At 66.7% G+C, this 55,993-nt stretch carries 52 protein-coding genes and 1 pseudogene (1 of these 53 cut by a window edge); 26 read left to right on the top strand and 27 right to left on the bottom strand.

The features are described 5' to 3' along the window. Both ACE3QW_RS04440 and ACE3QW_RS04435 read right to left on the bottom strand, forming a co-directional pair. A protein-coding gene (locus ACE3QW_RS04440) for an ABC transporter permease (protein ID WP_374250611.1) crosses the window boundary here: on the bottom strand, positions 1-488 show its 5' portion. 301 nt of this gene lie to the left of the window's left edge; only the first 488 of its 789 coding nucleotides appear in the window; the start codon lies at positions 486-488; its stop codon lies off the left edge, out of view. Continuing rightward, positions 488-1,264, bottom strand: coding sequence for an ABC transporter ATP-binding protein (locus ACE3QW_RS04435; RefSeq protein ID WP_374250610.1), 777 nt, complete (start codon positions 1,262-1,264; stop codon positions 488-490). Before ACE3QW_RS04435 ends, ACE3QW_RS04440 begins: the two co-directional genes overlap by 1 nt. Before the next feature lie 350 nt (positions 1,265-1,614). On the opposite strand from ACE3QW_RS04435, the gene ACE3QW_RS04430 reads away from it, so the two are divergent. Genes ACE3QW_RS04430 through ACE3QW_RS04420 form a run of 3 tightly spaced genes read left to right on the top strand, consistent with a single transcriptional unit; the run spans position 1,615 to position 4,309 of the window. Next, positions 1,615-1,935, top strand: coding sequence for a hypothetical protein (locus ACE3QW_RS04430; RefSeq protein ID WP_250167028.1), 321 nt, complete (start codon positions 1,615-1,617; stop codon positions 1,933-1,935). Between the two features lie 18 nt (positions 1,936-1,953). Beyond that, positions 1,954-3,351, top strand: coding sequence for a UGSC family (seleno)protein (locus ACE3QW_RS04425; protein ID WP_374250609.1), 1,398 nt, complete (start codon positions 1,954-1,956; stop codon positions 3,349-3,351). Positions 3,352-3,382: 31 nt separating this feature from the next. Next, a complete protein-coding gene (locus ACE3QW_RS04420; protein ID WP_374250608.1) occupies positions 3,383-4,309 on the top strand; it encodes an NAD(P)/FAD-dependent oxidoreductase in 927 nt (308 codons plus the stop codon). Here the strand turns inward: ACE3QW_RS04420 and ACE3QW_RS04415 are convergent. Then, complete coding sequence (locus ACE3QW_RS04415; protein WP_374250607.1) at positions 4,278-5,138, bottom strand: amidohydrolase; 861 nt, start codon at positions 5,136-5,138, stop codon at positions 4,278-4,280. The two genes, ACE3QW_RS04420 and ACE3QW_RS04415, sit on opposite strands and share 32 nt — an antisense overlap. 163 nt (positions 5,139-5,301) lie before the next feature. Here ACE3QW_RS04415 and ACE3QW_RS04410 point away from each other — a divergent pair, with 163 nt between their 5' ends. Continuing rightward, positions 5,302-6,273 carry a 2-hydroxyacid dehydrogenase gene (locus ACE3QW_RS04410; protein WP_374250606.1) on the top strand — a complete coding sequence of 324 codons (972 nt, stop codon included), beginning with the start codon at positions 5,302-5,304 and terminating at the stop codon, positions 6,271-6,273. A 28-nt stretch (positions 6,274-6,301) separates the two neighbouring features. Here ACE3QW_RS04410 and ACE3QW_RS04405 read toward each other — a convergent pair whose 3' ends face one another. The 6 genes from ACE3QW_RS04405 to ACE3QW_RS04380 form a co-directional block, all read right to left on the bottom strand. Next, the gene (locus ACE3QW_RS04405; protein ID WP_374250605.1) at positions 6,302-7,312 is read right to left on the bottom strand and encodes an MBL fold metallo-hydrolase; all 1,011 of its coding nucleotides are present in this window, start codon (positions 7,310-7,312) and stop codon (positions 6,302-6,304) included. A 197-nt stretch (positions 7,313-7,509) separates the two neighbouring features. Next, on the bottom strand, positions 7,510-8,322 hold the full coding sequence (locus tag ACE3QW_RS04400) for a CoA ester lyase (RefSeq protein WP_374250604.1): 813 nt from the start codon (positions 8,320-8,322) through the stop codon (positions 7,510-7,512). Then, a complete protein-coding gene (locus ACE3QW_RS04395) occupies positions 8,322-9,176 on the bottom strand; it encodes a MaoC family dehydratase N-terminal domain-containing protein (RefSeq protein ID WP_374250603.1) in 855 nt (284 codons plus the stop codon). The genes ACE3QW_RS04400 and ACE3QW_RS04395 overlap by 1 nt, the downstream gene beginning before the upstream one ends. 59 nt (positions 9,177-9,235) lie before the next feature. Beyond that, positions 9,236-10,021, bottom strand: a complete 786-nt coding sequence (locus tag ACE3QW_RS04390) for an enoyl-CoA hydratase-related protein (protein ID WP_374250602.1) — start codon at positions 10,019-10,021, stop codon at positions 9,236-9,238. A gap of 85 nt (positions 10,022-10,106) precedes the next feature. Next, positions 10,107-11,759 (bottom strand): AMP-binding protein, encoded by a 1,653-nt coding sequence (locus ACE3QW_RS04385; RefSeq protein ID WP_374250601.1) that lies wholly within the window; start codon positions 11,757-11,759, stop codon positions 10,107-10,109. A gap of 10 nt (positions 11,760-11,769) precedes the next feature. Then, the gene (locus ACE3QW_RS04380) at positions 11,770-13,791 is read right to left on the bottom strand and encodes an FAD-dependent oxidoreductase (protein ID WP_374250600.1); all 2,022 of its coding nucleotides are present in this window, start codon (positions 13,789-13,791) and stop codon (positions 11,770-11,772) included. Positions 13,792-14,120: 329 nt separating this feature from the next. On the opposite strand from ACE3QW_RS04380, the gene ACE3QW_RS04375 reads away from it, so the two are divergent. Continuing rightward, the gene (locus tag ACE3QW_RS04375; protein WP_250167017.1) at positions 14,121-14,903 is read left to right on the top strand and encodes an enoyl-CoA hydratase/isomerase family protein; all 783 of its coding nucleotides are present in this window, start codon (positions 14,121-14,123) and stop codon (positions 14,901-14,903) included. A 40-nt stretch (positions 14,904-14,943) separates the two neighbouring features. Here ACE3QW_RS04375 and ACE3QW_RS04370 read toward each other — a convergent pair whose 3' ends face one another. Beyond that, a complete protein-coding gene (locus ACE3QW_RS04370; RefSeq protein WP_374250599.1) occupies positions 14,944-15,420 on the bottom strand; it encodes a MarR family winged helix-turn-helix transcriptional regulator in 477 nt (158 codons plus the stop codon). Positions 15,421-15,568: 148 nt separating this feature from the next. Further along, positions 15,569-16,759, bottom strand: a complete 1,191-nt coding sequence (locus ACE3QW_RS04365; RefSeq protein WP_374250598.1) for an ABC transporter substrate-binding protein — start codon at positions 16,757-16,759, stop codon at positions 15,569-15,571. Between the two features lie 338 nt (positions 16,760-17,097). Between ACE3QW_RS04365 and ACE3QW_RS04360 the strand changes: the two genes are divergently transcribed. The 6 genes from ACE3QW_RS04360 (at position 17,098) to ACE3QW_RS04335 (ending at position 24,157) form a co-directional block, all read left to right on the top strand. After that, the gene (locus tag ACE3QW_RS04360) at positions 17,098-18,183 is read left to right on the top strand and encodes an acyl-CoA dehydrogenase family protein (protein ID WP_374250597.1); all 1,086 of its coding nucleotides are present in this window, start codon (positions 17,098-17,100) and stop codon (positions 18,181-18,183) included. A gap of 10 nt (positions 18,184-18,193) precedes the next feature. Further along, positions 18,194-19,360, top strand: a complete 1,167-nt coding sequence (locus ACE3QW_RS04355) for an acyl-CoA dehydrogenase family protein (RefSeq protein ID WP_374250596.1) — start codon at positions 18,194-18,196, stop codon at positions 19,358-19,360. Positions 19,361-19,442: 82 nt separating this feature from the next. After that, positions 19,443-20,606, top strand: a complete 1,164-nt coding sequence (locus tag ACE3QW_RS04350; protein ID WP_374250595.1) for an acyl-CoA dehydrogenase family protein — start codon at positions 19,443-19,445, stop codon at positions 20,604-20,606. A gap of 29 nt (positions 20,607-20,635) precedes the next feature. Beyond that, positions 20,636-21,832 carry an acetyl-CoA C-acetyltransferase gene (locus ACE3QW_RS04345; RefSeq protein WP_250167011.1) on the top strand — a complete coding sequence of 399 codons (1,197 nt, stop codon included), beginning with the start codon at positions 20,636-20,638 and terminating at the stop codon, positions 21,830-21,832. Positions 21,833-21,836: 4 nt separating this feature from the next. Beyond that, on the top strand, positions 21,837-23,105 hold the full coding sequence (locus ACE3QW_RS04340; protein WP_374250594.1) for an acetyl-CoA hydrolase/transferase family protein: 1,269 nt from the start codon (positions 21,837-21,839) through the stop codon (positions 23,103-23,105). Positions 23,106-23,251: 146 nt separating this feature from the next. Next, positions 23,252-24,157, top strand: coding sequence for an SDR family oxidoreductase (locus ACE3QW_RS04335; protein ID WP_374250593.1), 906 nt, complete (start codon positions 23,252-23,254; stop codon positions 24,155-24,157). 87 nt (positions 24,158-24,244) lie between these two features. Here ACE3QW_RS04335 and ACE3QW_RS04330 read toward each other — a convergent pair whose 3' ends face one another. Together ACE3QW_RS04330 and ACE3QW_RS04325 are read right to left on the bottom strand one after the other, a co-directional pair. Further along, positions 24,245-25,750, bottom strand: coding sequence for a tripartite tricarboxylate transporter permease (locus ACE3QW_RS04330; RefSeq protein ID WP_374250592.1), 1,506 nt, complete (start codon positions 25,748-25,750; stop codon positions 24,245-24,247). A 10-nt stretch (positions 25,751-25,760) separates the two neighbouring features. Next, on the bottom strand, positions 25,761-26,213 hold the full coding sequence (locus tag ACE3QW_RS04325) for a tripartite tricarboxylate transporter TctB family protein (protein ID WP_250167007.1): 453 nt from the start codon (positions 26,211-26,213) through the stop codon (positions 25,761-25,763). Between the two features lie 230 nt (positions 26,214-26,443). Between ACE3QW_RS04325 and ACE3QW_RS04320 the strand changes: the two genes are divergently transcribed. After that, a complete protein-coding gene (locus ACE3QW_RS04320) occupies positions 26,444-27,310 on the top strand; it encodes an IclR family transcriptional regulator (protein ID WP_374250591.1) in 867 nt (288 codons plus the stop codon). A 159-nt stretch (positions 27,311-27,469) separates the two neighbouring features. On the opposite strand, the gene ACE3QW_RS04315 is transcribed toward ACE3QW_RS04320, so the two are convergent. From ACE3QW_RS04315 to ACE3QW_RS04285, 7 genes are all read right to left on the bottom strand, one after another. Beyond that, a complete protein-coding gene (locus ACE3QW_RS04315; RefSeq protein WP_374250590.1) occupies positions 27,470-28,273 on the bottom strand; it encodes a crotonase/enoyl-CoA hydratase family protein in 804 nt (267 codons plus the stop codon). Positions 28,274-28,276: 3 nt separating this feature from the next. Further along, positions 28,277-29,281 carry a zinc-binding dehydrogenase gene (locus ACE3QW_RS04310; RefSeq protein WP_374250589.1) on the bottom strand — a complete coding sequence of 335 codons (1,005 nt, stop codon included), beginning with the start codon at positions 29,279-29,281 and terminating at the stop codon, positions 28,277-28,279. 4 nt (positions 29,282-29,285) lie between these two features. Beyond that, the gene (locus ACE3QW_RS04305) at positions 29,286-30,101 is read right to left on the bottom strand and encodes an enoyl-CoA hydratase (protein ID WP_374250588.1); all 816 of its coding nucleotides are present in this window, start codon (positions 30,099-30,101) and stop codon (positions 29,286-29,288) included. 142 nt (positions 30,102-30,243) lie between these two features. Then, a complete protein-coding gene (locus ACE3QW_RS04300) occupies positions 30,244-31,383 on the bottom strand; it encodes an iron-containing alcohol dehydrogenase (RefSeq protein WP_374250587.1) in 1,140 nt (379 codons plus the stop codon). A 43-nt stretch (positions 31,384-31,426) separates the two neighbouring features. Next, positions 31,427-32,569: a CaiB/BaiF CoA transferase family protein gene (locus tag ACE3QW_RS04295; RefSeq protein ID WP_374250586.1), complete on the bottom strand. Its 1,143-nt coding sequence runs from the start codon at positions 32,567-32,569 to the stop codon at positions 31,427-31,429. A gap of 35 nt (positions 32,570-32,604) precedes the next feature. Continuing rightward, entirely contained in the window at positions 32,605-32,997 is a 393-nt protein-coding gene (locus ACE3QW_RS04290) for a Zn-ribbon domain-containing OB-fold protein (protein ID WP_374250585.1), read from the bottom strand. 4 nt (positions 32,998-33,001) lie between these two features. After that, a complete protein-coding gene (locus ACE3QW_RS04285; protein WP_374250584.1) occupies positions 33,002-34,162 on the bottom strand; it encodes a thiolase domain-containing protein in 1,161 nt (386 codons plus the stop codon). 286 nt (positions 34,163-34,448) lie between these two features. Here ACE3QW_RS04285 and ACE3QW_RS04280 point away from each other — a divergent pair, with 286 nt between their 5' ends. Genes ACE3QW_RS04280 through ACE3QW_RS04270 form a run of 3 tightly spaced genes read left to right on the top strand, consistent with a single transcriptional unit; the run spans position 34,449 to position 37,002 of the window. After that, a complete protein-coding gene (locus ACE3QW_RS04280) occupies positions 34,449-35,213 on the top strand; it encodes an SDR family oxidoreductase (RefSeq protein ID WP_374250583.1) in 765 nt (254 codons plus the stop codon). An 11-nt stretch (positions 35,214-35,224) separates the two neighbouring features. Next, positions 35,225-36,145 (top strand): SDR family NAD(P)-dependent oxidoreductase, encoded by a 921-nt coding sequence (locus ACE3QW_RS04275; protein ID WP_374250582.1) that lies wholly within the window; start codon positions 35,225-35,227, stop codon positions 36,143-36,145. After that, complete coding sequence (locus ACE3QW_RS04270; RefSeq protein WP_374250581.1) at positions 36,145-37,002, top strand: MaoC/PaaZ C-terminal domain-containing protein; 858 nt, start codon at positions 36,145-36,147, stop codon at positions 37,000-37,002. Before ACE3QW_RS04275 ends, ACE3QW_RS04270 begins: the two co-directional genes overlap by 1 nt. A 147-nt stretch (positions 37,003-37,149) precedes the next feature. Here ACE3QW_RS04270 and ACE3QW_RS04265 read toward each other — a convergent pair whose 3' ends face one another. The 3 genes from ACE3QW_RS04265 to ACE3QW_RS04255 all read right to left on the bottom strand — a co-directional run bounded on the left by ACE3QW_RS04265 (position 37,150) and on the right by ACE3QW_RS04255 (position 39,874). Continuing rightward, a complete protein-coding gene (locus ACE3QW_RS04265; RefSeq protein ID WP_250166996.1) occupies positions 37,150-38,679 on the bottom strand; it encodes a tripartite tricarboxylate transporter permease in 1,530 nt (509 codons plus the stop codon). Between the two features lie 11 nt (positions 38,680-38,690). Then, positions 38,691-39,116 carry a tripartite tricarboxylate transporter TctB family protein gene (locus tag ACE3QW_RS04260; RefSeq protein WP_250166995.1) on the bottom strand — a complete coding sequence of 142 codons (426 nt, stop codon included), beginning with the start codon at positions 39,114-39,116 and terminating at the stop codon, positions 38,691-38,693. Positions 39,117-39,439: 323 nt separating this feature from the next. Then, on the bottom strand, positions 39,440-39,874 hold the full coding sequence (locus ACE3QW_RS04255; protein ID WP_374250580.1) for a PaaI family thioesterase: 435 nt from the start codon (positions 39,872-39,874) through the stop codon (positions 39,440-39,442). A 291-nt stretch (positions 39,875-40,165) separates the two neighbouring features. On the opposite strand from ACE3QW_RS04255, the gene ACE3QW_RS04250 reads away from it, so the two are divergent. After that, positions 40,166-40,942, top strand: a complete 777-nt coding sequence (locus tag ACE3QW_RS04250) for an enoyl-CoA hydratase-related protein (RefSeq protein WP_374250579.1) — start codon at positions 40,166-40,168, stop codon at positions 40,940-40,942. 28 nt (positions 40,943-40,970) lie between these two features. Then, positions 40,971-42,533: an acyl-CoA carboxylase subunit beta gene (locus ACE3QW_RS04245; RefSeq protein WP_374250577.1), complete on the top strand. Its 1,563-nt coding sequence runs from the start codon at positions 40,971-40,973 to the stop codon at positions 42,531-42,533. Positions 42,534-42,563: 30 nt separating this feature from the next. On the opposite strand, the gene ACE3QW_RS04240 is transcribed toward ACE3QW_RS04245, so the two are convergent. From ACE3QW_RS04240 to ACE3QW_RS04230, 3 genes are all read right to left on the bottom strand, one after another. After that, positions 42,564-43,517: a 3-hydroxyacyl-CoA dehydrogenase NAD-binding domain-containing protein gene (locus ACE3QW_RS04240; RefSeq protein ID WP_374250576.1), complete on the bottom strand. Its 954-nt coding sequence runs from the start codon at positions 43,515-43,517 to the stop codon at positions 42,564-42,566. Positions 43,518-43,563: 46 nt separating this feature from the next. Continuing rightward, the gene (locus ACE3QW_RS04235) at positions 43,564-44,448 is read right to left on the bottom strand and encodes a Bug family tripartite tricarboxylate transporter substrate binding protein (protein WP_374250575.1); all 885 of its coding nucleotides are present in this window, start codon (positions 44,446-44,448) and stop codon (positions 43,564-43,566) included. Positions 44,449-44,577: 129 nt separating this feature from the next. Continuing rightward, positions 44,578-45,627 carry a Bug family tripartite tricarboxylate transporter substrate binding protein gene (locus ACE3QW_RS04230; RefSeq protein WP_374250574.1) on the bottom strand — a complete coding sequence of 350 codons (1,050 nt, stop codon included), beginning with the start codon at positions 45,625-45,627 and terminating at the stop codon, positions 44,578-44,580. 271 nt (positions 45,628-45,898) lie between these two features. On the opposite strand from ACE3QW_RS04230, the gene ACE3QW_RS04225 reads away from it, so the two are divergent. Further along, positions 45,899-47,146 carry a CaiB/BaiF CoA transferase family protein gene (locus ACE3QW_RS04225; RefSeq protein ID WP_374250572.1) on the top strand — a complete coding sequence of 416 codons (1,248 nt, stop codon included), beginning with the start codon at positions 45,899-45,901 and terminating at the stop codon, positions 47,144-47,146. Positions 47,147-47,202: 56 nt separating this feature from the next. Here the strand turns inward: ACE3QW_RS04225 and ACE3QW_RS04220 are convergent, their stop codons facing one another. Then, the gene (locus ACE3QW_RS04220; RefSeq protein WP_374250571.1) at positions 47,203-48,186 is read right to left on the bottom strand and encodes a Bug family tripartite tricarboxylate transporter substrate binding protein; all 984 of its coding nucleotides are present in this window, start codon (positions 48,184-48,186) and stop codon (positions 47,203-47,205) included. A 306-nt stretch (positions 48,187-48,492) separates the two neighbouring features. Here ACE3QW_RS04220 and ACE3QW_RS04215 point away from each other — a divergent pair, with 306 nt between their 5' ends. The 8 genes and pseudogenes from ACE3QW_RS04215 to ACE3QW_RS04180 form a co-directional block, all read left to right on the top strand. Continuing rightward, complete coding sequence (locus ACE3QW_RS04215; RefSeq protein WP_250166986.1) at positions 48,493-49,623, top strand: acyl-CoA dehydrogenase family protein; 1,131 nt, start codon at positions 48,493-48,495, stop codon at positions 49,621-49,623. 43 nt (positions 49,624-49,666) lie between these two features. Beyond that, positions 49,667-50,146, top strand: a complete 480-nt coding sequence (locus tag ACE3QW_RS04210; protein ID WP_250166985.1) for a MaoC family dehydratase N-terminal domain-containing protein — start codon at positions 49,667-49,669, stop codon at positions 50,144-50,146. Continuing rightward, positions 50,143-51,369 carry a CaiB/BaiF CoA transferase family protein gene (locus ACE3QW_RS04205; protein WP_374250570.1) on the top strand — a complete coding sequence of 409 codons (1,227 nt, stop codon included), beginning with the start codon at positions 50,143-50,145 and terminating at the stop codon, positions 51,367-51,369. Before ACE3QW_RS04210 ends, ACE3QW_RS04205 begins: the two co-directional genes overlap by 4 nt. Positions 51,370-51,598: 229 nt before the next feature. Further along, complete coding sequence (locus ACE3QW_RS04200) at positions 51,599-52,378, top strand: IclR family transcriptional regulator (RefSeq protein WP_374250569.1); 780 nt, start codon at positions 51,599-51,601, stop codon at positions 52,376-52,378. Positions 52,379-52,549: 171 nt separating this feature from the next. After that, a complete protein-coding gene (locus ACE3QW_RS04195) occupies positions 52,550-53,737 on the top strand; it encodes an acyl-CoA dehydrogenase family protein (protein ID WP_374250677.1) in 1,188 nt (395 codons plus the stop codon). Between the two features lie 22 nt (positions 53,738-53,759). Beyond that, the gene (locus tag ACE3QW_RS04190) at positions 53,760-54,914 is read left to right on the top strand and encodes an acyl-CoA dehydrogenase family protein (RefSeq protein WP_374250568.1); all 1,155 of its coding nucleotides are present in this window, start codon (positions 53,760-53,762) and stop codon (positions 54,912-54,914) included. A gap of 28 nt (positions 54,915-54,942) precedes the next feature. Beyond that, positions 54,943-55,791 carry an SDR family oxidoreductase gene (locus ACE3QW_RS04185; RefSeq protein ID WP_374250567.1) on the top strand — a complete coding sequence of 283 codons (849 nt, stop codon included), beginning with the start codon at positions 54,943-54,945 and terminating at the stop codon, positions 55,789-55,791. A gap of 62 nt (positions 55,792-55,853) precedes the next feature. Next, a pseudogene (locus ACE3QW_RS04180) lies at positions 55,854-55,993 on the top strand (electron transfer flavoprotein subunit beta/FixA family protein); the annotation flags it as partial.

The following is a 55,993-nucleotide window of genomic DNA, read 5'->3' as shown; positions in this document are numbered from 1 at the left end:
TGGAGCGGGCTGGCGTTGAGGCTCTTCATGAGACTGAGGCGATCGGGGTCGGTGGAGCGAAGCCCGGCGATCGTGTTCACCATGAGCGGAAAGAAGGCGACGAGCGCGGCGCTGACCACTTTGGAGGTCATGCCCAGCCCGAACCAGATGACCACGATGGGAGCCAGCGCCACCTTCGGCATGGACTGGAACATCACGATGAACGGATAGAGGTAGAATTCCGTCCGGCGGCTCAGCGCGACGACCGTGCCCAGAGACAGCGCAAGAAAAACGCCGAGCAGAAAGCCGAGGAAGGTCTCCGCGAGGGTGACCCAGGCATTCGAGATGTAGAGACCCGACTGCACGCCCCTGACCAATGCCACGGCGATGGCGCTCGGGGTGGGCAGGATAAAGGCGGGGACTTCGAAAAAGCGGGCCAGGAATTCCCAGCCGAGAATGACGGCCACCATGAAAAGCAGCCGTAGAACGTGATGCTGGATGCCGAACATCAATCTATTGCTCCGGTGGCGTTCAGAAGTTCGCGAACCTCGCGCACGTATTCTCCGAACAGGGGCGTATTGGCGACCGAAAGGTCGCGCGGCCGCGGAATGTCGATTCTGATATCCCTGACGATGCGGCCGGGGCGCGGCGTCATGACGAGCACGCGATCAGCCAGCAACACCGCCTCCGTGATGGAGTGGGTGATGAAGATCACGGTCTTGCGGCGCTCCATCCAGATGCGCTGCAACTCCATGTTCATGTTTTCGCGCGTCAGCGCGTCGAGGGCTCCAAAGGGCTCGTCCATGAGCAGCAGCTTGGGATCATGCACAAGCGCGCGCACGATCCCGACGCGCTGCTGCATGCCGCCCGACAATTGCCAGGGATAGTGCCGCTCGAAGCTGGAAAGGCCGGCCATCGAAAGCAGCTCGCGCGCCGTGGCCAGATGCTGCTTCCGGTCGAGCCGGAGCACGTCGATGGGCAACAGGACATTGTCCAGCACGGTCCGCCACGGAAACAGGACCGGCGATTGAAACACCACGCCTGTGTCGCGCCTCGGCCCGGTGATCGCTTCTCCTTGGATCTCGGCGGTCCCGGCCGTTGCGCGGTCGAGACCCACCAGAATTTTCAGCAGGGTGGACTTTCCGCACCCCGACGGTCCGACGAAGACCGTAAACTCTCCTTCGCCAACAGAGAAGCCGATATCGCTCAACGCGACCAGCGCTCCACTCCCGACACCATAACACTTGGTAAGACCGTGCACCCGAATGGCAGCCTTCGCGGTCAAGATATCCTCTCCTCCCGGGTGGGTCAGCGGTGGTTATTGCTTGCTTCTTGCGCCGGCGATCAGCCTGGTTGCCCATTGGGCATCGCACTGCATCCGCCGTCACTGTGAACGGCGCGGACGAGCGTTGTCCAGCGCGTCCCCCGGCTTTGCTCCGCGTGCGGATTTTGCGCATGGATGTGGAGTTTAACGTTGCCGGAAGCCGCGAGCCCGGAACGCCGGACAATGCCGCCGGCGCTTGCGAACGGAGCCTTGTGAACACCACATGGCTGGGATTTACGCCATCGCAGGGCGCGAGACCTTGACGCGCTAACCCGCGATCGGATCCTTCTCCGACAAACGGGGAGAGTGAAATGCCGAAGTGCACTGACGGCCATTTCGAGGTGGTCTGGCCGCGCGGAGAACGCCGCGGCAGTCTCAAGCCGCTGGCGCCCCGCACGTCCGATCTGTCGGGTCTAAAGATCGTTCAGCTTTGGGATTATCTCTTCAAGGGCGACCGCATCTTCCTCCAATTGGAGCAATTGCTCCGGGAGCGGTTCCCCGGCGTGGAATTCATCCATTGGAGGGAGATCGGCAACATTCATGGAAACGACGAGCAAGCGCTCGTTGCCCAGCTGGGAAGCCGGCTCACCGCGCTCGGCGCGGTCGCCGCCATTTCCGGTCTGGGGTGTTGAGGGAGTTGCACGCCCGCCGTGTTGCGGGCCAGCGCGGCGTGTGAGGCTGCAGGCATCCCGTCCTCGACACTGGTTTGCGAGGGCTTTCTGCAACAGGCCGCGTTCACCGCGGTGGGCCTTGGCATGCCCAACCTTCCGGTTGCCGCGATCCCTGGCCCCCCCGGCGTGCAGAGCGACGAAGAGCTTGCACGCAACATTGCGGACGTGACCTTCCCGCAGATCGTGGAAAATCTCACGCGACAGCCCCAGGCCGCCGTCCTGTCCACCGAGCCCGCGCAGCGATCCGTCGTGTTCGCCGGATCCTTTGACGCCGTGAACACCTGTTTCGAGGAGAACGAATGGAGCGACGGCCTCCCCGTCGTCCCGCCGACCCTCGACCGCGTGGAGGCCTTCCTCCGCTTTACGGATTTGGCGCCGGACGCGAGCCTTGGCGTGATGCTCCCGGACCAGCGGAACGCCAGCGTGTGGAGCGTGGCGGTGAACGGCGTGATGGCGGGCTGCGCCCCTCGATACATGCCCGTGCTGCTGGCCATCGCCGAGGCCTTGTGCGATCCCGAATATGGCGTCGAGCACAGCGGCAACACACCCGGCGCAGAAACCCTCATCGTCGTCAATGGACCTATCATCAAACAGCTCGGATTCAATTTCGAGCAGGGGGTGATGCGTGACGGCTTCAGGGCGAATACGTCCGTCGGACGGTTCCTCCGTCTTCTTCTGAGGAATGTCGCGGGCTTCCTGCCGCACAAGACCGACAAGGCGACCTTCGGCGGCACATGGCGGGTGGCGATCGCGGAGAACGAGGACGTGCTCGCGCGCATCGGCTGGGAGCCGATGAGCGCGGAGTTCGGCTTCAGCCGCGGCGAGAACGTGGTGAGCCTTGCTCGCTACACTGGCGGCGACGTGATCGTCTCGGTCAACGGCGACACACCCGAGGCGATGCTGCCCTACATCGCGGATGCGATCCTCCGCCAGACCTCCTGGCAGATGACCTTCACCATGAGCGCCACGTTCGGGATGCTGCGGCCGATGCTGCTCCTCAGCCCCATCCTGGCGGAGCGCCTTGCCGGCGCCGGCTGGTCCAAGCAGGACGTGAAGCGCTATCTGTTCGATTATGCGCGCATGCCTGCCGAAAAGCTCGAACGCCTGATGCGCGACTGGACGAACCACGTGGATTGCGATCTCGCCGCCCTGGCGCGGCTCGGGAAGGTCCCCAAATCATTCCATACATCGGACGATCCCGGACGGCTCGTGCCGCGGGTCTTCCACCCGGACGACTTCACCATCGCGGTGACTGGAGACCCCATGCGGACGAACGCCTACACGCTCTCCCACAATGGCACGCTCGGCTATCCCGTGGGCAAGCGCATCCTGCTGCCCCGTGCCTGGGACGATTTGATTGCGGGGCGCGATGCATGAGGCGGCGAAGCGACGCGAGGAGACCTCCGGCATGACCATGCGCAAGCGCCAGGCTCACGATGTGGCGGTCATCGGCGGCGGCATCGCCGGCCTGACTGCGGCCTGGCATGCCGCGCAGACCGGCATGTCCGTCGTCCTCGTCGAGGCGAGCCCCCTGTTTGGCGGGCAGGTTGCCACCCTGGACCGGGTCGATGGCTTCCCATCCATCGCGCCCGTCTCCGGCCACGGTCTCGCTGCGAGCCTGCTGGAAGCGACGGTCCAGTCGGGCGTCACCCTCGTGGAGGCGGATGTGATCGCGATCGAGCAGGAAGGCGCGCTGAGGCGGGTTGCCACTGAAGCGGGCGCGCATCGGTGCCGCGCGGTCGTCGTGGCGAGCGGATGCCGCAGGCGCCTGCTGAACGTGCCACACGAAGCCTCTTGGGCGGGGCGCGGGCTTTCTCATTGCGTGGCGTGCGACGGAGGCTTCTACCGAGGGCGCGATGTTCTGGTCGTCGGCGGCGGCGATGCCGCATTTCAAGCCGCGGCCGCGCTGGCCGACATCTGCCGAGAAGTGGCCGTCGTGGTCCGGGGAAATGCGCGCGCACGCCGCTCTCTCGTTGATCGCGCCACCGGCAAGGCAAACCTGCGCTTCATCTGGGGCATGGAGGTCGATGCCCTGCTGGGTGATGACGGACTTTCGGGCGTCCGCCTGCGTGATTGCAGCAGCGGGCGACTGGAGGAGGTGGCCTGCCGTGGTGTGTTTCCGCTCATCGGCGGCATCCCGAACAGCGAATTCCTGCCCATGGACGTCGCCCGCACGGACACCGGCCACGTATGTGCAAACGACGGTTTCGCCACCACGTCGCCGGGCATCTGGGCAATCGGTGCGGTGCGGGACGGATACTGCGGCGAACTTGCGGCCGCAGCAGGCGAAGCCGCCGCCGTCATCAAGGCGATCGCGCCCCGCTTCCGGGACTAGTGGGCGTCCAGTTCAGCCAGCGACAGAGAGAGCGCCCGAGGATCTGTGCACGCTCCGGTTCGCTGAGGCCCGGCAGGGCCTCAGCGAAAAGATCGATGCATTGGCGGTAGGTGCAGGGCAGGCGCGTGAGGTCCGATCCCCAGAATATCCGCTCGGCCCCGAAATGATCGCGGACCCTCAGGAGATGACGCTGCACGCGGGGGAAGGGATAGGCATCCCGCGTGTTGCAGGGTGTTGCCGAAGCCTTCACCGAGACATGGGCGAACCGGCTGAGGGCAAGCAGATCGTCAAGGTCGGCAAAGCCTGCCTCGTCCTGGCCGCCGATCGGTCTCGCCAGATGGCAGACCGCGATCCTCAGCCCCTCGTAGCGCTCGGCGACCGGCTGGAGCGCACGCGCCATGCCGGACACGGAAATCATGACGGGTGCGCCGGAGTCTTCGAGGGACCGCCACAGCCATGAGGCAGACGGGTCATCGAGATGGCGGCGCAACGCCGGCGTGTGGAAGGTGAGCCTGAAGCCGGAGAGCCCCGGGTGATCGCGCCAGCCGGCCACGAGGTCCCGCGCGTCGGGCGCATCCAGTGCGAGGCGGCCCATGACGGTGAAGCGTCCGGGGTGCGCGCGGGCTGCGGCGAGGGCGAGATCATTCCTGTCACCCTCCCAGGTCGGCGGAACGAGAACCGCGCCGGCGACACCCGCCGCATCCATTTCGCAGAGCGCATCGGACGGCAGAAACGGGGCGCTCCTTTGAGGATGGCTCATACGCTCGGCCGGCCAGGGGCGATCGGGTGTTTCCGCAGCCCAGACATGGATCTGGCTATCGACGATCACGGCGGGTGCTCCAGCGGCAGGAAGAGCCTCATTGAACAAGCCGCGCGCCCGCCCCCTCAAGCCGTCGTGCCATTTAACCCAGGAGGATGGGACAAACGGCCTTGCTGCAACGCCGCCTCAGGCCTACCAGCGCAGGTGTACCCACCTCTGAGGGGACGCACCCGTGTCAGCCGATCTGCATCGCCCGCGCGTGCTTTACCTCGGGACCGTCGATGAGCGCATGCGGGCGCTGCTGTCGCGGCGCTGTCCGGATGCATTCGATCTCGTGCTGCCCGATACCGCTCAGGCCCGCGCGGAAGCCCTTCCCACGGCGGATGCCATCGTGAGCGGCGGCGAGCCGGTGGACGAGGCGACGCTGAGCCTCGCTCCCCGCCTCAAGTTGGTGCACATGGTCGGGGTCGGCTGGCATGACCGCGTGGCCTGGGAGGTCCTCAAACGTCGCGGCATCGCCCTCGCCTGCTGTCCGACGGCAACGGCGGACGCGGTGGCCGAGCATGCCTTGATGCTCATTCTCGCGGCGCAGAGGCATCTTTCGCACGCCGACGCCGCGATGCGCCGGGGCGAATTCCTGCACGTCGAACTGCGCTCCGTATCCCACGTGTTCCGCGGACGCACGGTCGGCCTCGTCGGCATGGGCCGCATCGCCCGGCAGCTCGCGAAGCTGCTCCGGCCCTTCGATGTCGAAGGCCTCTGCTACTCCCGCTCCGCGCCCGATGCCACCTGGCAAGAGACCGGATTCCGTTACGTCGCGCTGGATACGCTGCTTGAGACGAGCGACATCGTGAGCCTCCACCTGCCGGGGACGCCGCAAACGCGGCACATCATCGGACGGCGGGAGTTGATGCGGATGAAGCCCGGTTCTTTCCTCGTCAACACGGCGCGCGGGCTGCTCGTGGACGAGGAAGCCCTCGTTGATGCGCTTCGCAGCGGGCATCTTGGCGGCGCGGGCCTCGATGTGTTCACCCAGGAGCCCCCCTCGCCTGCATCTGCCCTGTTGCGGCTCCCCAACGTGGTGCTGACCCCTCATATCGGTGCCGGGCAGGTGGAGACGACCGGGGAAAAGGCCGACTTCATCTTCGGCAACATCCGCGGCTTCTTTGCGGGCCAGCCCTTGCTGGAACAGGTTCCGCTGTAGCCCTCGCGGGCCGGAACCGCCCTGCCCGTCAGCGCCGCACGAACGTCCACTGATCCCCGGAAAGATCGCGATCGATCTTCCCCAGGCGCTCCAGATGGTGCAGATGCGCCAGGGCTTCGCTGAGGGCGAAACCGAACTGCTCCATCGGCAGGGGGCGGAACAGCACCTCAAGCGTGTCCATTGCCGTCCGCGGGACCGCGCAGAAGTCCAGCAACATCGCAAGGCGGTCCGCGTGATGCGCCCGCAGCGCAGCGATGCGCGCATGCAGTCCGTGGAATGGCTCGCCATGGGACGGCAGCACGAACGTGTCCTCGGGCAATGCCTCGAACTTCTCGAGAGACAACAGGAACGCCCCCAGCGGGTCGGCGCGCGGATCGGACGGATGCGTGCCGATATGCGGCGAAATCCGCTCAAGAATCTGATCCGCAGCGATGAGGGTCCGGCGCTCCGCGCTGTACAGGCAGACCATCTCCGGGGCGTGACCCTCGCCGATCATGACCCGCCACGCGGTACCCGCGAGGCTGACCGTATCCCCCTCCTGGAGCCGGTGGTATCGGCGCGGCAACGGTCCCACCCATTGGTGATAGAAGATGCCACGCTGTTCTAGAAACCCCAGAAACGCTTCCGGAGCGCCGCACCGACCGAAATGCGACACGAGCTGGGGAATCACCTCCTCCGACCGCTCATTCAGCAGCAGACGGGCCTGCATCCACTCCACCCGGCTCATGTGGATCTCGGCACCGGTACGCGCGTGGAGCCAACCGGCGAGACCGACGTGGTCCGGATGGAAATGGGTGACGAGAAGCCGGTCAACGGGCCTGCCGCCGAGCCGCCGGTCTGCCAGCACGCGCTCGTAAAGCGCGCGGGTCGGCGCATCGTCAACACCGGAATCGATCAGCGTCCACCCGTCAGGGCCGGGGAGAAGCCACGCATTCACCTCCCGCGGCGGGAAGGGCAGCGGCACCTTCACGCGCAATAAATCGGGTGCCACCGTGCTCAGGCCGTCCGCCACATCCGCTTCCACGCCGAGTGTCATCATGCATTCCTTTCGGCCCGAGCGGTGCTGGATCCGTCAACCCCACGCGTACCCGAACACCGCGCGCCCGGCCAGTCCGAACGCGGGCTTCCCCATTGGTTTCCGGAAAGGGCATTCGTCGCCACTACGACGTTCCAGAAGGCGATAATCCACATAACCGCGCTGTCGGGCACGCCCGTTGTCCAAGGGCCTGCATTCCGTCACGGCGACGGGCCGGGCTCCCCCCGCCATGCGAGAATGGCGCGGGCGCGCTTGCGCACGGGTTCGTCCACCATGGCACCGCCGACGCTCTGCGCCCCGTCCCCGCTGGCGAGCACCGCCTCGGCCCATGCGATCTCAGCCGCGCTGGGCCGGAAGCCTTCACGGATGGCAGCGATCTGATGCGGGTGGATGGCGAGCTTTCCGCGGAAGCCGAGGGCACGGGCATGCTGCGCATCCTGCTGCGCAAGCGCGGGGTCGCGGATGTCCGTGGTCACGCCGTCCAGCGGGGGCGTGCACCCCGCGAGGCGGGAGGCCAGCACCAGTTCCATGCGCGCCGGAAGCAGCGGCTCGCGCTCGTGCGCGCATCCGAGATCGGCGCAGAAATCCACCGAGCCGAAGGCGAGACGCCCCACCGCCGGGTGCGATGCGACGGCGCGGGCAGCCGCCAGCCCCGCCGCGGTCTCCACGAGGGCCACGATGGGGATCGACGGCCCGAGCACCGCAGCCGCGGCATCGAGCTGTTCGCCCCGCTCCACCTTCGGCAGCATCACGGCCGTCGGCGCAAGACGCGCGACGGCGGCGAGATCCGCGTCGTGCCAAGGCGTGCCGGCGCCATTGACGCGGACGATGACTGGCAATTCCGTGAAGTCGCGGCGCAGGCCGGCGCGCGCCGTCGCCTTGGCGTCGTCGGGCACCGCGTCTTCGAGATCGAGGATGATGGCATCGGGCCGCGCCGCTGCCGCCTTGGCAAACCGCTCCGGCCGGTTCGCTGGCACGAAGATGGGAACGCAGAAATCGAGGTCACTCGCCATCACCAGTCCGCCCGCGCGCTCATGGAAACAGGGCCCCCCGCCACGGCACTCCACAGCTTCAGACCGCCATCTTCCGATTGGGCATGAAGCACGAGCGGCGTACCCGAATAGGCCGGCGCCAAGCCCCGGAAGGAGAAACGCGACGGCGGCGCTCCGTGGATCTGTTCCGCGAAGCGGGCCAGCAGCGTGGCCTGAAGAGGTCCCTGCACCACGAGGCCGGGATAACCCTCCGTGCGCGTCGCATAGGGCAGATCGTAGTGAATGCGGTGGCCGTTGAAGGTCAGGGCCGAATAGCGGAACAGGAGCACCGCAGAAGGATCGATACTCCGCCTGTGCTCTCCCTCCGCAGCCGGTGCCCCACCCCGCGCCGGCCCCGCGTCGGCAGCGGGATGATCGCGATAGACGATCTCCTGCGTCTCGGACAGTACAGCGCGACCGTTGGCGCTCACCTCATGGCAGACAGTGACGAAGCAGAGCAGACCGCTGCGCCCCTCCTTCACGGAGACATCCGCGATGCGCGAGGTGCGGCGCACCGCGTCACCCGCCAAAATCTCCCCATGAAAAACCAAATCGCCGCCAGCCCACATCCGGCGCGGCAATGGAACGGGCGGCAGAAACCCGCCACGGGCGGGGTGGCCGTCCGCTCCCAGCTCCCCCATCGGCACCGCCGGCGGCGCAAGACACCAGTGCAGCATCCGGGGGGCGGTCGCAGATGCCTCGGCCGTGCCCCTGCCCTCGCCGAACGTCGCGCGGAAGCGCTCCGCGAGCGCGTGCGTCACCACTTCTTCCGCGGTCTCCTCGCGGCCGATCCAGCTGCGCAGAAGGGCAAGATCAAGCTGCCTGACGTCGGTCATTGCCCCTCACGTCTCTCTTTCCTGGTGTCCCGCCGGCCGAAGCCGGCGGGAAAGGCTCTTCACTCGCCCGTGTTCCGGAACCGCGGCTTGCGCTTCTCCATGAAGGCGGTCACGCCCTCCTTGGATTCGGCGGTTTCGTAGTAGAGCGCAAGCGTCTGCATCCCGAGGGCGCTGATGCCGCGAATGGATTCGGAATCGGCATTGAAGGAGCGCTTGGCGATGGCGATCGCCGTGGGACTCAAGGCGAGAATTTCTTCGCACCACCGGGCCACTTCCGCATCGAGTTCGGCCGCCGGCACCACGCGGTTCACCAGCCCCATCTCCAGCGCGTCCTGGGCCTTGTAGCGCCGGCAGAGATACCAGATCTCCCGCGCCTTCTTCTCACCCACCGTGCGGGCGAGCAGGGCGGTCCCGAACCCGGGATCTACCGAGCCGACCCTCGGCCCGACCTGCCCGAACTGCGCGGTCTCCGACGCGATGGCGAGGTCGCAGCACGTCACCAGCACATTGCCGCCGCCGATGGCGTAGCCGTTCACCCGCGCGATGACGGGCTTGGGCATGTCGCGGATGACCGTCTGCAGGTCTTCCACCGGCAGGCCGACAAGACCGCGGCCGTCATAGCCGCCGTCGTGGGCCGACTGGTCGCCACCGGTGCAGAACGCCTTGTCGCCTGCGCCGGTGAGTACGATCACGCCCACGGACTTGTCCCAGCCGGCCCGGTTGAAGGCGGTGATGAGCTCCTCGCAGGTCTGCCCCCGGAAGGCATTGTACTTGTCCGGGCGATTGATGGTGATGCGGGCGACGCCCCCCGACGCCTCGTAGAGGATGTCGGTGAAACCGGTCATGTGGAACTCCCTGTCCGTGCGAGATGAAGCTGCCGCATTGGCCGGCAGCCCTGGGGATTGCGGAGGGCGACGGATGCGCCGCGCCTCAGATCCGGCCCTTTGCGGCGAGCTGCTCGGCCGCGTGCGTCCTCAGCCTGAACTTCTGAAGCTTGCCGGTCGCCGTGCGGACCAATGGCTCGAAGATCACATGGCGGGGACATTTGTAGGCGGCGAGCCGCTCGCGACAGTAGCGGATGATGTCGGCTTCGGTGATGCCGCCCGGCGCGCCGGGCTTCAGCTCCACGACCGCACAGGGGGTCTCGCCCCACTTCGGGTCCGGTACAGCCACCACGGCTGCGCCGGCAACCCAGGGATGGCTGTAGAGGGCTTCCTCGACCTCGATGGAAGAGATGTTCTCTCCGCCCGAGATGATGATGTCCTTGGAGCGGTCCTTGACCTCGATGTAGCCGTCATCATGGATCACGGCGAGGTCGCCGGTATGGTACCAATCCTCCGCGAACGCCTCCTCGGTCGCCCTGGGGTTCTTGAGGTAGCCCTTCATGGCGATATTGCCGCGCATGAATACCTCGCCGATGGTCTGACCATCCCGGGGGACGGGCTGGAGCGTCACCGGGTCACCCACGATCATTTCATCGGCGAGGACAGCGCGGACGCCCTGACGGGCGACATGCTTCATGCGCTCGTCGATATCGAGGTCGTCCCACGCCTCCTGCGGCTCGCACAGGGTGGTGACTCCGTGCATCTCCGTCATGCCATAGAGATGGACCACCTCGAAGCCGAGTTCGGCAAGCCGCTTGAACACCGGCGCGGGCGGCGAGGCGCCACCTGACAGCACACGGATTGGTGCGGCGGGCCGCGTCCAACCTGACGGCGCGCCATCGGCGAGGAAGCCGAGCACGATCGGAGCGCCGCAAAGAAGCGTGACGCCGTGCTCGGAAATCGCCTCGTACATGCCCTCGGCGGAAACCTTGCGCATGCAGATCTGGGTGCCGCCCACCGCCGCCAGCGCCCAGGCGAAGCACCAGCCGTTGCAGTGAAAGAGCGGAAGCGTCCACAGATAGACCGGACGCGCGCCGGTCATCCGCCCGTTGATGATCTGGCCGAGGGCGTTCAGGTAGGCCCCGCGATGGTGATACACCACACCCTTGGGATCGCCGGTGGTTCCCGAGGTGTAGTTGAGCGCGATGGCGTCCCACTCGTCCTCCGGCCAGCGCAGCTCGGCGGCGGGATCCCCGGCGGCAATGAACGCTTCGTATTCGGCGTCACCGAGAAGGGGGAAGTCGGCGCCGGCCGGATCGTCAATATCGATGACGCGCGGCGGCGCCTCCATCAAGCGCAGAGCCTCCTGCGCCACCGGAGCGAGCTGCCGGTCGACGAGGACGATCCGCGCCTCGCTGTGCGCCAGGATGAAAGCGACCGCAGGCGCATCGAGGCGGCTGTTGAGGCAGTTGATGACGGCGCCTGACAGCGGGATGCCGAACTGAGCCTCCAGCATGGCCGGCGTGTTGAGCGAGAAGATGGATACGGTGTCGCCCCGCTCGATCCCGGCAGAGATGAGCGCGGACGCGAGTTGCCGGCAACGCTGCGCGAACGTGCGCCAAGTGTAGCGCGCCTCGCCGTAGATCACTGCCGTGCGGTCCGGGTAGACGTCGGCAGCCCTGTCGAGAAAATGAAGCGGCGTGAGCGGCCGGAAGTTCGCGCCGCGCCGCTCCAGACCGACATCATATTTGCTGGTCATGCCGCTCTCCTCAGATGGCGACGGCGAGATGGGTGGCCTGATCGATGGCACGGAGCGCGTCGAGCTCCGCCGCCACGTCCGCTCCTCCGATCAACCGCACAGGAGCGCCGAGGGATGCGAGGCGGTCGTACAGGGTGCGCTCCGATTCCTGGCCCGCGCACAGGATCACCTGATCCACATCGAGGACGTGCGGCACTCCATCGGTGACATAGTGCAGGCCGGCATCGTCCACGGCGCGATATTCGGCGCCGGCGATCATGGCGACATGGGCGCGCCTGAGCTTCGTCTTGAGGATCCAGCCCGTCGACTTGCCGAGCCGCCGGCCCAACGCCTCCGGCTTGCGCTGGAACATGAAGAGCTCGCGCGGCGGCGGCCGCTCACCGGCCGGCTCCGTCAGGCCGCCGGCACTGCGCAGCTCCGCATCCGCCCCCCAGGTGCTGAGGAAGGTTTCCGGCACGAGGGCTTCACTGTCCTCTCCCACAAGATACTCGGCCACGTCGAAGCCGATGCCGCCGGCCCCGATGATCGCCACGCGGCGGCCCACGGGCACCTTGCGCGAAAGAACATCCACGTAGGAGAGCACCTTCGGGTGATCGAGGCCGACGATATCCGGGCGGCGCGGGCGCACGCCCGTGGCCACCACGATCTCATCGAAACTCTCCCGGGTCAGCTCCTCCGCCTCCACGGCGTGGCCGAGCCGCAGCTCGACCGCCAGCGCCTTGAGGCGCGTGCGGAAGTAGCGCAGCATTTCGTTGAACTCGCTCTTGCCAGGCACCGCACGGGCCATGTTGAGCTGGCCGCCCAGTTCGCTCGCCGCCTCGTAGAGCGTCACCTGATGCCCGCGCTCGGCCGCATTCACGGCGAATGCCATGCCCGCAGGCCCGCCCCCCACCACGGCGATCCGCTTCGGTGACAGCGCCGGGGCGTCCGCGAATTCGATCTCGCGCCCGGCCCGGGGATTGACCAGGCAGGTGGCCGTGCGTTCCGTGAAGATGCGATCGAGGCAGGCCTGATTGCAGGCGATGCAGGTGTTGATCTCGTCGGCACGGCCGAGGCGCACCTTCCGGGCGAAATCGGGGTCCGCGAGAAGGGGCCGCGCCATGGACACGAGATCGGCCACGCCGCTTTCGATGATGTCTTCCGCGACGTCGGGGGTGTTGATGCGGTTCGAGGCGATGACGGGAATGCCCACCGCCTCCTTGACGTTCCGGACAGCGTAGCTCCAGGCCGCGCGAGGCACTGCGGCCGCGATGGTGGGTATGGCGGATTCATGCCAGCCGATCCCGGTGTTGAAGAGGTCCGCCCCGGCGGCCTCGACCCGCCGCGCCAGTTCCTGCACCTCATCGCCGGGCATGCCGCCCTCGACGAGATCCACCGCGGAGATGCGATAGATCAGAAGGAAATCGTCCCCGGCCTTTTCCCGAACGGCCTTCACGATTTCAACAGGGAAACGCACGCGATTTTCCAGACTGCCGCCGAATTCATCCTCGCGCTGGTTGGTAAACGGGGCCGTGAACTGGTTGATGAGGTAGCCTTCCGACCCCATGACCTCGACGCCGTCGTAACCCGCCTCCCGCGCCAGCGCCGCGGTGGCTGCGAAATCGGAGACGGTGCGCCAGACTTCCTCGGTCGTCAGCGCGCGCGGGCCGATGGGATTGATGCGTGACCGCAGCGTGGATGCACCCACACACCGGTCGTGCTTGGCATAGCGCCCCGAATGAACGATCTGAAGCGCGATCTTCGCCCCGCCGTCATGGACGGCACCGACGATGGCGCGGTGCTCATCCATCCTCGACGCATCGTAAAAGGCCGGAGCCCCCGGCTCGAAGATGCCATCAGGGTTGGGCGCGTATCCGCCGGTCAGCACCAGACCGACCTCGCCACGGGCCCGCGCGCCGTAGAACGCAGCCAGACGCTCGTTGGCCCGATCGAGGGTCTCCAGGCGGGTGTGCATTGCGCCCATCACGATGCGATTGCGCAGCGTGGTGGCGCGAAGGTGCAGCGGCTCCATGAGCTTTGGGTACGGCGACATCTTTCCTCCCGATCCGGTTTGTATTTTCTCCAAACCTAGATCCGCCTAGAATAACCGTCAATATCTTTACTTAATTTGGATTCGCACCTCCTGCGGCTTTGATCCTCTCGCAGGTTCGATCCCGATGACCATTCTACACGCACGTTTCACACGTATGTGTTCTCATATGAGAGACTGCTGCGGAGCGGCGCCTTCCCCCCTTAAAAATCACCATCCACCCGACCTCGATATCCGCAAGGAATTGCGCTCATCGCGGAAAAACACGTAAATATGTTGACACCAAACCCGGACATTCACGGGCACGGCGCTGGCGGAAAGAGGAGAATGCCATGGCGGTCCACATCGACTGGCGTGATGACGTCGCAATCATGGTGATCGACCGCGTCGAAGCGCGCAACGCGCTGAACGCGGGTGTGATTGCAGACATCGGCCGCGCGCTCGATACCGTCGCAGCCTCGCACGCTTCCGCGCTGGTCATCGTGGGCGCGGGCGACCGCGCCTTCTGCGCAGGCGCCGACATCAAGGAAATCGAGGGCCGCACACGGGAAGAGCAGCACCGCGCGGTGCTGCTTGGTCAGTCGACGTTCGCCAAGCTCGATCACCTCCCGATGCCGTCCATCGCCGTCATCCGGGGCTTCGCGCTCGGCGGCGGCCTCGAACTCGCCATGGCGTGCACCTTCCGCATCGCGCTGCCCGACGCAAAGCTGGGCCTCCCGGAGATCAAGCTCGGCCTCATCCCCGGATACGGCGGCACCCAGCGCCTGCCCCGGCTCGTGGGGCCGGCGCGTGCCGCCGAGCTCATCCTCTCCGGGCGAACGATCGATGCCACGGAAGCCGAGCGCATCGGCCTGGTCCAGGCGGTCGTCGAAGGGGACGACGCAACCGCGGCCGGGCTCGCCTTCGCAGCACGCTTCACCGCATTCAGCCGGAGCACAAGCCTTCTGGCACGCCAGGCGATCGAGGCGGCATCCACCCTCCCGCTTGCAGCAGGCCTTGACGCGGAAGCCGACCTGCTCGCCGAAGCCTTCGTCTCCGCCGATGCACGGGAAGGGATCGCCGCGTTCCGGGAAAAGCGGACGCCGCAGTTCAATCGCCAGCCAGTGAACGCATAGGAAGCGCCGGCGGGCGCCCGGCAGAACCAGCGTCGCCCGCCTAGCCCAGCTTCACATTCCGCATATTGGTGAGCAGCTTGTTCAGAAAATGGACGCAGGCAACCTTGTCGTCGAAGCTGAAATCATGGATGGACTGGGCATAGAAGGCTTCGATCGTCGCCTGCAGCCCGTTCCAGAAGGCCCAGCCGCCCTCGGTCATGGTCACGCGGCGGGTGCGCTTGTCCGTGGCATCGGGCACGCGAACGACATGGCCGTCGCGTTCCAGCCTGGTGAGCACACCATCGAGGTTCTGCCGGCTGACCGCCAGGTGTTCGGCCAGCTGAGTCACCGTCATGCCCTCCTGATAGCGAGGACTTGAGAGGGCCCCCAGGACAGCCCACTGAACAGAGCTGATCCCGACCTCCTGGGCGGCCTGCCGCTGAAGCATGTTTCCGACCTGGAAAACGCGAAAAAACAGCCGGTTGTGCAGCGCCGTGAGGCTTGTGGAGGCTGCAGCGGACGTCGAACGGTTCTTCATCTCGGTTCCGTCATGCGCTCGGGTTGCGCTTCGCCCCATGCCAGCACCCGCCCGAGCCATTCGCAGCCAAAACTACTTTCGGCTCCTGCACATTACAATGCGGAGACCGCCCGGCGGGCGGGTCCACCGGGCGGCCTCCGGGCGCCTCTCACTGCAGCGCCACGCAGTCGCCCATCGGCTTGAAGGCCTGCTCCGGCGCAATGGTCGCGACCAGCTTGTAGAGATCCCATTCCGATTTGGATTCGCCGGGTGTTTTCACCTCAAAGACGAACATGTCGTGCAGCTTGCGGCCATCCTTGCGGATCATGCCGTTGCCGAAGGCCGGATCGGAGGTCGGCATCGCCTTCATCTTCCGGACAACCTCGGCGCCATCGGTCTTGGAGCCGAGCGCCGCGACCGCCTTCAGGTAGTGCAGCGTGGCGGAATAAGCCCCTGCCTGTGCCGAACTCGGCATCTTGCCCCGCGCCCGCTCGGCAAACTTCTGGGACCACCCTCGCGTTGCCGAATTCAGATCCCAGTAGAAGGGCTCGGTGACGACCAGACCCTGCGCAGCATTGAGGCCGAGGCTGCGCACATCCGTGATCATGACCAGCAGGCCGGCGAGCTTCATCCCGGACCGCGCGATGCCGAACTCCGAGGCCTGCTTGACCGTGTTGATCATGTCGAGCCCCGCATTGGCGAGCCCGAGCACGTTTGCCCCCGAAGACTGGGCCTGCAACAGAAAGGGCGAGAAGTCCGCCGTATTGAGCGGAGCGCGCACCTGCCCGACGACCTTGCCGCCTTCGCTTTCGACGACGCGCGTGGTGTCGCGCTCCAAGGCGTGCCCGAATGCATAGTCCGCAGTAATGAAAAACCATTTGCTGCCACCGGACTTGGCGAGGGCCCGGCCGGTCCCCTGACTCATGGCGTAGGTATCGTATGTCCACAGAACCGTCGTAGGCGCGCAGGCCTTCCCGTAAAGATCGGGGCTCGCAGGACCGGAGGCCAGAAACACCTTGTTGCGCTCGCGCGCGATCTGGTTCACCGCGAAAGCCACGGCTGAATTGGTGATGTCCACCACCGCATCGACGTCGCCCTGATCGTACCACTTGCGGACGATCGCCGAACCGATGTCCGCCTTATTCTGATGGTCGCCGAAGATCACGTCGACCTTGACGCCCGGATTGCTCGCCTCGAACTCTTCCGCGGCAAGCTTGGTTGCCGTGATGGAGCCCTCCCCAGACAGCGAAGCGTAAGGGCCGGTGAGATCCGTCAGAACGCCGACCCTCACAGTCATCTCGGCATAGGCAATGGATCCCGCGAAGAGCGAGAGAGCCATCGCGGCGGCAATCCGGAGCATGGTCGTTTCCCCCATTTATCGTTAGGGAAACGACGATGTCAGCAGCCTGACTTTCAGTCAATATATTGCGCATACCACGCACGATGGACAGCGTCTGGAATTCTAAATTATTATATTTGCGTTGATTTTTGTCCAGCAGCAATCGCCCCGAGAGAATTTATGTCAACTTATATACTCCAAGGCGTACCTGGCGCGTTCGCTTTCCAGCAGCCCTCAGGTGCCCATTGAACACACCTGTGCTTTTCGTGATGGCCGACCGCAAAGCGCAGTCGGTCATGCTATCGGGTGGCCAGCAAGGCACTGCCGAGACAGACCAGACGCATTCTGGAGGAACACGCATGACGATCACCGCAGAACGCCTGGAAGGCGCTCGGATGATCCGGGAGAGCGCCGCGGGCATCGCGGACCGCGGGGATGTCGGCCGCGCCCGAAAGCTCCGCTTTTCCGAGACAGGCTTTGATCGACAGATTCTCAAAGAGATGTGCCATCTCGGCTGGCTGGGGCTTCGCCTGCCGGAATCGGACGGAGGCTCCGGTCTCGGAATGCTGGAAATGTGCGCGCTGGCAGAGGAGCTGGGTGCCGCAATCGTCCCGGAGCCGCTGATCCCGGCCGCCCTCGCGGTGCGCGTCCTGGCCGAGCCTGAGCGCACGGCGGCGCTGGAGGGGCGCCTCGTCGTCCTTCCAGCCTTCCAGGAACAGGCCGCCGATCCCTACGCGGCCCCGGCAACCTCCGTGCAGCAGGGCCGGATCAGCGGCCGCAAGCTGTTCGTTCCTTCGCCCCGTGGGGCGGATGCGTTCGTGGTGACAAGCCGGGAGGGATCTTTCCTCGTGCGTTCGGACGCACCGGGCCTGGTGATCGAGGCTGTCACCATGCAGGACGGAAGCCATTCGGGAACGTTGGTGCTCAAAGACGTGCCCGCGGAGAAGCTCCCGGGGCGGCTCGAAGATGGGCTGGACGATGCCTGCCTCGCCACCGCGGCCTACCTGCTGGGTCTCGCCGACGCGGTGCTGGAGCGCACCGTCGCGTACCTGAAGGTGCGCAAGCAGTTCGGCGCCGTTATCGGCACCTTCCAGGCCCTGCAGCACCGCTGCGTCGACCTGAAGCTCCAGGCCGTTCTCGCCCGCGTCAGCGTCGAGGATGCAGCGCGGATCGCGGATACGAACGTCGGCATCGACGAGCGCCGCGCAGCTGTCTCGCGCGCCAAGGCCCGCGCCTCGGACGCGGCCCTTCTGGTGGCGCGTCAAGCCGTGCAACTCCACGGAGGCATCGGCTTCACAGACGAATGCGATATCGGCCTCTACCTGCGGAAGGCGATGGTGCTCGCCCCCGCGTTCGGCGGCTCGGCCTTTCACCGCGCCCGCTTCGCCGCGCTGACGTTCGGCGACGGCGCCGAGGCCAGCCCCGCCCCCGCTCGGACTGCCTGAGGAAGCGCACATGACCACTTCGCTCTACCGGCTCGACGATTTCGATGCCCTCGACGACGAGGCGTTCCGCGCGCTCGCACGGGCCTTCCTGAAGGAGCACTATCCGCAAGATCTGCGGAACCCGCCCAAGCGGCTGCACTGGGACGAAATCCGGTGCTGGTACATGACCCTTTCGGCCCACGGATGGCTGGCGCCGGGCTGGCCCCGCACCCATGGCGGCATGGGGCTGTCTGCCGCCAAGCAGCTGATCTACATGGAGGAGTTCGAGCAGTTCGGAGCCGCCCGAATGCCGGACCACGGCATCATGCTGCTCGGGCCGCTCCTCATCCGCTACGGCAGCACGACGCAGCAGCAGGAATTCCTGCCGAAGATCATCTCCGGCGAGCACATCTGGTGCCAGGGCTACAGCGAGCCCAACGCCGGGTCCGACCTCGCCAACGTGCAGACCCGGGCGGTGCTCGATGGCGAGCACTGGGTGGTCAACGGCCAGAAGATCTGGACCACGCTGGCCCAGGACGCGGACTGGATCTTCATGCTGGTTCGCACCGATCCGGCGGCCCGCAAGCAGGAAGGCATCAGCTTCCTGCTCGTTCCCATGAACAGCCCCGGCGTCACCGTGCGGCCGATCCTGAACCTCGAGATGCAGGACGAGTTCTGCGAGGTCTTTTTCGACGACGTGCGAGTGCCGCGCGAGAACCTCGTCGGCGAGATCAACAAGGGCTGGAGCATGGCCAAGGCGCTGCTCGGCTTCGAGCGCATCTTCCTCGGCTCGCCCCGGCAGTCGGCCAATGCGCTGGAGCGGCTCAAGGTGCTGGCGCAGCATGTAGGATGCTGGACCGAACCGGTGTTCCGCGACCGCTATGCCCGCCTCGCCCTCGATCTCGCCGACCACAAGGCCCTCTACGAGCATTTCGCAGACATCCTCAGGGCCGGCGGGCAGCTCGGGCCGGACATCTCGTTCCTGAAGCTGCACCAGGGCGAACTCTACCAGCGCATCACCGAGCTGATGCTGGAGATCGGCGGCGAGGCGGCCGCCGGGCTCGAACCGATCAACGGCAACCGGGACCTCAATCCCGCAGGCCAGTTCCTGGCGGCGCGCGCGTCCACGATCTACGGCGGCGCGAGCGAGGTCCAGCGCAACATTCTGGCGAAGAACGTCCTCGGCCTGCCGGGCTGAGCCGCGCGCCGCCTCCGGTTCCATTTTTAGCGCCCGGGCGCTCCATTGAGCCGGGCAGCACAGAGCAAACAGGATGACGACGATGACTGCTCACGATTCGGGCTTGCACGACAGCATCCGGGAAGAAGTCCGAAAGCTGTGCGCGCGCTTCCCGGCAAACTACTGGCGCAAGCTCGACGAGGCCCGCGCTTACCCCACCGACTTTGTCCGCGCCCTGACGGAAGCGGGCTACCTCTCGGTTCTCATTCCCGAGGAGTACGGCGGCACGGGCCTCGGCGTGTCGGCCGCGGCGGCGATCCTGGAAACCATCCAGGCCGAGGGCTGCAACGGCGCCGCCTGCCATGCCCAGCTCTACATCATGGGCACGATCCTGCGGCACGGCTCCGAAGCGCAGAAGCGTCGATACCTGCCCAAGATCGCCACGGGGGAGCTGCGCCTGCAGGCCTTCGGCGTGACAGAGCCGACGAGCGGCACAGACACCAGCTCGCTGCGGACGTTCGCCCGCCGCGACGGCGATCGCTACATCGTCAACGGTCAGAAGATCTGGACCAGCCGGGCGGAGCATTCCGACCTCATGCTCTTGCTCGCCCGCACCACGCCGCGCGATCAGGTGACCAAGAAGACGGACGGCATCTCCGTCTTCATCGTGGACATGCGCACGGCGCTCGGCAACGGGCTCACCATCCGGCCCATCCGCACCATGATGAACCACAGCACCTGCGAGGTGTTCTTCGACAACATGGAAGTGCCCGCCGAAAATCTCGTCGGCGAGGAGGGCAAGGGCTTCCGCTACATCCTCTCGGGGATGAACGCCGAGCGCATCCTGATCGCCGCCGAGTGCGTCGGCGATGCCAAGTGGTTCACCGATACGTCCGTGAAGTATGCGCGCGAGCGGCAGGTCTTCGGCAAGCCCATCGGCGGCAACCAGGGCATTCAGTTCCCCATCGCCAAAGCCTATGCGGCCATGCGCGCGGCCGAGCTGATGGTGCATGACGCTGCGCGGCGCTACGAGGCCGGGCTCGACTGCGGCGCCGAGGCCAACATGGCGAAGATGCTGGCGGCCGATGCCTCCTGGGAGGCGGCGAACGTGTGCCTGCAGACCCACGGCGGCTTCGGCTTCGCCGAGGAATACGACGTGGAACGCAAGTTCCGCGAGACCCGCCTCTATCAGGTCGCCCCCATCTCCACGAACCTGATCCTCGCCTACGTCGCCGAGCATGTGCTCGGTCTACCCCGCAGCTACTGAAACGCGGCGGATTGCAAAGGATGACCCGCATGCGACGCGCAGCCATTGTCGCCCCCCTCCGCACGCCGGTGGGCCTGTTCGGCGGCTCCCTCAGGAATGTGTCGACGGAGAAGCTCGGCGCCCTGGTGATCAAGGCCGTGCTTGAGAAGTCAGGGGTCGACCCCGCCCGGATCGAGGACGCCGTCTTCGCCCAGTCCTATGCCAACAGCGAGACGCCCTGTGTCGGACGCTGGCTGGCGCTGGAAGCCGGCCTGCCGATCGAGGTGCCCGGCATGCAGCTCGACCGGCGCTGCGGCGGCGGGCTTCAAGCGATCTCGACAGCCGCCATGATGGTTTCCACCGGCGCCTGCGATGTCGTGCTCGCCGGCGGCATCGAATGCATGAGCCATATCGAGCACTACACCACCGGCGCACGCTGGGGCACGCGCTCGGGCGGCCTGCAGCTCCACGACCGGCTCGACCGGGGCCGCGAGCGATCCCAGCCGGAATGGCGCTTCGGCCGCATCTCCGGCATGGTGGAGACGGCGGAGAACCTTGCCCGAGAATACGGGATCACCCGCGAGGCGGCGGACGCATTCGCCGTCGAAAGCCATCGGAAGGCGAGCGCCGCGTGGGATGCCGGCCTGTTCGCGGACGAGGTGGTGCCGGTGCCCGTGCCGCAGAAGAAGGGCGAGCCGCTGTTCTTTCGGCGAGACGAGGGCATCCGGCCGGACGCCAGCATCGAAAGTCTGGCAAAGCTCAGGCCCGTCATGAAGGACGGCACGGTCACCGCCGGCAACGCCAGCCAGCAGAACGATGCCGCCGCGGCCTGCCTGGTGGTGGCAGAGGACAAGCTGGCCGAGCTGGGCCTGGAGCCCCTCGGCTTCTTCGTCGGATGGGCGGCTGCCGGCTGCGAGCCGGCGACCATGGGCATCGGACCGGTACCGGCGACGGCCCGCGTCCTCGCCAAGGCAGGGCTTTCCCTCGCCGACATGGACCTCGTGGAACTCAACGAAGCCTTCGCGGTGCAGGTGCTCTCGGTGCTGAAGGCGTGGCATTTCGAGGACATGGGCCGGCTGAATGTGAACGGGTCCGGCATTTCGCTTGGCCACCCGATCGGTGCCAGCGGGGTGCGCATCATGACGACGCTGCTGCACGAGATGAAGCGGCGCGGTGCCCGCTATGGTCTCGAGACCATGTGCGTCGGCGGTGGACAGGGCATGGCGGCCATCTTCGAGCGGGCTTGAGTTCATGCCGGTCGAACTCGACGCCGCCACGCCGGATCTCGCGCGCTTCGTGGAGGCCGGCGACACCATTTGCTGGGGGCAGGCTGCGGCGGAGCCCCTCACCCTCACCCGCGCCCTCATGGCGCAGCGCGCGGCGATCGGCGGCTTTACCGCCTTCATCGGTGTCAGCTGGAGCGACACCGTCGACGTGGCGTTCACGGATCACGTTCGGTTCGTGTCGTATTGCGGCACGGGTCTCAACCGGCACCTCGCCGCTGCGGACAGGCTTGATATCCTGCCCGTGCACTATTCCACGCTCGGGGACGTGCTGAGCCAAAGCGTGGACGTCCTCATGCTTCAGCTCACACCGCCGGACCACGAGGGGCGGTACGGTTTCGCCCTCGCCTGTGAATACCTCGCCCCGCTGGTCGAGCGCGCCCGGGTCGTCATCGCGGAAGTGAACGAGGATGCCCCTGCCATCCCCTGTGCTCAGACCCTCGGGCCTGACGACATCGATGCGGTGGTGCACACGGCCCGCCCGCTGAGCGAACCGCCGGCGATCTCCACCGGCGAGACCGAGGCGCGGATCGCCGCGCACGTGGCTGCCCTCGTGGAGGATCGCGCAGTGCTCCAGGTCGGCCTCGGTGCCCTGCCGGATCGGATCGCACGGCAATTGTCCGGTCATCGCGACCTCGGCATCCATACCGGGCTTATCAACGACGGGCTCGGCTATCTGATCGAGCGGGGCGCCGTCACCAATGCCTTCAAGACACGCGATGCCGGCATTTCCGTCACCGGCCTGGTGGCGGGAACGCAGCGACTGACACGGCTCCTGCACCGCAATCCATCGGTCCGGCTCGCGCCGACATCCTATACCCATGATCCCACGGTGCTCGCGGGAATGAACCGCTTCACTGCCATCAATTCGGCCGTGGAGGTGGACCTCACGGGTCAGGTCAACGCCGAAGTGGCGGCCGGACGCTACGTCGGCGCCGTGGGCGGCGCCGCCGATTTTCTGCGGGGTGCCGCGCGATCCCTGCGCGGACTGCCGATCATCGCCCTGCCCGCGACCGCCCGTGGACCGAATGGCCCGGTCAGCCGCATCGTCGCCCGGCTGGACGGACCGGTCAGCACCGCGCGGTCGGATGCAGGCGTGTTCGTAACGGAATACGGCGCCGCGGACCTGCGCGGCCTGTCGCTCGCACAGCGGGTCAGCCGCATGGTGGAGATCGCCGCGCCGCAGTTCCGCGAAGAGCTGGAGCGCGACGCCTTCGCCAGCTTGAGGGCACGATAGGACGCCGGCCCCAGGGGGCGCGAGCACACATATGAGGGATCGCGCCTGGGGCCATGGACAGGGCGGCGCGCCCCATGACAATGCCCCACCGGTTTGAATGCGCTGCTGGACCGTCTCGGCAGATTCACACGTGGCTGGAGCTTCACATGATCAGGTTTGATGGAAGGGTCGCGCTCGTGACGGGCGCAGGCGCCGGGCTTGGGCGCGCGCACGCCCTTCTGCTCGCCTCGCGGGGCGCGAAGGTGGTCGTCAACGACTTCGGCGGGAACGTCGACGGCGCAGGCGGATCGGAGCGCGCCGCGGACCGCGTGGTGGAGGAAATCCGTTCAGCCGGCGGGCAGGCCGCGGCCAATTACGCGAGCGTCAGCGATCGCGCGGGGGCCGAATCCATCGTGCAGACTGCGCTCGACCATTTCGGCCGCATCGATATCGTGGTCAACAATGCCGGGATCATCCGCGACAAGTCTTTTGCCAAGATGACGCTCGATGATTTCGAGCTGGTCCTCAATGTTCACCTGCTCGGCACCGTCTATGTGACCAAGGCGGCCTGGCCGCATCTACTGGCGCAAGGCTATGGCCGGGTGATCCTGACCACGTCCGGCTCCGGTCTCGTCGGCAATTTCGGCCAGACCAACTACAGTGCGGCGAAGGCCGGCATGATCGGCTTCATGAACAATCTGAAGATCGAAGGCGCGAAGGCGAACGTGAAGGTAAATGCCATCTCTCCCGTCGCCGAGACCCGCATGACCCAGGGCCTGAATGCGCCGAGCCTGCAGGATATCCTGCGGCCCGAACAGGTATCCCCCGCCGTGGCGTGGCTCGCGAGCGAGGCCTGCGACGTCACGGGTGAGATCATCGCGGCCGGAGGCGGATATTTTTCCCGCGTGAAGCTCGTGAAGGCGACCGGCGCCGTGATCGACGGCTCGCGCGAGCGGAACGTCACCATCGAGGACTTCGCCGAGAACAAGACGCGCATCTTCGACCTGACCGACGCCCAGCCCTACGAGCGCACCCTCGACGACCACGTGCTGGCGCGCATGGGCGTCAAGTGACGCCCGCGGCTCCACATTGCGGTCGATGATGCCGGGTCGGGCCTGCCCGGCCCGGCTCCACCGACGTGCGCCGTCCTGAGAGCCGCTTCACTCCTGGAACACGGTCTCCCGCCGGCTGCGAAGCGAGGGCAGAACGAGGGTAGCCAGCAGCAGCACAGCCACGATCAGCAAGGAGAGGCTGATGGGCCGGGACAGGAAGATCATCGGGTCCCCGCGCGAGAGCAACATGGCGCGGCGTAGATTCTCTTCCATCATGGGGCCGAGCACGAAGCCGAGTGCGAGCGGTGCCGGCTCGCAGCCGACGCGGATGAGCGCATAGCCCACCAAGCCGATAAACGCCGTCATCCCCACGTCGAACGTGCTGTTGTGCACGCTGTAGACGCCGATCGCGCAGAATACGACGATGGCCGGATAGAGCAGACGGTAGGGCACGCTCAGCAGCTTGATCCAGATTCCGATCAAGGGAAGATTGATGACGACCAGCATCAGGTTTCCGACCCACATGGAAGCGATCATGCCCCAGAACAACTGTGGGCGTTCAGTCATCACCTGCGGTCCGGGAGCGATACCCTGCATCGTCATGGCGCCGATCAGCATGGCCATGATGACGTTGGACGGAATGCCGAGGGTCAGCATGGGAATGAAGGAGGTCTGAGCCCCCGCGTTGTTGGCGGATTCAGGACCGGCGACGCCTTCCACCGCGCCCCGGCCGAATTCCTGCGGGTGCTTCGAGAGCTTCTTTTCCAGTGTATAGGCCGCGAACGACGAGAGGAGCGCTCCGCCGCCGGGCAGGATGCCAAGAACTGACCCGAGCGCCGTGCCGCGCAACGTGGCAGGCCAGGCGCGCGCGAAATCCGAACGGCTGGGCCACAGGCGGCTCACCGTGCTCGCAAGCACGGTTCGCTCGTCCTCGTGCCGTGAGAGATTCATGATGATCTCGCTGAAGCCGAAGATGCCCATCGCCAGCGGCACGAAGTCGATGCCGTCCGATAGATCCGGGATGCCGAATGCGAAGCGCTGCACGCCGGTGTTCACGTCCGTGCCGATCAGGCCGAGGAGCAGGCCGAGGGCCACCATGGCAAACGCCTTGATGAGCGAGCCGTGCGCCAGCACCATGGCCCCGACGAGGCCGAGCACCATGAGGGAAAAGTAGTCAGCGGGCTGAAACGCGAGGCCCACCTGGGACAGTCCGGGTGCGAACAAGGCGATGAGAACCGTCGCAACAGTGCCGGCGAAGAACGATCCGAGCGCCGCGATCGCAAGCGCCGAGCCCGCCCTGCCCTGTCGCGCCATCTGGTAGCCGTCGATGCAGGTCACGGCCGACGAGCTCTCGCCGGGCAGGTTGACGAGGATGGCGGTGGTCGAACCTCCGTATTGTGCGCCGTAATAGATGCCCGCGAGCATGATCAGGGCGCCCTCGGGGGGCGCATAGAAGGTCAGCGGCAACAGCATCGCCATGGTGGCGACCGGCCCGAGGCCGGGCAGCACGCCGATCAGCGTGCCCACCAGGCAGCCCGCCAGCGCAAACATCAGGTTCGAGGGAGCGAGGGCGACGGAGAAGCCCATTGCGAGGTTGGAGAAGATCTCGGTCATGGCGCGGGGCTCAGAGGGAGGGCCAAAGTGGGATGTTGAGCTTCAGCCCGTAGACGAAGACGAGGGCAGAGATGGCCGCCACAGCCGCGGCCAGGCCGAGCGTCTCCCCCATGCGACGGCCGGCAATGCCGGCGCTCGCAACCGCAACGACCGCGAAAGTGGTGAACACCAGCCCGACCCGGTCCAGCAGAAGGGCGAAGACAGCCACGGCGCCGAGCACGAAGACGAGCGGGCGCAGAGGCATCGCGCGCAGTCTCGGTCCCTCGGTGAGCAGGCTGCGTGCGCTCAGGCAGATGCCGGCAATCCCGACGAAGGCCGCAAGCACGCGCGGGGCGTAGCCGGGCCCCATGCGCAGGGCTGTCCCGACGGCGAGGTCGCTTCCCGCAACCAGGAAGAATGCGGCAATGGCGATCAGGAGCGCGCCGCACCAGAAGTCCTCGGCGCCGAGGAATTTGAGATTCATGCTTCTCCCTTCCGGGCTTCGTATTCGCCGCGATCCGGCGGGCTCTGGAGCGGGGAAGACTTCGTGCCGGGTGCCTCAGGGTCAAGCGCTTGCCGCACCGGAACGGGAAAAGACACAACCGTGCTCAATAGGTGGCGCAGGCCTGCTTGACACGTCCGCCAAGCGCTATTCAGATATGTAAATAGCGTTCATAAACGGCGGAACAGCCGTGTTGCCAAGGGAGGGTTGTCATGCTCATTCAAGTGTCCGCGACCGGGGCAGATCAAGCACACGTCGTGAAATCAGCCGTCAGGACCCTGGAAATTCTTGAATACTTCGACGAGATCCGCTGCCCTGCAAATGTCGTTACCGTTTCCGAGGCCCTCGGCTATCCCCAGTCCAGCACCGCGGCTCTTCTGCGCAGCATGGCGACGATGGGCTACCTTCAGTATGACGCGCGGGCGCGAACCTATCTGCCGACCGACCGTGTCTCGCTGCTGGGCAGCTGGATCTCTCCTTCGCTGTTCGAAGACGGAGCGCTTCTTCGGATGATGCGGGCCATCCAGAAACGGACTGGCCAGCTCGTCCTGATCGGCGCGCGGAATGGCGATTTCGCCCAGTACGTTCATGTGCTCAAGCAGCCAGAGGCGGTGGCCCACCATATCCAAACAGGCATGAAACGACCGCTGGCGACATCCGGCGTCGGCCACGCGCTGCTCTCGGCGCTGCCGGATCAGGACGTGCGTCGCCTCGTCCATCGCCTGAATGCCTACGCCACCGAGGCGCAGGAAAAAGTCGACATCGCCGAGCTCCTGCCCCAGCTCACGCGCGTCCGGCGGCGGGGATATGCCTTCTCGAAGCACCGCGTCGTGGAAAACTACGGCATGATCGCCATCAAGCTGCCGTCCGAACTGGCCTCGCGGCTGCTGGTCATCGGCATCGGCGGTTGCGTGGACACGCTCCAGGCCCGTGAAGGCGAGCTGGTGACGGTCGCGCGGGAGGAGATGGCAAACTATCTCGCCAACAAGGGGGCAGATAGTGAAGGGGAATTCCGGCTTCGCCTCGTGTCGGACCAGCCGGCGGTGACCCCGCCCCAGATGCAGGAAGCGGCGGGCTGAGGCCTCTGCGGCCAGGAGAGAGCGCGGACCGACCAGACCGAGCCCCCTCGGGGAACGTTCTTGCGGCAGGAACTGGCGGCCGGGGTGGATTGCACCTGCCGGCCGCGTCCCCCTGCGCAACATTGACGACGAGGGTATCGATCCATTGCGGACTCGCCCTCAGCGTCCCTTGAATTCCGGGGGACGCTTCTCGACGAACGCCTTCAGCCCTTCTCCGGCGTCCTCGCTGGCGCGCAGACGCGCGCGAATGGCGTCGAACTCCGCCGCAGCGGTCGCCGCCCCGGCATCGAGCGCGCGCCGCGCATTGGCCATGGTCGCGCGCACGGACAGAGGCGCCGCGGACGTCGCGATGACGTCGGCGATCTGCCGGGCACGGGCGAACTCCTCGCCGGCGGCAACCACGTCTTGAACCAGCCCCAGCCGCAGCGCCGTCGAAGCGTCCCATTCGTCTCCAGTGAGCAGATAACGCATGGCGTTGCCCCAGCCCGCGCGCTCCACCATTCGGATGGTCGCCCCGCCTGCCGCCATGATGCCCCTTTGAACCTCGTGCTGGCGGAACCGGCAGTCGTCCGCAGCAACGACGATGTCGGCTGATAGCATCAGCTCGACGCCGACCGTGTAGCAGATGCCCTTCACCGCCACGACAAGGGGCTTGCTGCGCAACGGCGGTCGCAGGTTCCAGATGTCGAGCTTGTCACGGGGATAGACCTCCTCCCCCCGGTTCCAGGCCGCCGAGACCTGGGCGAGGTCGAGCCCGGCCGTGAAGTGGCGCCCCTCCGCATGAAGCAGGGTGACGCGGGCCTCGTCATCGTGCTCCGCCTCGGTCAGCGCTGCCGCAAGCTCGCCGATCATCTTCGGCGTGAAGCCGTTGAGCTTCGCCGGGCGGTCGATGCGAACGAGCCGCACCGCCCCGTCGCGGTCGAGATGGACCGCGCCATCGGGATGAGACGTCGGGTGCTGCATGGTTCAGAACCCCTTGAAGACGACCTTGCCCACCGTCTCGCGCGCGGCCAGGCGCCGTGCACCTTCGGCAAAATCCCGGAAGGGCAGGACCACGTCCACGGCGGCTCGCATGCGCCCGAGCGCCATCAGATCGAAGGCTTCGCGGATGCCGTTCGCCAGGTCGGGATCGCGCGTGCGGAACAGGCGATCGAGGGACGAGCCATGGACTTCGATGTCCTTGAGCAACAGATAGTTCGCCGGAATCCGGGGAATGTGTCCGGAGGCGAAACCGACGATGACGAACCGCCCCCCCGGCTTCAGGCAGCGCAACAGCCCATCGACATCCGGGCCTCCGACCATGTCCACCACAACATCGACGTCGTCGATGCCTTCCGCCTTCAGCGCATCGCGAAGCGCCCCCTTGCCGGATGGCAGAAGGTCCGAGCGCACCACCACCTTTGCCCCCAACCGCGAAGCAACCTCGGCCTTAGCGGCGGAGGAGACGAGGGCCACTGCCACCGCACCGAGTTCAACGGCGTACTGAATGGCTGCGGTCCCCACCCCGCCCGCGGCGCCGGTGATGAGCACCCGTTGGCCGGGAGCCACGCGCCCCCTGAGTTTGAGCGCACCGACCACGGTGGCAAGCACGATGCCGCTCGCAGCGCCCACCACATCATCCACCGCGTCCGGCAAGGGCTGGCATGCATAATCCGGCGCGACCGCATATTCGGCAAAGGCGCCGAACGCCGGCTGCGCCGCCACGCGCTGGCCCACCATCAGTCCAGTCACCCCGTCCCCCAGAGCGACGACCTCGCCCGCGAGGTCGCGGCCGGGAACGAAGGGGACGGGCGGCTTCACCTGATACTTCCCCTCCAGCATGAGCAGATCCAGGAAATTGAGCGCGCTCGCTCCGGCGCGGATGAGCACCTCGCCGGTGCCGGGCGCCGGAACGGGCACTTGCGCGATCCGCACGGAGGCCGGCCCCTGATAGTCGGTCGCGACGAGCGCCTGCATGGAAGTCGGGATCACCGCGTCACTCCTCGTCGTCTTGGAACCGCGGTGGCCGCTTCTCGCGGAAGCTGGCGGTCCCCTCGCGGAAGTCGGCACCCGCGTTGGAGACCACCATGTCCCGGTTCGCCATCAGGACCGCCTCGTGCAGCGTCTGGAACGGCACCTCGTGGACCTGTTCCTTGATGACCCGCATCGAACGCGGCGAGCACCATTGTGCCATTTCGCGCGCATAGGCATAGGTCTCGTCAGCCAGCGTCGCGGCCGGGAACACCTTGTTCACGAGGCCAAGCTCCTTCGCCTCAGGCGCAAGCACCTTGCGGGCGGAGAGCAGCAGGTCCAGCGCATTGGCCTGGCCGACGACCCGGGCAAGGATCCAGGCCATGCCATATTCCGCCGAGAGCCCGCGTCGCGCGAACGCGGTGGTGAAGACTGCGGTGTCCGATGCAAAGCGCAGGTCGCAGGCGAGCGCATAGATGAGGCCAAGACCGGCCGTCGCGCCGTTGATCATGCCGATCACCGGCTTGCGCAGGCGCGGGAAATAGATGTGGCGCATCTGGTAGTCGACGCGCCGGTTCAGATCGAGCGGGCGTGGCAGCTTGGTCAGAAGGGCCTTCGGATCCGTCGCGCCAAATCCGCCGATGTCGCCGCCGGCGCAGAAGGCTCGTCCGGCACCGGTGAGAACAATGACGCGCGCGGCGCGGTCTCGATCCGCAAGCGACATCGCCTCGTGAAGCTCGGCCACGATCTGGTCATTGAGCGCGTTCATCTGCTCCGGACGGTGGAGCGTGACGGTGGCGACCCGGTCATCCACCACGTAGCGAATGGTCTTGAAGTCCATGCGTCGTGCCCCGGCTCTGCGTTCCTGCGTATCACTTAGCCGAACACAGCCCCGCGCCGCGCGGGCCGGGCGTGATGCGCATGTATGTGCGCAACATGGTCTTCCACCGATTGTCATCGGCAGCGGGGATGGCCGACGTCCCTCAGCCGGAAACAAGCCCCGCAAAGAGGCGTGCATAGTCCTCCCTGGTGGGCCGGATGGGATTGGTCAGGCTCGAAACGTCGGCATCGGCATAGGCCACCAGCTCGGGGATGGCGGCTTCGACGACCCCCATCTCGTGGAGCGTCCGAGGCAGGCCGAGGCGCGCATTCAGCGCCTCTATGGCCTCGGACAGCGCGGCCGCATCCGGCAGCTCCATGGCACGCGCGAGCGCGGCCATCTTCGGCGCGCAATGGGGGGCATTGAAGCGCAGCACGGTCGGCAGGATGACCGCATTCAACGTGCCGTGGTGCAGCTTCAGCCCCTCGATCCGCGCCGCCGCGTGGCTCATGGAATGCACCGCGCCAAGCCCCTTGGTGAACGCCAGCGCGCCTTCCAGCGCGGCCATCATCATCTCGGTCCGCGCCGTGATGTCCGAACCGTCGGAGACGGCTCGCTCCAGCGCCCCCCGTGCCACCGCCCGGGAGAGGCCATCGAGGCCGATGGCGTCTGCAATGGGATTGTAGAGCGGCGACAGATAGGCCTCGATGCAGTGGGTCACCGCATCCATCCCGGTGGCGGCGGTCAGCAGCCTCGGCAGGCCCAGGGTGAGCGCAGGATCGCAGATGGCGACGTCGGGGATGAGATAGGGGCTGGCGATGGTGGATTTGCGCCCATCGTCCGTGATGATCACCGTTCCAACGCTCACCTCGGTGCCAGTGCCCGCGGTGGTGGGGACGGCGATCAGCGGTCCCACCGGCCCGATCTTGCCGAGCCCCTTCTTCGCGGTTTCGTACTGGGCGAGGGGTTCAGGATGCCCGACGAGCAGGTTCACCGCCTTGCCGAGATCGATGGGCGAGCCGCCGCCGATGGCAACGATGCCGTCGCATCCCGCCGTCCGATAGAGCGCGAGGGCGGCGCGCACCGCGCTTTCGGTCGGATTGGCCGGGGTTTCATCGAAGAGGATCCAGGGAATTTCGGCAGGCCAGTGGGCTTTCACCGCATCGGCGATGCCGGCCGCGACTATCCCCTTGTCGGTGCACACCAGGGGTCGGCGGATTCCGAGGCGCCCGAGTTCGCCGCCGATCCGCTTGACGGCCCCCTGCTCAAACCAAACACGATTGACGAACTGAAGAAGCGGCATGGGAAGCCTTGTCCGCAAGAAGGGGCGACATGCCCGGAATCTGTCAGCCGATGGCGCCGCGGGCGGCCCATTCAGCGATAGCATCGGCCATCCGCCAGCCGGCCAGAGCTTCAGCGGGCGGCGTATCGGCCGCCGCCTTCGGCGCGGTGGGATCGGCGGGCGGGGTGCGACTGAAGCGAGGCGCAGGAGCCGGCTGGGTGACGCCATCGATCTCGACGAAGACGCGGCGCGCCTGCATGTGCGGATGCGCCGGCGCCTCCGCCATGGTGAGGACCGGCGCGAAACACACGTCCGTCCCCTCGAGGATCGCGCACCACTCCGCTCTTGTCCGTTCAAGGAACCGGTCAGCGAACAGGCGACGCATCCGCGGCCACTGCGCCCGGTCGTCCTGTGGCGGAACGCTCGCGGGATCGAAGCCGAGCCGCTCCAGGAGCTGCGCGAAGAAGCGCTCCTCGATGGGGGCGATCGAGATGTAGTGCCCATCCGCACAGACATAGGAATCGTAATAGGGCGCGCCGGAATCGGAGAAGTTCGTGCCCCGCTCCAGGGACATGAGGCCGGCCGCATGCATGCCGAAGAAGTTCGTCATGAGGTGGGCTGCGCAATCGGAGATAGCGGCGTCCACCACCTGCCCCGCGCCGGAGCGCTGCGCCTCGATGACCGCCGCGAGCATTCCGCAGGCGAGGTAGAGCGCGCCGCCGCCCAGGTCGCCGGCGAGGGTCAGCGGTGGCGTCGGCGGAGCATCCTTGCGGCCGATCGCGGCGAGCACGCCGGTGAGGGCGATATAGTTGAGATCATGGGCCGCCGCCTGCGCCAGCGGCCCGGTCTGGCCCCAGCCGGTCATGCGGCCATAGACCAGCCTGGGGTTCCGCGCGAGGCACGCGTCCGGCCCCAGCCCGAGGCGTTCGGTGACGCCCGGCCGGAAACCCTCGATCAGGGCGTCGGCCTCCTCGACCAGCGAGAGCACGAAGTCGATGCCGGCCTTTTCCTTCAGATCCACCGCGATCTGCGGCCGCCCCCTCAAGAGAAGATTGTACTTCAGCGGCCTCTGGATGCCGAGCTTCACCGGCGCCCGGCGCTCCACGCGGAGCACGGTCGCCCCGAGTTCCGCCAGCAGCATGGCGCACATGGGGCCGGGACCGATCCCGGCAAGCTCGACGATCTTGATGCCCTTGAGGGGTCCCATTGCATTCTCCCGATGATGTGTCCGCGCCGACCTGCTCAGGGGCGCACCACGCGGAAGCAGGGCACGGGCGTGCCCTCCCCAGCGGTTGGAACGAATACGAGCTCGACCTTCCGGCCGACCGCGAGCGCGTCGAAGTCGCTTTCGACGATGTTGGTGAGCATCACCGGCCCTTCCTCCAGCCGCACATAGGCGATGGCATAGGGAGGGTCGGCCCGACGCATGACGCTGTAGCTGTAGATTGCACCTCGCCCCGATGCCTCCACCCATTCGGTCTCCTTGAGGGAGAAGGGGCAAAGCGCGCGGGGATACCAGTGGAAACGGCCTGTCTCGGTGCAGCGGCGGACAAGGAACCGTCCCTCCCGCGCGGCGGCATAGAAAGGCGCGCTTTCGGCGTCGATGACCGGGCTCGGGATGGCACGCTCGACCATGGGGTCAATGCCTTTCGAGGATGAGGGTCGCGGAGGCATGGCGCGCGCCGAGAAGCCCGCCGATGCCGGACGCGATGACCACATCGGCATTCTTCACCTGCACCGCGGGATGCGCTTCTCCACGCGCCTGGCGCACCGCTTCGATCACCTTGGTGATGCCGCCCCGGTTGGCAGGATGGTTGCTGCATAGCCCGCCGCCGTCGGTGTTGAAGGGCAGCCGGCCGATGCCCGAGATGAGGTTTCCATCGGCGACGAAGCGCCCGCCCTCCCCCTTGGCGCAGAAGCCGAGATCCTCGATCTGCATGAGGACGGTGATGGTAAAGCTGTCGTAGATGGAGGCGTACTTGATGTCGGCCGGCGTGACGCCCGCCTCTGCGAAGGCGCCGGCTCCAGACGCGCGCGCCGCTGACCAGGTGAGATCCACCTCGCCGCCGAACGTGCCTTTCAGGCTCTCGCCGCAGCCTCGCACGGCGACCAACGGGCGCTTCAGCGCGCGCGCAACCTCGGGCCGGGCAACGACCAGCGCTCCGCCGCCGTCGCTGACCACGCAGCAATCCAGCCGATGGAGCGGGTCGGCAACCAGGGGCGAGTTCACCACATCCTCGACGCTGACGACGTCACGCAGCATGGCATTCGGATTGTGCTGCGCGTGGTGGGAAGCCGCGACCTTGATCCAGGCGAGCTGCTCCGGCGTGGTGCCGAACTCATACATGTGGCGCATGGCGACCATGGCGTACATGTTGACGGTCTGGATTCCGAAGTGGTTTTCCCAGGTGGAATCGGGATTGCGCTCGTCCGCCGTCCGCACGGGCATGGTGGTCAGGCCCTCGCTCCGCGGACGACCCGCAAGGGTGATAAGCGCGACATTGCACTTGCCGGCGGCGATGGCCTGCGCGGCATGGGCCACATGAGCGATGTAGGAGCAGCCGCCGACGTCCGTGCTGTCGTAGTGCCGCACGCGCAGGCCGAGATAGTCCGCCATGGTCAGCGGCCCCATGCCGGGCGCGTCGCCCGAGCAGAAGTAGCCGTCCACATCGGCGGGCGTGAGCCCGGCGTCGGCGAGAGCACCCGCGGCCACTTCCGCGTGAAGCTGAGCGATCGTCTTGTCGGGTGCCTTGCGGGTCGGATGCTCGAACGCTCCGACGATGAACGCGCCTTCCTGCATGAGCGGCTCCGGTGAGATGCCCGGACGATATTTGCTGAGGCGCAGACGGGACAGTGCGTCGGGCGAGAACGGCGCGACCTCCACATACGTGTTGAAGCGGTGCTTCGCGGCGCCAAGGCCTTGGCTCGCACGGCGGGCGCAGCCACTTTCGCACAGCGGTGGCCGCATGACGCGCCGGGGGGGCCGGCCGACAGGTGCGGGTGTTCACGCAGGATCGAGCTTGGGTGGGCGTGCCGGAAAGGGCGCGCTTGTCTCCCCATGCGAATGCGACAGGGAGTGGTTTACGATGCGAGGTCTCGAGGGTCGCCGCGTAATTCTGACGGGCGGAGCAAGCGGCATCGGCCGCGCAACGGTGTTGCGTCTGGTCGCGGAGGGGTGTGTCGTCGGTGTCCTCGACCGCGACCTCGATGGCGCGCAGGAAACGACGCGCCTTGCCGAGGGCCCCGGCAAGGCCATCGCCTATGCCTGTGACATCGCCGATCGCGCCGCCGTCGCCGCGGCCGTCGACGCATTCGAGGCGGAGGCGGGGCCGGTCGAACTGCTCGCCAATGTCGCCGGCTGGGACAAGCCCATTCCCTTCCTCGACACCGACCAGGCCTTCTGGGACAAGGTCATCGCCATCAATCTCTACGGCCCGCTCAACCTTCACCACGTCGTCGTTCCCCGCATGGCGCAGCGCGGCTTCGGCCGCGTCGTCTCCATCGCATCCGACGCGGGGCGCGTGGGCTCCTCCGGCGAGGCGGTCTATTCCGCGTGCAAGGGCGGCATCGCCTCCTTCACCAAGACGATGGCCCGCGAGATGGCGCGCAAGAACGTGACGCTGAACGTGGTCTGTCCCGGCCCCACCGACACGCCACTGTTCGACGAGTTCGCCAAGAGCTCGCCCACCGGCGGCAAGATCGCGGAAGGTCTCGCGCGGGCCATCCCTCTCGGTCGGCTGGGCAGGCCCGATGACTATCCGGGCATGATCGCGTTCCTGCTGTCCGACGACGCCGCCTTCATCACCGGCCAGACCATCAGCGTCTCGGGCGGCCTGACCATGCACGGCTGAGGAAGACCGCAATGAGCACGCAAAAGATGATGGCCGGAAAGGTCGCCGTCGTCACCGGCGGCGGACGCGGCATCGGCCGGGCGATTGCCCTCGGCATGGCGGCCGAAGGCGCTGCCGTGGTCGTCGTCGACATCGGCGCAAGCCTCGCGGGCAGCGGACAGGATGCAGGCCCGGCACAGGAGGTCGTGGCAGAGATCGAGGCCATGGGCGGCGAGGCGATCGCGAGCACGCTGTCCATCGTCGAACCGGCAAACGGCGAGCGTATCGTCGCCGCCGCGGTGGAGCGCTTCGGCCGCCTCGACGTCGTGGTGAACAACGCCGGCATCCTGCGCGACACCATGTTCCACAAGATGAGCTACGTGGACTGGAACGATGTCATCCAGGTGCACCTCATGGGCAGCTTCCTGCTCAGCCGCGCGGCAGCCTCCCAGTTCCGCGAACAGAACGGCGGCGCCTATGTGCACATGACGTCCACCTCCGGACTCATCGGCAATTTCGGCCAGGCGAACTACATGGCCGCCAAGATGGGCATGGTCGGCCTGTCGCGGGCCATCGCCCTGGACATGCAGCGCTACAACGTGCGCTCCAACTGCATCGCGCCCTTCGCGTGGAGCCGCATGACCAGTTCGCTGCCCACCGAAACCGAGGAGCAGCGCCAACGGGTCGAACGATTCCAGCAGATGACGCCCGAAAAGATCGCCCCGCTGGCGGTCTGGCTGGCCTCGGACAAGGCGGCGGACGTTTCCGGCCAGATCTTCGGCGTCCGCAACAACGAACTCTATCTGTTCAGTCAGCCGCGCCCGGTTCGCTCCGTGCAGATGTCGGACGGATGGACGCCGGAGTTGGTCGATTCCGTCGCGAAGGGCGCCTTCGCCGCAGGGCTGACGCCGCTCGAGCGGTCCAGCGACGTCTTCACCTGGGATCCGATCTGATGGCCATCGACTACGAAAAACTCATGGCGCTCGCCATCCCCGACGTGCGGCAGACCTACACGGCGCGCGACACCATGCTCTATGCTCTGGGCGTCGGTCTCGGCCACGATCCGACGGACCGCGAGCAGCTGCGTTTCGTCTACGAGAAGGCCCTCTGCGCCCTGCCGACCATGGCCGTGGTGTTAGCGAGCCCCGGTTCCTGGATCCGCAACCTCGACACCGGCATCGACTACGTGAAGGTGGTTCATGGCGAGCAGGGCCTCGTGCTCCATCGGCCACTGCCGGTGGAGGGCACGCTGGTTACCCGCACGCGGGTTGTCGATGTGATCGACAAGGGCGCCGGCAAGGGCGCGGTGGTGGTGTCGGAGCGGGAGTTGACCGACGCGGTGACGGGCGAGCGCGTCGCCAACATCACCCAGAGCACCTTCTGCCGCGGCGACGGAGGCTTCGGCGGCCCGGCCCGGCCGACGCCGGCGCCCCACAAGGTGCCCGAGCGCGCGCCGGACGTGGTCTGCGAATTGAAGACCAATCCCAACGCAGCACTCGTGTACCGGCTGAGCGGCGACTACAATCCACTCCACAGCGATCCCGACGTGGCGGCCAAGGCGGGCTTCCCGCAGCCCATCCTGCACGGGCTCGCCACCTACGGCGTCACCGGGCACGCGATCCTCAAGAGCGTCTGCGACTACGATCCGGCCCGACTGCGTGCGATCTCCGCACGCTTCACGGCGCCGGTCTTCCCTGGCGAGACCTTCGCGGTGAGCATCTGGCAGGACGGCCCCGTCGTCAGCTTCGAGACACGCTCCGTGGAGCGCGGCGTCGTCGCCATCGGCAACGGCCGCGCGGAGATCGCCTGATCCGGGCGCCCTTCTCGAGCGCTTGAACCTAGCGAATGCAGAAAGGCCGCGGATCCGATCCGCGGCCTTTTTTCTTTTCTGACATCCGCACGTTCGCCGGCTTGCGCGCCGCGCTTTCTCTCTTCCCGAAGATCCCCCTGCCGCCCCTTACTCGTCGAGGATCGGAGACGCGCTCGGCGGCAGCTGGATTTCGTCGCGCCGCCGCAGGGCGAAATAGAGCTGGGCGCCCAGCAGCAGCACCGCCGTGAGCAGGAAGGCGAGACTGATGGGCCGGGTCACGAAGATGGAGAGGTCGCCGCGCGCCAGGAGCAGCGCCCTACGCAGGTTCTCCTCGAACCTCTGGCCCAGCACGAAACCCAGCAGTATGGGGGCCGGGTGGAAGCCGTGACGCAGCAGCACATGGCCGAATACGCCGATGGCCAACGTCGTACCCACCGAGAACATGTCGCTGCGGACGCTGTAGACACCGATGCACACGAAGAAGAGGGCACTCGGATAAAGGTAGCGATAGGGGATCGAGAGCAGCTTCACCCACAGCCCGATCATCGGCATGTTCATCACCATCAACAGGATGTTGCCGATCCAGAAGCTGGCGATGAGGCCCCAGAAGATGTCCGGATGCTCGGTGATGAGTTGCGGTCCCGGCGTGATGCCCTGGATCACCAGCGCCCCGAGCAGGAGCGCCATCACCGCATCACCGGGAATGCCGAGGCTCATGGTGGGAATGAAGTCGCCCTGCACGGCAGCGTGGGTCGCCGCTTCCGGGGCGGCCACGCCCTGGATCGCTCCGTGACCGAACTCTTGCGGCCGGCGGGACACGCGCTTCTCAAGGCCATAGGCCATGAAGGACGCGATGGTGGGGCCGGTGCCGGGGATCATGGAACACAGGCTGCCCACGAGGGTCCCGCGCAGAGCGGGCACGATTGCCGTGCGAAGTTCCGATCGGCTGGGCCACAGGTCGGCGATCCGGATGCGCGTCGCCGAGGTCGAAACCGGGGCCACCGCGTTCACGCTCTTGAGAAATTCGGCCACGCCGAACAGCCCGAGCGCGAGCGCGACAATCTCAAGTCCGTCGTCCAGTTCGGGAAACCCGAAGGTGAACCGCTGGAGACCGGTGTTGATGTCGGTTCCCATCGTTCCCAGGAGCAGGCCAAGGCATGTCATGGACATGCCCTTCAGCTTTGATCCGCGGGCCAGGGTCGAGCCCGCGAGCAGCCCCAGGAGCATTAGGGAAGAGATTTCCGCCGGGCCGAAGTTCAGGGCGATGCGCACCAGATAGGGCGCGAAGAACACCATCAGGACGATGCCGAAGGAGGCGCCGAGGAAGGAGGCCAGCATGGTCACGCCGAGGGCCGTGCCGCCCTTGCCCTTAAGCGTGAGCGGGTAGCCGTCGAGGCAGGTGACCGCGTGCGGGGGATGGCAGGGCAGGTTGAGCAGGATGGAGCAGATCGCTCCGCCGTACTGCGCGCCATAATAGATGCCCGCCAGCATGAGGATCGCGGCAACCGGCGGCATCGCGAAGGTCAGCGGCAGCAGCATGGAGATGGCTGTCATGACGCCCAGGCCGGGCAGCACGCCGACCACATTGCCGATGAACACGCCGGCGAGGCAGGCGGCGAAATTCTGGAGCTGGAACGCGACTCCGAAACCGTGGATCAGGCCGTCGATGGCTTCCATGGCAAGATCCTTCAGGAACCGAAATAGGGAAGGCCGACACGCAGGCCCCAGATGAACAACAGGGCTCCGGCCACGCTGATGACGGCGGCGAGCACAGCGGAGTTCAGCACCGTCATTTTCCGGTCGCCCATCGCGGCCGTGAACACGCAGGCGAATGTGCCGGGGACGAGGCCGAGGACCGGCGTCAGGACGATGAAGAGGACCATGCTGGCGACAATGGCCACATAGCCGCGCCAATCGACGGGCGCGTCCTGGGCCGCGTGTCCATGACCGGCCTCATGGTCCTGCGCCAGCGTGGCGGTGAACGCGATGGCAAGGCCCAGAACGACAAGCACGATGCCGAGCACAGTGGGAAAGAAGCCGGGGCCGATCCGGCTCAATGTCCCGATGCCGTATCGTGCGCCTGTCACCGCGGCGAAGGCCCCGATGCCCGCCATCAGGAGACCGGCGCGACGATCCCTCCAGATCTCCGAGGACCGCGGCTGATCCAGCCCTCCTCCCCCACCCGGCATGTTATTTTTATTTTGCATTTAACCTCACCTAACGTAATATATCTTGTTCATTACTTTGAGTAACAATATACGGGCCGCGTACCTGGTAAATCCGGCTGGATACTCGGCGGGCCAAACCGACATGAATGTGTTGATCCGCCCGGCGCGCGGCTCGCGTGACCGGAGGAGGTCTCCGCGCAAAAAGATCGGGCGACGCTTTCGCGTCGCCCGCAAGTGAGGGAGCAAGGGGTCTCCCCCGGGAGGAACGGTCAGGCCGGCAGGCCGAGATTGAGAAAGGTTCCGCGCCCGCTCGCCACCAGCCTGCCGGAATGGTCTTCAACCCGCGCCTCGGAGCAGGAGAGGGTCTTGCCAAGCCGAACAAGCGCGCCCCGCGCGCGGAGCACCCCCACGGCGGCAGTGGCGTGATAATCCACACGCAGATCCACGGTCGTCTGAAGGCAACCCGTCGCGGTGATAACCGCGTAGATGGCTGCCGCATCGAGCAGGCTCGCCAGGACACCGCCGTGCACGATCTGACGCTCCGGCGTGGAAACGAACTCCTGCCGCGCCTCGAGTTCGAACACCACGCCGTCGGGCGACGCGGATACGGCGCGCAGCCCGAGCCAGGCGTTGAACGGCGTGCGATCGAGCCGCCCCTGGATTCTGGCGAGGTCGTGGAAAGCGCCTGTCACGGGGGCGTTCATTCGGCACTCGTGCATTGGTGGCGAAGGCATTGCAGTTGCGACGGAATCGAAGCCGGGGCGCGACACGCCCTTCTCTCCAAAGCGATCATGGGAAACTCCGAACGGCTTGGCCGAGCGATCGCCCGCACCCCGTCAGCGACGAATCCTCGGCGGTCCGTCCCGTTTCTGTCCACCCGCCAGCCGGCAAAACCCCATATGTGTGCTCTCGATGGAGAACAACTGGACCGCGGGCGAGTCTCGCAGGACCATGGTAGCACTCGGCCGACAGAACAAATTCGGGGAAATGCTTCGATGGATCTGGTCGAAACGCTCGAAGGCGGTGTCGCGACACTGCGCCTGAACCGTCCCGAGGCCGCAAACGCCCTCTCCCTCGCCATGTTCGACGGCCTCATCGAGGCGATCCCCCGCCTTGGACGTGATCCGAACGTGCGGGCCATCGTCATCACCGGAACCGGGCGGGCCTTCTGTGCCGGCGGCGACGTGAAGGCCATGCAGGGGCGCACCGGCACCCTGGAGGAGCGCTACGACGAACTCCAGCGCAAGCACGGCTCGATCCTCGCCCTCAGCCAGTGCCCGAAGGTGACGATTGCCGCCATCAACGGGGCCGCGGCAGGCGCGGGACTGGTGCTCGCCCTCGCGTGCGATCTGAGGATCGCCACGCAGAGCGCGCGTTTTGTGACGAGCTTCGCCAACGTGGGCTTCGCCGGGGACTTCGGCGGCTCGTTCTTCCTGTCGCGGCTGGTCGGCCCTCTCAAGGCGCAGGAGCTTTATCTCCTGTCCGAGAAGATCGATGCGCAGGAAGCGCTGCGGATCGGGCTGCTCACGCGGGTTGTTCCGGACGAGGCGTTCTCGGACGAGATCGCGCGCCTCGCCACCCGAATGGCCTCCGGTCCCACGGCCGCCTATCGCTACATGAAGCGCAATTTCGAGATCGCCCGGGCCGGCACGCTCCCGGAGGTCCTCGCCGCGGAGGCGCAGCACCAGATCCGCCTCACCCAGACCGCCGACCATGCGGAGGCGGTGGCGGCCTTCCGCGAGAAGCGCGCGCCCGTGTTCATCGGCGCATGATGTGCCCCCCGGCAGGAAGCCGCGCGACATGAGCTGGGAACCCGAGATCGACGAACTGGAGCACCGCCGCGTCCTTGCCGAGCAGATGGGCGGCACGGAGCGGGTGGAGCGCCAACACCGGGCCGGCCGTCTCACGGTGCGCGAGCGCATCGAGAGCCTGCTCGACCGTGGCAGCTTCCGCGAGATCGGATCCCTCGCCGGCAAGGCGCAGTACGACGCCGAGGGCCAGCTCTCCGGCTTCACCCCGGCCAATTGCGTTTTCGGCCGCGGCAAGGTGATGCGACGCCCGGTCGTCGTCTCCGGCGACGATTTCACGGTGGCAGGCGGTTCGGCGGATGCCGCCATCTGGGACAAGTTCAAGATGGCGGAAACCATGGCGCGCGAATATCGCATGCCATTGATCCGCCTTGTGGAAGGCTCCGGCGGCGGCGGCTCGGTTCGCTCCATCGAGAAGACCGGGTTTGCCAACCTTCCGGGCGGCCTTGGCGGGCAGTCGGGCGGCCTGCATCTGTGCTGCGCCACCCTCGCCGCGGTGCCCGTCGTCGGGCTGGCCCTCGGTCCGGTGGCCGGCCTCGGCGCCGCGCGGGTGAGCGTCAGCCATTTGTCGATCATGGTGCGCGAAAAGGCGCAGGTGTTCGTCGCCGGACCGCCGGTGGTCGAGAAGCTGGGCGAGAAGCGGACCAAGGAGGAACTCGGAGGCCACGCGATCCAGCTCGCGGCCGGCACCATCGACATGGCGGCTGACGACGAGGAGGAGGCCTTCGCGCTCACGCGCCGCTTCCTCTCCTACCTGCCCGATTCCGTCTGGGAGCTACCGCCGCGGGGGCCATGCCGCGACAGCCCCAATCGCGCATGCGAGGAGCTGGCTGCGATCGTCCCGCGCGACCCGCGCCACGCCTACCTCATGCGTCGGGTGATCGATCGCGTGGTGGACCGTGGCAGCTTCTTCGAGATGGGCCCGGCGTTCGGACGCTCCGTGATCACGGGGCTCGCGCGCCTCGACGGGTGGCCGGTCGCGCTCATGGCGGGGGACCCCCTGCATTCCGGTGGCGCCTGGACCGCCGCGAGCGCCCAGAAGATCATGCGTTTCGTTGATCTCGCCGAGACATTCCACCTGCCGGTGGTGCATCTCGTGGACTGCCCGGGCTTCGTGGTGGGGCTCGAAGCGGAGAAGGCCGGCACCATGCGCCACGCCGTGCGCGCGCTCGCCGCCATCCACCAGTCCACCGTCCCGTGGTGTTCGGTGCTGATCCGCAACGTCTATGGTGTCGGCGGCGGCGCGCACCAGCCGCAGACCCATCACGTCATGCGCTTCGCCTGGCCATCCGGGCGCTGGGGCTCCTTGCCCATGGAAGGGGGCATTGAGGCGGCCTACCGGGCCGAACTGACGGAGGCGGAGGACCCGGACGCGCGGCGCGCGGAAATCACCGCCCGGCTTGAGCGCCTTCGGTCTCCCTTCCGCACGGCAGAGGCGTTCGGCGTGGATGAGATCATCGATCCCCGTGACACCCGCCGGCTGCTGTGCGAGTTCGCCGGCATCGCCGCCCCGCTTCGCAAGGCCGGAGAGACACGCTTTCCCCTCCGGCCGTGAGAGGCAGCACGTCCCTTCGCCCGCTGGACGTCAGGCTTCGGCGGGCGGCGCCAGGGCAAGCATGAGGTTCACGAGCAACGCGCCGCGCTGCGCCGCCCGTCGCTCGACAGGCACGTCCGACAGGCGGGCCTCGACCAATTCCGAGATTCGGGCACGGGTGGGCGCATCAAGCACCGGCGTGCCGAGGTCGTCCCAGCGGCGCTGGATCCCCGCCGCGTAGCTTTCGAGAAAGCGGGTCATCCCGCCCTTGCCGCCGGACAGGTGATAGCTCTCGAACGGTCCGGAGATGGCCCATTTACGACCGGGCCCTTCGACGACCGCGCGGTCGATGTCCTCCACCGAGGCGACGCCTTCCAGAAGGAGATTGACCGCCTCTCGCCACAGCGCCGTCGCCAGACGGTTGCCGATATGGCCGAAGATCTCCCGGCTGAGCCGCACGGGCATCTTTCCCCAACAGGTGTAGGTGGCCATCGCCGCATCCACCGCGACCGGATCGGTTCGCGCGCCGCCCACCACCTCGACGAGGCGCATGAGGTGGGTGGGCGTGAAGGGATGGCCGAGAACGCAGCGCTCCGGATGCCGGCACCCCGCCTGCATATCCGTCATGGACAAGGACGACGTGCTGCTGGCGATGAGCACATCGGGCGCCACGAATCCGTCGATGCGGGCGTAGAGCTCTGCCTTGAGGGCTGAATTCTCGGCGGCATTTTCCTGCACGAAGTCGCAGCCCGCGAGCGCCTCCTCCAGCGAAGTGAAGACCTCAAGGCGCGCGCGGTCGGCGCCGGGCGCAAGGCCCAGGCGCTCAAGGTCCGGCCACAGGGCGTCGATCTCCGCGCGCAGTTCGTCCCCTGCCTCCGACCGACGGAGCCAGGCGCGGACGCAGAGCCCGCGCCCGAGCAGGAACGCGGCCCAGCCCGCGCCCACGTATCCGCCGGCCACGAGGCCCACGGTCTTGATCGCCGCGCCAGCGCGGTATGTGCCCATGGTTCTCGTCTCCGTTGACTGCCGGGGCGGCGTGCGGGGAAACGGCCTATTCGCGCTTGATGCCGTTCAACTTCACGAGTTCGCGGAACTTGGCGACCTCGTCGGCGACGAAGGCCTGCGCCTGCGCCGCCGTGCCGCCCGCCACGGTGAGGCCGAGTTTCTCCATGCGCTCGCGGAAGGCGGGCTGCGCCACAACGGCGTTCAGCGCGCCATTGAGTTTCGCGATGATATCGCCGGGTGTCCCCTTCGGGACGACCAGTACAGTCCAGGAATAGGAGGCATAATCCTGCCACCCCGTCTGCTCGGCCACGGTCGGCAGGTCCGGATAGCTCAGGCTACGCTGCGGCCCTCCGGACACCAGGAGCTTCAGCTTGCCTTCGCGCACGAAGGCATCGGCGGCCTGGGGGGTGAGATAGGCGATGTCGATCTGGCTGGTGAGCAACGCCGGGACAATCGGCGCCTCACCGGGATAGGGAATGTGGAGCATCTTCGCGCCGCCGAGCCGCGCCAGTTCCTCGTGATGGATCTGGTTGAGGCTCGCCACGCCCACCGAACCGAAGGTCACCTTGCCCGGATTGGCCTTGGCGTAGGCCAGCAGATCCTTCAGCGTCTTCTGCGGCAGGTCCGGGCGCGCGGCGAGCACGAAGTCGGCGGTGTAGAACTTGCCGACGACATCGAGGTCTCGGGTGGGGATGTAGGATGGGTTCGGATCAAGATAGGGCGTGATGGCCGTCGCCCCGACTCCCGCGAGACCGACGGTGTAGCCGTCGGGCTTCGCCTTCGCCACCGCATCCATGCCGATCATGCCGGCGCCGCCGACCTTGTTCTCCACCACCACCTGCTGCTTCAGGAGCTTCGTCAGATCCGCGGCGAGCAGGCGAGCCGCCACGTCGGTGGCGCCGCCCGGCGCGAAGCCGACGATGAGCCGCACGGGCCTGTCAGGGTAGGAGGTTTGGGCCGTGGCGCCGCCGCATGCGAACAGAGCGACAGCGACCGCAACGAAAAGCCTCAGCATCGGCGAACTCCCGCTATGGTGTCGGAAGGTGTTGAAGAGACGCCTTCATTCCCGGCGGATGCCGGTCTCGGCTTCGATCTTCCTGTATTTCTCGATCTCGGCGGCGACGAACCTGCGCGCGTCGTCGACATTCCCGCCAAGAATGAGCAGGCCAAGACTGGCGAACCGTTCGCGCGTCTGCGGCTTGGCGAGCGCCGCATTGACAGCTTCGTTCAGCTTGCGCAGGACATCCGGCGGCGTGCCCTTGGCGGTCACCAGGATGTTCCAGGTGTAACAGTCATAGTCCGCGAAGCCGGTGATCTCGGCCACTGTCGGCAGATCGGGCATGGTCGCGATGCGCTTGGGACCGCCGGCCGCGAGCGCGTGGACCTTGCCGCTGGTGACGAACCCCTGCCCCCCGGCGAAGGTCAGGAAGGCGATATCGATCTGCCCGGAAAGGAGCGCGGTGATGAGCTGGGAGTCCCCGGCATAGGGAACGTGCAGCATCTTCACGCCCGCTCGGCGTGCGAGGTTCTCGAGACCGAAATGGATCGGCCCCGCAACTCCTGTCGATCCGTACGACACCTGGCCGGGATTGGCCTTGGCGTAGGCGAGCAGTTCAGGAAGCGTCTTCGGGCCGAAGTCGGGGCGCGAGACGAGGACCACGTCGATGGCCGTCAACGCTGCGATGGTGTCCAGATCGCGGACCGGATCGTAAGGCAGGCGCGGGTCGATCATGGGGATGATAGCCGTCGGCCCCACGCCGCTGAGGCCGATGATGTAGCCATCCGGCTTCGCCTTGGCGACGAGGTCGATGCCGGTCGTGCCCGCCGCCCCCGGCTTGTTCTCCACGATGAACTGCTGCTTGAACGTCGTGCTCAGGTCATCGGCGAGAACGCGGGCGGTGACATCGGTCGAGCCTCCCGGCGCGAAGGGAACGACAATTCGAACCGGCCGGTCCGGAAAGCCCTGCGCCCAGGCCGGCAACACGGCCGGCACGCAGCAGAGTCCGGCCGCGATCAAGGTGGCGAACCTCCGCCCCATGGATGTCTCCCTCGTCCCGCCTCTGGATGGGCTGGTGCGGAATTTGGGGGCTCGACAGGCCGTGAAGGTCAATCGCGGGGCGGTTGATCACACGCATATGCGCATTCCGCATGGTCCCGGCGGGTGACACATGCGTGTTCATCCTCGGCGCCCCTGCGTTCCCGGTTGATCGCGAGCAGCGAGCGCCGTTCTGTGGTGTGGCGGAATCGAAAGGCGAAGAAGGCGAGGCCGTTCGCAGCTCAGGTGCGGCGCGGTCTATCGCCTGCGACGCGTCCAACTCAACGCGGCCGGGCACTTCGCCCCGCCGTACGTAGCGACAGAACAGTGAGATCCGGGGCCCTCCATGTCCGAAGCCATGCCATTGAACCATGACGAAGAGACTCCGGCGCAGGGTCCGCTCGCCGGCATCCGTGTTCTCGACCTGACCGTGAACGTGCTCGGCCCCGTCTCGACCCAGATCCTCGGCGACATGGGCGCCGACGTCATCAAGATCGAGGCGCCCGAAGGCGACTACACGCGCTTCGTGGGTCCTTCACGCAGCGAAGGCATGGGGACCTTCTTCCTCAACATCAATCGCAACAAGCGCTCCGTGGTGCTCGACCTCAAGCAGCCGGAAAGCCGGGCAACACTGCTCGAACTGGCAGAGACCGCCGATGTCTTCGTCCATTCCATGCGGCTTGGGGCAGCGCGCCGCCTCGGCATCGACTATGAAACGGTGTCCGCGCGCAACCCGCGGATCGTTTACGCCTCGGCCGGCGGCTACCGGCAGGGGTCTTCGCGCGCCGAATGGCCGGCCTTCGACGACGTGATCCAGGGCGTGAGCGGCATTGCCGCGCTGAACGGCCAGGCAACCGGCGAGCCCCGCTATTTCCCGACCGTGATCTGCGACAAGCTGTGCGGCTACGTGCTGGCGTCCTCCATCGGCATGGCTCTCTATGCGCGTGAGCGCACCGGCCTCGGCCAGGAGGTGCATGTCCCGATGATGGAGACCATGGTCGGATTCAACATGCTGGAGCATCTGTGGGCGGGCGTCCTCGACCAGCCGGAGCTCGGCCTTGGCTACAGCCGCATGCTGACCCAGCATCGCCGGCCCTACCGCACGCTGGACGGCTACATCTGCCTTCTGGCCAACACCGACGAGCAATGGCGGCGCATGTTCCGGGCGATCGATCGGCAGGACCTCCTCGGCGATCCCAGGTTCACCGAGATCGCTCCCCGCTCCCGGAACATCGATACGCTCTATGGCATCCTGACCGAGGCGATGGCGACGCGCACGACGGAAGACTGGCGCCAGCGGCTCGATGCCGCCGACATTCCCAACGGGCCGGTGATGACCCTGGAGCAGATCTACAACGACCCCTACCTCGCGGAGACCGACTTCTTTCACCGCGTGGAGCATCCCACCGAGGGGCGGTTCGTGACAATGGCCGTGCCCACGCACTTCTCCCGCACCCCCGCCGGCGTGCGCCGCCTGCCGCCGCGGCTCGGCGAGCATACGCAGCAGGTCATCGATCAGCTTCGGTCGGAGCGCAGTGCTACGGCCGCCGAAATGCAAGCGCCTCCCGCAAGGGAATCGTCGGCGGCAGGCTGAGAGGAATTCAGGATGCGCGGCGCGCCCGCCCGATGCGGGAGGCGCGCCGTGCGCCTTCATTCGCGCTTGATGTCGTTGAGCCGGACGATGTCCTGGAACCGCTTCGCCTCCGACCGGACGAAGGCGGCCGTGTCCGCGAGGCTCCCGCCCATGGCGACCAGCCCCAGCTTCGCCAGCCGGGACTGGACTTCGGGGTCCGCCAGAATCCTGGTCGTCGCCGCGTTGAGGCGCGCCGTCACATCCTCCGGCATGCCCTTCGGCCCGATCAACATCGTCCAGGTATGGGCGCTGTAGTCGGGCCATCCCATGACCTCCGAGATGGTCGGCATGTCAGGCAAGGCGGCCACCCGCCCGGGACCGCCGGACGCAAGCCCCAGGATTTTCCCCTCCTTGATCAGGCCCGTGGCGGACGCCGGGGTGATGAACGCGATGTCCACCTGCCCGGTCATGAGGGCCGGCATGATCGGGGCTTCTCCGGTGTAGGGGACATGGAGCATCCGGGTGCCGGAGCGGCGCGCCATCTCCTCATGCAGGGCATGGTTGACGCTGGCGATCCCGACCGTGCCATAGCTCGGCTCGCGCGTGTCCGTCTTCGCCGCAGCCAGGAACGCGGCAAGTGTCTTCTGAGGCAGATCAGGTCGCGCGCAGAGGATGAACGGAGCGTCGTAGACCGGGGTTATGAATTCCAGATCCCGTTCCGGACGAAACGGCGACTTGGGATCAAGGTAGGGCACCACCACGAGCGGCGTACCCGGGGAAACCCCCAGCGTGTAGCCATCGGGCTTCGACTTGGCGACGGCGTCCACGCCGATCATCCCGGACGCACCGGGCTTGTTCTCGACGACGAATGTCTGATTCAAAGCCTTCGACAGCTCGGATCCGATGAGCCGAGCCACCACATCCGTGGCGCCGCCGGCCGCGAACGGAACGATCAGGCGGACCGGGCGATCCGGATAGCTCGACTGCGCGGCCGCAGGCCCGACCAACAATAGCGCCGCGACGGCGCAGCCCAGGATTTCGCGCATATTTTCCCCGTTCATGATGACCCCGGCAGCGTGAAATTCTGCCCCCCGGGTCCAAAATCCAAGCATGCGCGCCCAACGCCGGGTCAACCGGCAAGAAAAGATCGCACGCACATGCGGATTGAGTGGCGATTTCCTCGCCGCCGCCATCGGGCGCAAGCTCCACATATGCGCGGAATGGCCTGACGACATGGCCGCTGTAAATCCGCTCCGCTAAGCAATTTGGGAACGGTATTCGCCCCGGATCATGCCGGCCTTCGCGGCGCGGCGGTTCAGGTCCGGGACGTTGCGCCGACGGGCGGGAGGACGGCAGTGAGCGGGTGGTTGAACGAAGATCAGATCCAGGTGCAGGACCTCGTGCGCCGGGTTGCTCGCGAGCGGGTTGCGTCCCGAGCGCAGGAGATCGACCTCACGGCCGAATATCCCCATGACATGTTCGATCTCATCCGGGAGCTCGGGCTCTTCACCTTGCCCTTTCCTCCCGAATACGGCGGCAGCGGCAGCATGTTGTCGGCCTGCGTCGCTGTCGAGGAGCTGGGGCGCGTCTGCTACAACACGGCCTATCTCCTCGTCGTTCAGTGGGTTCCGATCGGCGCGATCCTCGCCGGCGGCACGCCGGAGCAGAAGCAGAAGTATCTGCCGGGCCTCGCCTCCGGCGATCTGCGCGGTGCGCTGTCCCTCACCGAGCCCCAGAGCGGCTCGGACGTGGCCGGCATCCGCACCCGCGCCAAGCGGGACGGTCAGGGCTGGCGGCTGAGCGGATCGAAGATCTGGTGCACCAATTCCGGCATGGCCGACTTCGTGCTCGTCGCCGCCCGCACCGGCGAGGACGATCAGCGTGGCAAGATCAACCTCTTCATCGTCGAAAAGGGAACCCCCGGTTTCGAGGTCGGGCGCAAGGAAGACAAGATCGGCGCACGCGGCGTGCCCTCGCACGCCCTCTTCTTCGACAATTGCTACCTGCCCGCGGAAGCGATGCTCGGCGATGAAGAGACGGGATTTCGCGTCGCCATGGCAGCCCTCAACGACTCGCGTCCCATCATCGGCGCGCGGGGCGTCGGTCTCGCCCAGGGCGCGATCGACCACACCATCGAGTTCATCAAGTCCCGCCGGGCGTTCGGGCAGGCGGTCTCGGACTTCCAGGGGGTGCGCTGGATGATCGCCGACATGGTGATCCAGACCCAGGCGTCACGAAACCTGGTCTATGAGGCGGCGGCGGCGGTCGACGCCGGCGTGAAGGGCAAGGCCCTCGCCCAGCTGGCAGCCATCTCGAAGTGCCACGCCACCGACACCGCCATGAAGGTCGCGACCGACGCCGTGCAATTGTTCGGCGCAGCGGGTGTGTCCAACGAATATCCGATCAACAGATACTTCCGCGACGCAAAGGTGCTCCAGATCATCGAAGGCACCAACCAGATCCAGCGCAACATCGTCGCCCGCAACGTGCTCGACTGAGCAGGCGGTCCGGCTTCAGCAGATTTCGAAGGAGAGAGAGAAAATGGACGTCCTTGGCCTCGGACTTTACTATGAAGACCTTCCGGTGGGGCACAGCTTCAAGACCATCGGCCGCACCATCACCGAGACCGACATCATCAATTTCGTCACCTGCACGGGCATGACGGAAGTGCTGTTCACCGACTTCGAATTCCAGGCGAAGGAATCCGACATCAGGGGCCGCGTGGCGCCCGGCGCCCTGGTCTTCACCTTCATGGAGGGGCTTCTGACCCAGTGCTCCATGCAGCACACCGGCTTCGCCTTCCTCAACATGGATCTGGAGGTCAAGGGGCCCTCGATCGCCGGCGACACCATTCATGTGGAGGTCGAAGTCATCGAGTCCCGCCGCTCGAAATCCCGCCCCAACCGCGGCATCGTGCGTACGCGCAACGTGGTTCGGAACCAGCGCGGGGAGGTGGTGATGATCTACACACCGGCCCGCATGGTGAAGGCCCGCACCGATGGCCGGGAGCAGGCTGCATGAGCGCTCTGCCGCTGGAAGGCATCCGCGTACTCGACCTGTCGCGGATACTGGCCGGCCCCTGGGCCGGCCAGTATCTTGCCGATCTCGGCGCGGAGGTCTTCAAGATCGAGCGTGCCGGAAAGGGCGACGACGCGCGCTATTTCGGCCCGCCCTATCTCCCCGACGAGAGCGGGGCGCCCACCAGCGAGAGCTTCTTCCACCTGAGCTGCAACCGCGGAAAGAAGTCGGTGACCGCCGACCTTGCGTCTCCCGAGGGGCAGGAGATCATCCGCACCATCGCCAGCGACTGCGATGTCGTGATCGAGAACTTCAAGGTGGGCGACCTTGCCCGCTACGGGCTCGACTATGCGTCCCTGCGTGAAGTCAACCCAAGGCTTGTCTACTGCTCGTTGACCGGCTTCGGCCAGACCGGACCCTACCGCAAGCGGCCGGGCTATGATGCCGTCTTCCAGGGCATGAGCGGCCTCATGAGCGTCACCGGCCTGCCGGACGGCGAGCCCGGCGGCGGCCCCATGAAAGTGGGGCCTTCCATCGCCGACATCGTCACCGGCCTGAACGCGGTGATCGGAATTCTCGCGGCCCTGCGCCATCGCGACCACAATGGCGGAGAGGGACAGCAGATCGATCTCTCCCTGTTCGAATCCATGGTCGCCGCGCTCTCCCACTATGCGCAGATCTTCCTCACCTCGGGCGTGCCGCCCTTCCGCAGGGGGACGCAGGGCAACGGCGGCGTTCCCTCGCAGATGTTCCGCTGCGCCGACAGCGGCATCATGCTCACCGCCGGCAACGACGCGCAGTTCCATCGTCTGTGCGAGGCAATCGGCCACCCGCAGATGGGTCGTGATCCCAGGTTCAGCAACAGCCTGGCACGCATCAGCAACCGGGCGGCGCTGTCGGCCGAGCTTGAAGCGATCTTCGTGCAGAAGCCGGCCGCCCACTGGCTGGCCGTGCTGGAGGCGGCTGAAGTTCCCGCGGGCCCGATCTATGATTTCAAGCAGGTCTTCGAGGACACCCACATCGTGTCCCGTGGGCTCAAAATCGAGGTGGACCACCCCTATAACGGGCGCACGGCGCTGATCGGCAGCCCCCTGCATTTCTCGAATACGCCCATCGACCGCTACGGGCCGCCTCCCCTCCTCGGCCAGCATACCGACGAGACCCTCGAACGCTACGGCTATGACGAGGCTCGCCGGGCCGAGCTGCGGCGCAAGGGCGTCATCTGACCCGGACCCGAGCTGCCGCCCGGACCTCCGAGCTATAACGGAGCGCACGGCTTGGGCGCAGATCGTGTGCGGGGACAGCCCTGAAGCACCATGACCGCCAGACACAGAGGCCCCTCCCAATGACTGACTGGCGCCGGGTTGCTGCACGATTGGAGGTGGGTTAATCGTTCTCAGGGCCTGCCCGGCCCGTCAACGCGCGTTGTCTTTCCCTTCAGGCGGTGGATACATCATGGTGATCGAAAGCGCACCGAAGTCCACGCTGAGGATTCTCGGGATCTTCGAGGTCATTTCGCAGACTCCCGACGGATTGACACTGGCGCGACTGAGCGTGCTGCTTGCATCTCCGAAAAGCAGCCTTCTGAACTTGCTGCGGCCACTGGTGGCACAAGATTACCTCTCATATATCCACGGCGTCTACACTCTGGGGCCGAGGGCCTTCAGCCTCGCCTCCAGCATCATCTCGACCCGCAGTCAGCCCTCCCTCATCCGCCAGTTCGCGCACGATCTGGCGGCGGCGACGCGCGAAACCGTCATCGTTGCGGTGCTCGATCGCGCCGCCGCCCTGGCCGCCTATGTGGACGTGATCGAGAGCCCCCAGCTGGTTCGCTATTCGGTCCCGGCCGGCGTCACGCGCCCGCTCTACTGCTCCGCGGCCGGCCGCCTCCTGCTGGCCTTCCAGCCTGAGGACTGGCGTGAATCCTATTTCAAGAACGCCGACCTCAAGCCGCTCACGGCTCGTACCGTGACCAAGGTGCCCGAGCTGCGAAAGATCATTGCTGAAATCCGGCGCACCAGCGTCGCCTTCAGCTCGAACGAAGCCGTGGAAGGGGCCGCGGGGGTCGCCGTGCCCGTGCGCGACGCCGAAGGCGCGGTGGTGGCGGCTCTTCTTGTCGCCGCTCCCGCCGCGCGCGCCGAGCAGAACCGGGCGCTCCTTCGCCAGGAAGCCGTTCTCGCCGCCAGCCGCGCCTCGCAGGCGCTCGGACATCGCGAAGTCGAAGCCGTCGCCTGATCCGCCTGCCCGGCAGGGCCGCAAAAGGATCGCTCAGCCCATCCGCGCATGAGCGCATATGTGTCGCTTGGAGCTTGGGCACGCACGTCCTCTTGGCATCTTCGACAAGGGCCGACACAACAAAAGCCCGACGCTCCGCCACCCGTGCGGTGCCGTGCTGTGAGGCTCGCGATGGATCTGTCCTTCTCCCCCGAAGAGATTGCGTTCCGCGACGAGGTCCGCGCCTTCATCCGCGACAACCTACCGGCCGACATCCGCGCCAAGGCCGGCCGCGTCGCCCATTTCGACAAGGCGGACGTCGTCGCCTGGCACAGGATCCTGGACGCGCGGGGCTGGGCGGCCTCCCACTGGCCGCGCGAGCACGGGGGACCGGGGTTCAGTCCCGTCCAGCGCTACATTTTCATGGAGGAGATGCTGCGGGCTCCGACGCCCGAGCCACTGTCCTTCAACATCAACATGGTGGGGCCGGTCGTCTACACCTTCGGCTCGGACGCGCAGAAGGCGCGATTCCTCCCCCGCATCCGCAGCCTCGACTGGTGGTTCTGTCAGGGCTTCTCTGAACCCGGTGCGGGCTCGGATCTCGCCGCGCTGCGCACGTCGGCGCGCCGGGAAGGCGACGAATACATCGTCAACGGCCAGAAGATCTGGACCTCAACCGCGCACGTCGCCGACTGGATGTTCTGCCTGGTCCGCACCGATGCCGCGGCGAAGCAGCAGGAGGGCATTTCATTCCTGCTGATCGACATGCGCACGCCGGGCATTACCGTACGGCCCATCATCACCATCGACGGCGCACATCATACCAACGAGGTCTTTCTCGACGATGTGCGCGTGCCTTTGGCGAACCGCATCGGTGAGGAAAACAAGGGCTGGGACTACGCAAAGTTCCTGCTCGGCAACGAGCGCACCGGCATCGCCCGTGTCGGCCTGTCCCAGGGTCGCGTCAGCCGGGCCGTGTCCCTCGCGTGCGGGATTGAAGGGCTGGATGGCTCGCTCACCGACGATCAGGGGTTTCGCCGTCGCGTGATCGACCTGGAGATCGAGCTGAAGGCGCTGGAGATCACCGCCTTGCGGATCATCGATCGGCAGCGGCGGCGCAACGATGGGCGTCCTGATCCCGCGTCCTCGGTGCTCAAACTTCGGGGGGCGGAGACCCAGCAGGCAAGCGCGCAGCTTCTGCTGGATGCCGCGGGCCGGCTCGGGGCTCCTCTCGATGCCGATCTCGCCGCGCTGGGCGGGGGCTTCGCGGAGGCGCAGGGCGCGGCGGCGATCCATCTGGGTGCCCGCGCGGCGACGATCTACGGCGGATCGAGCGAAATCCAGAAGAACATCATCGCCAAGGGCATCCTCGGCCTCTAGCCGGCACGCGTGGAAGCAGTCCATGAACCTCGAATATTCCACCGAGCAGACAATACTTGCCGACAGCGTGGAGCGCCTGCTGTCGCAGCGCCGGGCGACCGACCCCCGGGCCATCTGGGCCGCGTGTGCGGAACTCGGCCTTCTCGCCCTGCCCTTCCCCGAAGACATGGGCGGCCTTGCGGGTGGAAACGTGGAGGCTCAGATCGTGATGGAGGCCATGGGTCGCCACCTCGCGGACGTGCCCTACATCGGGTGCGCGGTGGGGCCGGGCGCGATCCTGGGTCTTTGCCCCGAGACGCCGCGCCTTCGGGGACTTGTGGCGGCAATCGCGGAAGGGTCCCGCACGGCCTGCCTCGCGCATGAGGAGGAACGTACGCGCTACCGGCTCGCCCATGTCGAGACCCGGGCGGAAAGGACCGCCTCCGGCTTCGTGCTGAACGGGAAGAAGACCGGCATCGCGACCATCGACGGGGTGGACGAGCTGATCGTCAGCGCCCGCCTTTCCGGTGCGACGGGGGATGAGACCGGGATCGCCCTGTTCCTGGTCCCCACCAACCTGCCGGGTGTCCGGACGCGGACCTTTCCCGCTTTCGACGGGACGACCCTCGCCATCGTTGAGCTTTCGGACGTCGCGCTCCCGCCGGATGCCCTGCTGGCCTCGGGCAAGGGCGCCCTCGCGGCGCTGGACCGCGCCGAAGCCGCTTCGCTTTCCGCCGTCTGCGGCGAGGCGGTGGGCATCCTGGAAGCGATGCTCGACGAGACCGTGGCCTATCTCAAGACCCGCCAGCAGTTCGGTGGGCCGATCAGCCGCTTCCAGGCCCTGCAGCACCGCGCAGCCGAAATGTATGTGGCGCTGGAGCAGGCGCGCAGCATGGCGCTGCTCGCTGCGGTGAGCGTCGATCTGCCGGATCGGGAAGAGCGCTGGCGCATGCTGGCGGCCGCAAAAGTCCAGATCAACGCATCGCTGCGGTTCGTGGGGCAACAGGCGGTGCAATTGCACGGCGGGATCGGCGTGACCGAAGAATGCCGCGTCGGCCGGTGCTTCAAGCGCACGGCCATGATCGAACGCGCGTTTGGCGACACGTTTCACCACCTCGCGGTCCTCGACCGTCTCGGCGGCCTCGAAGGACGACTGCCCCGAACCGCGCCTGCGCAGGCCAACGGCCGAGCCGCGTGATGTCTGCCTCGATTATGGATGCCCCGACATGTTCGTGACTGACCTCCTGAAGACCAAGAAGATCCTCGTGACGGGCGGCGGTTCCGGCTTGGGAAAGAGCTTCGCCGCGCGGCTTGCGGAACTGGGAGCCGAACTGGTGATCTGCGGCCGGCGGGCCGATGTGCTGGAGACGACCGCGGAGGAGCTGCGGCGCGCGTCCGGGGCGAAGGTCGCCACCGCCATCTGCGACATCCGCGATGCCGGGGCGGTTGACGAGATGTTCACGCGCATCTGGAGCGAAGGCCCTCTCGACGCCCTCATCAACAATGCCGCCGGAAACTTCATCGCACGCACCGAGACCCTGTCGCCGCGTGCCATCGATGCCGTCCTCGATATCGTGCTGCACGGGTCGTTCTATTGCTCGGTGGCCGCCGGAAAGCGCTGGATCGCGGACAGACGCAGCGGCAGCATCTTGTCCATCGTGTCGTCGGCGGCCAATTCCGGCCGGGCCTTCACCGTGCCCTCGGCCGCGGCCAAGGCCGGCGTGCTGGCCATGATGAAGAGTCTCGCGGTGGAATGGGGGCCGCACGGCATCCGCACCGTCTCGGTCGCCCCCGGCCTTTTCCCGACCAAAGCGGCCTGGAGCCAGCTCTATCCCGACGGCTCGAAGCTGCTGTCCGAGGAGATGGAGGTGCCGCTGCGCCGCACCGGACAGCACGAAGAAATCGCGAACCTCGTCGCCTATCTGCTCAGCGACGGAGCCTCCTACATCAACGGCGACTGCATCACCATCGATGGCGGTCGCGACCTCCAGAATGGCGGTGGAAGCGGCGTGATGGGATTGTTCTCCTGGACACCCGAACGCTGGGACGCATTCCGCGCCAACAGCCGCAGCTGACGCGAGCGGGCACGCGCCCGTCGTGCGGGTGGCCGGAAATCCTCTTTTCCCAAGGAGCGAAGATGAAGATCCTGGTGCCCGTTAAGCGGGTGGTGGATTACAACGTTAAGGTCCGGGTGAAGTCTGACGGGTCGGGCGTGGAGCTGGCCAACGTCAAGATGTCCATGAACCCGTTCGACGAGATCGCGGTGGAAGAGGCGCT

This window comes from Xanthobacter sp. (genome assembly GCF_041911315.1).
GTDB lineage: Bacteria > Pseudomonadota > Alphaproteobacteria > Rhizobiales > Xanthobacteraceae > Xanthobacter > Xanthobacter aminoxidans.
Note: the sequence above shows the minus strand (reverse complement) of the source record. Positions and strands in the feature narration are given on the sequence as shown.

What these genes read in the sequence shown, in the direction of transcription:
- ACE3QW_RS04430 (WP_250167028.1), top strand. Translation starts at nt 1,615, where the DNA reads ATGCCGAAGTGCACTGACGGCCATTTCGAGGTGGTCTGGCCGCGCGGA.
- ACE3QW_RS04420 (WP_374250608.1), top strand. Translation starts at nt 3,383, where the DNA reads ATGACCATGCGCAAGCGCCAGGCTCACGATGTGGCGGTCATCGGCGGC.
- ACE3QW_RS04405 (WP_374250605.1), bottom strand. Translation starts at nt 7,312, where the DNA reads ATGATGACACTCGGCGTGGAAGCGGATGTGGCGGACGGCCTGAGCACG.
- ACE3QW_RS04400 (WP_374250604.1), bottom strand. Translation starts at nt 8,322, where the DNA reads ATGGCGAGTGACCTCGATTTCTGCGTTCCCATCTTCGTGCCAGCGAAC.
- ACE3QW_RS04395 (WP_374250603.1), bottom strand. Translation starts at nt 9,176, where the DNA reads ATGACCGACGTCAGGCAGCTTGATCTTGCCCTTCTGCGCAGCTGGATC.
- ACE3QW_RS04390 (WP_374250602.1), bottom strand. Translation starts at nt 10,021, where the DNA reads ATGACCGGTTTCACCGACATCCTCTACGAGGCGTCGGGGGGCGTCGCC.
- ACE3QW_RS04385 (WP_374250601.1), bottom strand. Translation starts at nt 11,759, where the DNA reads ATGACCAGCAAATATGATGTCGGTCTGGAGCGGCGCGGCGCGAACTTC.
- ACE3QW_RS04380 (WP_374250600.1), bottom strand. Translation starts at nt 13,791, where the DNA reads ATGTCGCCGTACCCAAAGCTCATGGAGCCGCTGCACCTTCGCGCCACC.
- ACE3QW_RS04375 (WP_250167017.1), top strand. Translation starts at nt 14,121, where the DNA reads ATGGCGGTCCACATCGACTGGCGTGATGACGTCGCAATCATGGTGATC.
- ACE3QW_RS04370 (WP_374250599.1), bottom strand. Translation starts at nt 15,420, where the DNA reads ATGAAGAACCGTTCGACGTCCGCTGCAGCCTCCACAAGCCTCACGGCG.
- ACE3QW_RS04365 (WP_374250598.1), bottom strand. Translation starts at nt 16,759, where the DNA reads ATGCTCCGGATTGCCGCCGCGATGGCTCTCTCGCTCTTCGCGGGATCC.
- ACE3QW_RS04360 (WP_374250597.1), top strand. Translation starts at nt 17,098, where the DNA reads ATGACGATCACCGCAGAACGCCTGGAAGGCGCTCGGATGATCCGGGAG.
- ACE3QW_RS04355 (WP_374250596.1), top strand. Translation starts at nt 18,194, where the DNA reads ATGACCACTTCGCTCTACCGGCTCGACGATTTCGATGCCCTCGACGAC.
- ACE3QW_RS04350 (WP_374250595.1), top strand. Translation starts at nt 19,443, where the DNA reads ATGACTGCTCACGATTCGGGCTTGCACGACAGCATCCGGGAAGAAGTC.
- ACE3QW_RS04345 (WP_250167011.1), top strand. Translation starts at nt 20,636, where the DNA reads ATGCGACGCGCAGCCATTGTCGCCCCCCTCCGCACGCCGGTGGGCCTG.
- ACE3QW_RS04340 (WP_374250594.1), top strand. Translation starts at nt 21,837, where the DNA reads ATGCCGGTCGAACTCGACGCCGCCACGCCGGATCTCGCGCGCTTCGTG.
- ACE3QW_RS04335 (WP_374250593.1), top strand. Translation starts at nt 23,252, where the DNA reads ATGATCAGGTTTGATGGAAGGGTCGCGCTCGTGACGGGCGCAGGCGCC.
- ACE3QW_RS04330 (WP_374250592.1), bottom strand. Translation starts at nt 25,750, where the DNA reads ATGACCGAGATCTTCTCCAACCTCGCAATGGGCTTCTCCGTCGCCCTC.
- ACE3QW_RS04325 (WP_250167007.1), bottom strand. Translation starts at nt 26,213, where the DNA reads ATGAATCTCAAATTCCTCGGCGCCGAGGACTTCTGGTGCGGCGCGCTC.
- ACE3QW_RS04320 (WP_374250591.1), top strand. Translation starts at nt 26,444, where the DNA reads ATGCTCATTCAAGTGTCCGCGACCGGGGCAGATCAAGCACACGTCGTG.
- ACE3QW_RS04315 (WP_374250590.1), bottom strand. Translation starts at nt 28,273, where the DNA reads ATGCAGCACCCGACGTCTCATCCCGATGGCGCGGTCCATCTCGACCGC.
- ACE3QW_RS04305 (WP_374250588.1), bottom strand. Translation starts at nt 30,101, where the DNA reads ATGGACTTCAAGACCATTCGCTACGTGGTGGATGACCGGGTCGCCACC.
- ACE3QW_RS04300 (WP_374250587.1), bottom strand. Translation starts at nt 31,383, where the DNA reads ATGCCGCTTCTTCAGTTCGTCAATCGTGTTTGGTTTGAGCAGGGGGCC.
- ACE3QW_RS04295 (WP_374250586.1), bottom strand. Translation starts at nt 32,569, where the DNA reads ATGGGACCCCTCAAGGGCATCAAGATCGTCGAGCTTGCCGGGATCGGT.
- ACE3QW_RS04290 (WP_374250585.1), bottom strand. Translation starts at nt 32,997, where the DNA reads ATGGTCGAGCGTGCCATCCCGAGCCCGGTCATCGACGCCGAAAGCGCG.
- ACE3QW_RS04285 (WP_374250584.1), bottom strand. Translation starts at nt 34,162, where the DNA reads ATGCAGGAAGGCGCGTTCATCGTCGGAGCGTTCGAGCATCCGACCCGC.
- ACE3QW_RS04280 (WP_374250583.1), top strand. Translation starts at nt 34,449, where the DNA reads ATGCGAGGTCTCGAGGGTCGCCGCGTAATTCTGACGGGCGGAGCAAGC.
- ACE3QW_RS04275 (WP_374250582.1), top strand. Translation starts at nt 35,225, where the DNA reads ATGAGCACGCAAAAGATGATGGCCGGAAAGGTCGCCGTCGTCACCGGC.
- ACE3QW_RS04270 (WP_374250581.1), top strand. Translation starts at nt 36,145, where the DNA reads ATGGCCATCGACTACGAAAAACTCATGGCGCTCGCCATCCCCGACGTG.
- ACE3QW_RS04265 (WP_250166996.1), bottom strand. Translation starts at nt 38,679, where the DNA reads ATGGAAGCCATCGACGGCCTGATCCACGGTTTCGGAGTCGCGTTCCAG.
- ACE3QW_RS04260 (WP_250166995.1), bottom strand. Translation starts at nt 39,116, where the DNA reads ATGGCGGGCATCGGGGCCTTCGCCGCGGTGACAGGCGCACGATACGGC.
- ACE3QW_RS04255 (WP_374250580.1), bottom strand. Translation starts at nt 39,874, where the DNA reads ATGAACGCCCCCGTGACAGGCGCTTTCCACGACCTCGCCAGAATCCAG.
- ACE3QW_RS04250 (WP_374250579.1), top strand. Translation starts at nt 40,166, where the DNA reads ATGGATCTGGTCGAAACGCTCGAAGGCGGTGTCGCGACACTGCGCCTG.
- ACE3QW_RS04245 (WP_374250577.1), top strand. Translation starts at nt 40,971, where the DNA reads ATGAGCTGGGAACCCGAGATCGACGAACTGGAGCACCGCCGCGTCCTT.
- ACE3QW_RS04240 (WP_374250576.1), bottom strand. Translation starts at nt 43,517, where the DNA reads ATGGGCACATACCGCGCTGGCGCGGCGATCAAGACCGTGGGCCTCGTG.
- ACE3QW_RS04225 (WP_374250572.1), top strand. Translation starts at nt 45,899, where the DNA reads ATGTCCGAAGCCATGCCATTGAACCATGACGAAGAGACTCCGGCGCAG.
- ACE3QW_RS04220 (WP_374250571.1), bottom strand. Translation starts at nt 48,186, where the DNA reads ATGAACGGGGAAAATATGCGCGAAATCCTGGGCTGCGCCGTCGCGGCG.
- ACE3QW_RS04210 (WP_250166985.1), top strand. Translation starts at nt 49,667, where the DNA reads ATGGACGTCCTTGGCCTCGGACTTTACTATGAAGACCTTCCGGTGGGG.
- ACE3QW_RS04205 (WP_374250570.1), top strand. Translation starts at nt 50,143, where the DNA reads ATGAGCGCTCTGCCGCTGGAAGGCATCCGCGTACTCGACCTGTCGCGG.
- ACE3QW_RS04200 (WP_374250569.1), top strand. Translation starts at nt 51,599, where the DNA reads ATGGTGATCGAAAGCGCACCGAAGTCCACGCTGAGGATTCTCGGGATC.
- ACE3QW_RS04195 (WP_374250677.1), top strand. Translation starts at nt 52,550, where the DNA reads ATGGATCTGTCCTTCTCCCCCGAAGAGATTGCGTTCCGCGACGAGGTC.
- ACE3QW_RS04190 (WP_374250568.1), top strand. Translation starts at nt 53,760, where the DNA reads ATGAACCTCGAATATTCCACCGAGCAGACAATACTTGCCGACAGCGTG.
- ACE3QW_RS04185 (WP_374250567.1), top strand. Translation starts at nt 54,943, where the DNA reads ATGTTCGTGACTGACCTCCTGAAGACCAAGAAGATCCTCGTGACGGGC.